At 51.8% G+C, this 57,671-nt stretch carries 50 protein-coding genes and 1 pseudogene (1 of these 51 running past the window's edge); 18 read left to right on the top strand and 33 right to left on the bottom strand.

All coding sequences use genetic code 11. From position 1 onward, the window contains the following. A pseudogene (locus tag QLH52_RS09010) lies at positions 1 to 104 on the top strand (IS5/IS1182 family transposase); the annotation flags it as partial. A 278-nt stretch (positions 105 to 382) separates the two neighbouring features. Here the strand turns inward: QLH52_RS09010 and cysK are convergent. The 5 genes from cysK to hrpA all read right to left on the bottom strand — a co-directional run bounded on the left by cysK (position 383) and on the right by hrpA (position 7,494). Next, complete coding sequence (gene cysK / locus QLH52_RS09015) at positions 383 to 1,360, bottom strand: cysteine synthase A (protein ID WP_319961300.1); 978 nt, start codon at positions 1,358 to 1,360, stop codon at positions 383 to 385. A 90-nt stretch (positions 1,361 to 1,450) separates the two neighbouring features. Then, positions 1,451 to 1,768 (bottom strand): hypothetical protein, encoded by a 318-nt coding sequence (locus tag QLH52_RS09020; RefSeq protein ID WP_319961301.1) that lies wholly within the window; start codon positions 1,766 to 1,768, stop codon positions 1,451 to 1,453. A gap of 603 nt (positions 1,769 to 2,371) precedes the next feature. Further along, a complete protein-coding gene (locus tag QLH52_RS09025) occupies positions 2,372 to 2,695 on the bottom strand; it encodes a hypothetical protein (protein ID WP_033158040.1) in 324 nt (107 codons plus the stop codon). A gap of 155 nt (positions 2,696 to 2,850) precedes the next feature. Beyond that, positions 2,851 to 3,558 (bottom strand): rhomboid family intramembrane serine protease, encoded by a 708-nt coding sequence (locus tag QLH52_RS09030; protein WP_033158041.1) that lies wholly within the window; start codon positions 3,556 to 3,558, stop codon positions 2,851 to 2,853. A gap of 42 nt (positions 3,559 to 3,600) precedes the next feature. Then, the gene (hrpA, locus tag QLH52_RS09035) at positions 3,601 to 7,494 is read right to left on the bottom strand and encodes an ATP-dependent RNA helicase HrpA (RefSeq protein WP_319961302.1); all 3,894 of its coding nucleotides are present in this window, start codon (positions 7,492 to 7,494) and stop codon (positions 3,601 to 3,603) included. Between the two features lie 215 nt (positions 7,495 to 7,709). Between hrpA and QLH52_RS09040 the strand changes: the two genes are divergently transcribed. Next, positions 7,710 to 10,703, top strand: coding sequence for an HD domain-containing protein (locus tag QLH52_RS09040; RefSeq protein ID WP_319961303.1), 2,994 nt, complete (start codon positions 7,710 to 7,712; stop codon positions 10,701 to 10,703). A gap of 268 nt (positions 10,704 to 10,971) precedes the next feature. Then, a complete protein-coding gene (locus QLH52_RS09045; RefSeq protein ID WP_319961304.1) occupies positions 10,972 to 11,448 on the top strand; it encodes a hypothetical protein in 477 nt (158 codons plus the stop codon). 454 nt (positions 11,449 to 11,902) lie between these two features. Here QLH52_RS09045 and QLH52_RS09050 read toward each other — a convergent pair whose 3' ends face one another. From QLH52_RS09050 to QLH52_RS09090, 9 genes are all read right to left on the bottom strand, one after another. Beyond that, complete coding sequence (locus QLH52_RS09050) at positions 11,903 to 14,410, bottom strand: PEP/pyruvate-binding domain-containing protein (protein ID WP_319961305.1); 2,508 nt, start codon at positions 14,408 to 14,410, stop codon at positions 11,903 to 11,905. After that, a complete protein-coding gene (locus QLH52_RS09055; RefSeq protein ID WP_319961307.1) occupies positions 14,394 to 15,263 on the bottom strand; it encodes a phosphatase PAP2 family protein in 870 nt (289 codons plus the stop codon). The genes QLH52_RS09050 and QLH52_RS09055 overlap by 17 nt, the downstream gene beginning before the upstream one ends. Next, the gene (locus QLH52_RS09060) at positions 15,256 to 16,452 is read right to left on the bottom strand and encodes a 1-acyl-sn-glycerol-3-phosphate acyltransferase (protein WP_319961308.1); all 1,197 of its coding nucleotides are present in this window, start codon (positions 16,450 to 16,452) and stop codon (positions 15,256 to 15,258) included. The genes QLH52_RS09055 and QLH52_RS09060 overlap by 8 nt, the downstream gene beginning before the upstream one ends. A gap of 125 nt (positions 16,453 to 16,577) precedes the next feature. Further along, on the bottom strand, positions 16,578 to 17,396 hold the full coding sequence (locus QLH52_RS09065; protein ID WP_319961309.1) for a formylglycine-generating enzyme family protein: 819 nt from the start codon (positions 17,394 to 17,396) through the stop codon (positions 16,578 to 16,580). Between the two features lie 98 nt (positions 17,397 to 17,494). Then, a complete protein-coding gene (locus tag QLH52_RS09070) occupies positions 17,495 to 20,422 on the bottom strand; it encodes a formylglycine-generating enzyme family protein (RefSeq protein WP_319961310.1) in 2,928 nt (975 codons plus the stop codon). After that, complete coding sequence (locus QLH52_RS09075) at positions 20,422 to 21,408, bottom strand: AAA family ATPase (protein ID WP_051670238.1); 987 nt, start codon at positions 21,406 to 21,408, stop codon at positions 20,422 to 20,424. The genes QLH52_RS09070 and QLH52_RS09075 overlap by 1 nt, the downstream gene beginning before the upstream one ends. Further along, positions 21,405 to 22,856 (bottom strand): trypsin-like serine peptidase, encoded by a 1,452-nt coding sequence (locus QLH52_RS09080; protein WP_319961311.1) that lies wholly within the window; start codon positions 22,854 to 22,856, stop codon positions 21,405 to 21,407. The genes QLH52_RS09075 and QLH52_RS09080 overlap by 4 nt, the downstream gene beginning before the upstream one ends. A gap of 25 nt (positions 22,857 to 22,881) precedes the next feature. Beyond that, positions 22,882 to 23,217 (bottom strand): trypco2 family protein, encoded by a 336-nt coding sequence (locus tag QLH52_RS09085; protein WP_033158047.1) that lies wholly within the window; start codon positions 23,215 to 23,217, stop codon positions 22,882 to 22,884. A gap of 183 nt (positions 23,218 to 23,400) precedes the next feature. Next, positions 23,401 to 24,159 (bottom strand): class I SAM-dependent methyltransferase, encoded by a 759-nt coding sequence (locus QLH52_RS09090; RefSeq protein ID WP_319961312.1) that lies wholly within the window; start codon positions 24,157 to 24,159, stop codon positions 23,401 to 23,403. Positions 24,160 to 24,756: 597 nt separating this feature from the next. Between QLH52_RS09090 and QLH52_RS09095 the strand changes: the two genes are divergently transcribed. From QLH52_RS09095 to leuB, 6 genes are all read left to right on the top strand, one after another. Then, positions 24,757 to 25,578: a hypothetical protein gene (locus QLH52_RS09095; RefSeq protein ID WP_319961313.1), complete on the top strand. Its 822-nt coding sequence runs from the start codon at positions 24,757 to 24,759 to the stop codon at positions 25,576 to 25,578. A gap of 325 nt (positions 25,579 to 25,903) precedes the next feature. After that, positions 25,904 to 26,425: a DUF1097 domain-containing protein gene (locus tag QLH52_RS09100; RefSeq protein ID WP_319961314.1), complete on the top strand. Its 522-nt coding sequence runs from the start codon at positions 25,904 to 25,906 to the stop codon at positions 26,423 to 26,425. A 432-nt stretch (positions 26,426 to 26,857) separates the two neighbouring features. After that, positions 26,858 to 28,405, top strand: coding sequence for an alpha-isopropylmalate synthase regulatory domain-containing protein (locus QLH52_RS09105; protein ID WP_319961315.1), 1,548 nt, complete (start codon positions 26,858 to 26,860; stop codon positions 28,403 to 28,405). Between the two features lie 124 nt (positions 28,406 to 28,529). Next, on the top strand, positions 28,530 to 29,783 hold the full coding sequence (locus QLH52_RS09110; RefSeq protein ID WP_319961316.1) for an AAA family ATPase: 1,254 nt from the start codon (positions 28,530 to 28,532) through the stop codon (positions 29,781 to 29,783). Then, positions 29,780 to 30,292, top strand: a complete 513-nt coding sequence (locus tag QLH52_RS09115; RefSeq protein ID WP_319961317.1) for a hypothetical protein — start codon at positions 29,780 to 29,782, stop codon at positions 30,290 to 30,292. Before QLH52_RS09110 ends, QLH52_RS09115 begins: the two co-directional genes overlap by 4 nt. A gap of 602 nt (positions 30,293 to 30,894) precedes the next feature. Next, the gene (gene leuB, locus QLH52_RS09120; protein WP_171694965.1) at positions 30,895 to 32,001 is read left to right on the top strand and encodes a 3-isopropylmalate dehydrogenase; all 1,107 of its coding nucleotides are present in this window, start codon (positions 30,895 to 30,897) and stop codon (positions 31,999 to 32,001) included. Between the two features lie 149 nt (positions 32,002 to 32,150). Here leuB and QLH52_RS09125 read toward each other — a convergent pair whose 3' ends face one another. Next, a complete protein-coding gene (locus tag QLH52_RS09125) occupies positions 32,151 to 34,226 on the bottom strand; it encodes a carbon starvation CstA family protein (RefSeq protein WP_319961318.1) in 2,076 nt (691 codons plus the stop codon). 241 nt (positions 34,227 to 34,467) lie between these two features. On the opposite strand from QLH52_RS09125, the gene QLH52_RS09130 reads away from it, so the two are divergent. Then, a complete protein-coding gene (locus QLH52_RS09130) occupies positions 34,468 to 34,959 on the top strand; it encodes a cytochrome P460 family protein (protein ID WP_319961319.1) in 492 nt (163 codons plus the stop codon). A 27-nt stretch (positions 34,960 to 34,986) separates the two neighbouring features. Here the strand turns inward: QLH52_RS09130 and QLH52_RS09135 are convergent, their stop codons facing one another. From QLH52_RS09135 to QLH52_RS09155, 5 genes are all read right to left on the bottom strand, one after another. Continuing rightward, complete coding sequence (locus QLH52_RS09135; protein WP_319961320.1) at positions 34,987 to 35,934, bottom strand: histone deacetylase family protein; 948 nt, start codon at positions 35,932 to 35,934, stop codon at positions 34,987 to 34,989. A gap of 275 nt (positions 35,935 to 36,209) precedes the next feature. Beyond that, entirely contained in the window at positions 36,210 to 37,784 is a 1,575-nt protein-coding gene (locus tag QLH52_RS09140) for a peptide chain release factor 3 (RefSeq protein ID WP_101055750.1), read from the bottom strand. A gap of 340 nt (positions 37,785 to 38,124) precedes the next feature. Beyond that, the gene (locus QLH52_RS09145; protein WP_319961321.1) at positions 38,125 to 38,934 is read right to left on the bottom strand and encodes an ABC transporter permease; all 810 of its coding nucleotides are present in this window, start codon (positions 38,932 to 38,934) and stop codon (positions 38,125 to 38,127) included. Next, positions 38,931 to 39,668 carry an ABC transporter ATP-binding protein gene (locus tag QLH52_RS09150; RefSeq protein WP_319961322.1) on the bottom strand — a complete coding sequence of 246 codons (738 nt, stop codon included), beginning with the start codon at positions 39,666 to 39,668 and terminating at the stop codon, positions 38,931 to 38,933. Before QLH52_RS09150 ends, QLH52_RS09145 begins: the two co-directional genes overlap by 4 nt. Continuing rightward, positions 39,665 to 40,627: a PQQ-dependent catabolism-associated beta-propeller protein gene (locus QLH52_RS09155; protein ID WP_319961323.1), complete on the bottom strand. Its 963-nt coding sequence runs from the start codon at positions 40,625 to 40,627 to the stop codon at positions 39,665 to 39,667. The genes QLH52_RS09150 and QLH52_RS09155 overlap by 4 nt, the downstream gene beginning before the upstream one ends. A gap of 305 nt (positions 40,628 to 40,932) precedes the next feature. Here QLH52_RS09155 and QLH52_RS09160 point away from each other — a divergent pair, with 305 nt between their 5' ends. Both QLH52_RS09160 and QLH52_RS09165 read left to right on the top strand, forming a co-directional pair. After that, the gene (locus QLH52_RS09160) at positions 40,933 to 41,109 is read left to right on the top strand and encodes a hypothetical protein (protein WP_319961324.1); all 177 of its coding nucleotides are present in this window, start codon (positions 40,933 to 40,935) and stop codon (positions 41,107 to 41,109) included. A 22-nt stretch (positions 41,110 to 41,131) separates the two neighbouring features. Then, entirely contained in the window at positions 41,132 to 41,260 is a 129-nt protein-coding gene (locus QLH52_RS09165; RefSeq protein ID WP_276308167.1) for a hypothetical protein, read from the top strand. 249 nt (positions 41,261 to 41,509) lie between these two features. Here the strand turns inward: QLH52_RS09165 and QLH52_RS09170 are convergent, their stop codons facing one another. Then, a complete protein-coding gene (locus tag QLH52_RS09170) occupies positions 41,510 to 43,171 on the bottom strand; it encodes an ATP-binding protein (RefSeq protein WP_319961325.1) in 1,662 nt (553 codons plus the stop codon). 263 nt (positions 43,172 to 43,434) lie between these two features. Here QLH52_RS09170 and ald point away from each other — a divergent pair, with 263 nt between their 5' ends. Continuing rightward, the gene (gene ald / locus QLH52_RS09175; RefSeq protein ID WP_319961326.1) at positions 43,435 to 44,550 is read left to right on the top strand and encodes an alanine dehydrogenase; all 1,116 of its coding nucleotides are present in this window, start codon (positions 43,435 to 43,437) and stop codon (positions 44,548 to 44,550) included. A 270-nt stretch (positions 44,551 to 44,820) separates the two neighbouring features. Here ald and QLH52_RS09180 read toward each other — a convergent pair whose 3' ends face one another. Further along, entirely contained in the window at positions 44,821 to 45,855 is a 1,035-nt protein-coding gene (locus QLH52_RS09180) for a restriction endonuclease (protein ID WP_319961327.1), read from the bottom strand. A 144-nt stretch (positions 45,856 to 45,999) separates the two neighbouring features. Then, a complete protein-coding gene (locus QLH52_RS09185; protein WP_319961328.1) occupies positions 46,000 to 46,194 on the bottom strand; it encodes a hypothetical protein in 195 nt (64 codons plus the stop codon). Between the two features lie 293 nt (positions 46,195 to 46,487). Between QLH52_RS09185 and QLH52_RS09190 the strand changes: the two genes are divergently transcribed. From QLH52_RS09190 to QLH52_RS09200, 3 genes are all read left to right on the top strand, one after another. Then, complete coding sequence (locus tag QLH52_RS09190) at positions 46,488 to 46,760, top strand: CopG family ribbon-helix-helix protein (RefSeq protein ID WP_319961329.1); 273 nt, start codon at positions 46,488 to 46,490, stop codon at positions 46,758 to 46,760. Continuing rightward, positions 46,748 to 47,041, top strand: coding sequence for a type II toxin-antitoxin system RelE/ParE family toxin (locus tag QLH52_RS09195; RefSeq protein WP_319961330.1), 294 nt, complete (start codon positions 46,748 to 46,750; stop codon positions 47,039 to 47,041). Before QLH52_RS09190 ends, QLH52_RS09195 begins: the two co-directional genes overlap by 13 nt. Before the next feature lie 685 nt (positions 47,042 to 47,726). Continuing rightward, positions 47,727 to 48,053: a hypothetical protein gene (locus tag QLH52_RS09200; protein WP_319961331.1), complete on the top strand. Its 327-nt coding sequence runs from the start codon at positions 47,727 to 47,729 to the stop codon at positions 48,051 to 48,053. Between the two features lie 264 nt (positions 48,054 to 48,317). Here QLH52_RS09200 and hemN read toward each other — a convergent pair whose 3' ends face one another. Genes hemN through ccmA form a run of 10 tightly spaced genes read right to left on the bottom strand, consistent with a single transcriptional unit; the run spans position 48,318 to position 56,480 of the window. Further along, entirely contained in the window at positions 48,318 to 49,697 is a 1,380-nt protein-coding gene (gene hemN, locus QLH52_RS09205) for an oxygen-independent coproporphyrinogen III oxidase (RefSeq protein ID WP_319961332.1), read from the bottom strand. After that, positions 49,697 to 50,905: a c-type cytochrome biogenesis protein CcmI gene (gene ccmI / locus QLH52_RS09210; RefSeq protein ID WP_319961334.1), complete on the bottom strand. Its 1,209-nt coding sequence runs from the start codon at positions 50,903 to 50,905 to the stop codon at positions 49,697 to 49,699. Before ccmI ends, hemN begins: the two co-directional genes overlap by 1 nt. Then, positions 50,902 to 51,360: a cytochrome c-type biogenesis protein gene (locus QLH52_RS09215; RefSeq protein WP_319961335.1), complete on the bottom strand. Its 459-nt coding sequence runs from the start codon at positions 51,358 to 51,360 to the stop codon at positions 50,902 to 50,904. The genes ccmI and QLH52_RS09215 overlap by 4 nt, the downstream gene beginning before the upstream one ends. Then, positions 51,357 to 51,887, bottom strand: coding sequence for a DsbE family thiol:disulfide interchange protein (locus QLH52_RS09220; RefSeq protein WP_319961336.1), 531 nt, complete (start codon positions 51,885 to 51,887; stop codon positions 51,357 to 51,359). The genes QLH52_RS09215 and QLH52_RS09220 overlap by 4 nt, the downstream gene beginning before the upstream one ends. Positions 51,888 to 51,892: 5 nt before the next feature. Then, positions 51,893 to 53,830, bottom strand: a complete 1,938-nt coding sequence (locus tag QLH52_RS09225; RefSeq protein WP_319961338.1) for a heme lyase CcmF/NrfE family subunit — start codon at positions 53,828 to 53,830, stop codon at positions 51,893 to 51,895. Beyond that, complete coding sequence (gene ccmE, locus QLH52_RS09230; protein WP_319961339.1) at positions 53,827 to 54,261, bottom strand: cytochrome c maturation protein CcmE; 435 nt, start codon at positions 54,259 to 54,261, stop codon at positions 53,827 to 53,829. The genes QLH52_RS09225 and ccmE overlap by 4 nt, the downstream gene beginning before the upstream one ends. Continuing rightward, positions 54,258 to 54,425, bottom strand: a complete 168-nt coding sequence (ccmD, locus tag QLH52_RS09235; RefSeq protein ID WP_033158069.1) for a heme exporter protein CcmD — start codon at positions 54,423 to 54,425, stop codon at positions 54,258 to 54,260. The genes ccmE and ccmD overlap by 4 nt, the downstream gene beginning before the upstream one ends. Further along, on the bottom strand, positions 54,422 to 55,183 hold the full coding sequence (locus QLH52_RS09240) for a heme ABC transporter permease (RefSeq protein WP_319961340.1): 762 nt from the start codon (positions 55,181 to 55,183) through the stop codon (positions 54,422 to 54,424). The genes ccmD and QLH52_RS09240 overlap by 4 nt, the downstream gene beginning before the upstream one ends. Beyond that, positions 55,183 to 55,857 (bottom strand): heme exporter protein CcmB, encoded by a 675-nt coding sequence (ccmB, locus tag QLH52_RS09245; protein ID WP_101055526.1) that lies wholly within the window; start codon positions 55,855 to 55,857, stop codon positions 55,183 to 55,185. The genes QLH52_RS09240 and ccmB overlap by 1 nt, the downstream gene beginning before the upstream one ends. Further along, on the bottom strand, positions 55,848 to 56,480 hold the full coding sequence (gene ccmA / locus QLH52_RS09250; protein ID WP_319961341.1) for a cytochrome c biogenesis heme-transporting ATPase CcmA: 633 nt from the start codon (positions 56,478 to 56,480) through the stop codon (positions 55,848 to 55,850). Before ccmA ends, ccmB begins: the two co-directional genes overlap by 10 nt. A gap of 146 nt (positions 56,481 to 56,626) precedes the next feature. Between ccmA and purE the strand changes: the two genes are divergently transcribed. After that, positions 56,627 to 57,124, top strand: a complete 498-nt coding sequence (gene purE / locus QLH52_RS09255) for a 5-(carboxyamino)imidazole ribonucleotide mutase (protein ID WP_033158073.1) — start codon at positions 56,627 to 56,629, stop codon at positions 57,122 to 57,124. Continuing rightward, positions 57,121 to 57,671, top strand: partial view of a 5-(carboxyamino)imidazole ribonucleotide synthase gene (locus QLH52_RS09260; RefSeq protein ID WP_319961342.1) — the 5' portion only. The gene runs 544 nt beyond the window's last position; 551 of the gene's 1,095 nt are visible here — the first part of the coding sequence; the start codon lies at positions 57,121 to 57,123; the stop codon falls past the right edge of the window. The genes purE and QLH52_RS09260 overlap by 4 nt, the downstream gene beginning before the upstream one ends.

Below are 57,671 nucleotides of genomic sequence, written 5' to 3' on the forward strand. Positions count from 1 at the left end.
GACTGAAACATTTTAGAGCTATTGCCACCCGATATGACAAACTAAAACGCAATTTTGAAGGTGCTATCGCCCTGGCTTGTGCATTTATATGGTTACCGATGTGAAACGGCAACAGCCCCTATTGAACTTGATATGTCTGAGCGTCTCCTTAGGGTCGATAGCGGTAAGTCAACAATCTCAATCCTCCCGCTTTGCCCTGAACACCAGACTTCCCTGTTGGTTATTCAGCCGCAACTTGCGCAAGACAGAAATATTTTCAGCTACCGGCCAAGATGATGTTTGGACCTGATAATGTATATAGCGGAAATACAAAGGGGACAGCAGCCAGTTTGCCAAGCTTTTACAAAAACCTTAGCCACTGCCCCTTAACTTCAGCGGCGACTCAAACCGCCACGCCCTGCGCATCGAACAAGCCTTCGAATAAAGCAGAGCTCAAATACCGCTCGCCGGAGTCCGGCAGTACCACCACAATGGTCTTGCCGACGTTTTCCGGCCGTTTTGCCACCCGCACTGCCGCCGCGACCGCCGCGCCGCAGGAAATTCCGGATAACAAGCCTTCTTCCCGCGCCAAACGCCGCGCGTATTCAATCGCTTCATCATTACTGACTTGTTCGATGGCATCGATCATGGATAAATCCAATACATCGGGCACAAATCCGGCCCCTATGCCCTGAATTTTATGCGGACCCGGTTGCAAATCTTGACCGCTACGGTGTTGACTCAATATCGGGCTAGCTTCCGGCTCCACGGCAATAGAAACGATGGGTTTGCTTTGCGTGAGTTTGATGTAGCGCGACACGCCGGTTATGGTGCCGCCGGTGCCGACTCCGGCAACCAAAATATCGACCGCGCCATCGCTGTCATGCCAAATTTCCGGTCCGGTGGTCTGCTCGTGGATTTGCGGGTTAGCGGGGTTTTTGAACTGCTGCAACAGTACATAGCGTTCCGGATCGGAAGCGACAATCTCTTCAGCCTTGGCAATGGCACCTTTCATGCCTTTGGCGCCCTCGGTCAGCACCAGTTTGGCGCCGTAGGCCACCAGCAATTTGCGGCGCTCGATACTCATGGTATCCGGCATCGTTAAAGTCAACGGAATGCCGCGGGCGGCGGCGACAAAGGCCAGTGCGATGCCGGTATTGCCGCTGGTTGGCTCGATTAACTCTTTGCCGGGTCCCAGCAGGCCGCGCTGTTGCGCATCGTTGATCATAGCCGCGCCGATGCGGCATTTCACCGAATATCCAGGGTTACGCCCCTCGACTTTAGCTAACAGGGTGACTTGAGCGCCGTCGGTAATGCGGTTAAGCCTGACCAGCGGTGTTTTGCCGATAGACTGTGAATTGTCGGGATACCAATATGCCATAACATTTTCCTTCAAAATGGATAGTCCAAAAAAAGCCAGTGCGCATTGACCTGCACTGGCTGTTTGTGGGGTTGAATTAAGCTCACACCGCTAAATCAGAAAAACGTGCTGCACACGCCCTGAATAGCCGTAGTACCACAGCTCCAAGATTGCGCCTGTTTGAAGATTTTTGCAACCTGCAGCCAGGCGCATCGTGCATCCCTGGGATAGCCGGCCATCAATCAAAGACAGTAAATTCAAACCGCAAGAGAGCACCGCCAGCCAAAGCCTAGCGTTACCGAAAAGTAATTGAAGGTTGGAAGAATGATCCTGAATGCGCACACCGGTGAAGGCATGCGCGGAATCGGCAGAATTTACTTTTTGGATGTTCTGATAATTGAAGTCAGATGACGACCGCATTGTGCGCAAACAAAGTTTCCGGTGGGTACGCCGGAGACATATTCTTTGGCTAAGGACGGGTGGTCGCAGTGCTCGTCATTTCTGCTTTTAGTGGATGTATCTAATTTCTTTGCGTCCATAATCTTCCCCTTGCTTTACGCATACTTACAGGATTATTTAACAAATTTTTTTACGTTAAAAGTTAAGCAAAAAACATACACAGAGAACACAAGCTTATGTACTTAAAAGACTTTTATTAGCCGCAGACCAAACCCAGCAAAAGTCGAACCGTCAGGTGTAAATTTTCTCGACTTAGCCATTGACGCTAACCATCCGCTTTACCGATACAACAGCCGCTTAATACGCCAATTTGCAGAATTTGAGCAGCTAATAGAGTGAAATCGAAAAAATCAACTGAACCAGTTTGTTTGCTTGCAAAAAAGCTGCTGTAAAAAATTCCGACAGCTGATAAACGCCGGGGATCTGGCCGGCTACCAGGGAATTTACCGGGCCAAATACCATTATTCAAGCCGCCGGACCGCGCAACCATTTCGGAAAATAATCAATGTGTGGCAAACCGACAGGCACAAAAAAGGGGCTCGTAAGCCCCTTTTTACGATTGCGTGGAGCAGTTTATTTAACCGCTTCAGCAATTTTGTTGAACGCTTCAACCCGTTGCTTGCCGGTATTGGCTAAATCGATGCCATTCTCGACGATCATTTGAATCAAGCCCGGTGTGCTGTAAACGATTTTGCCCATGTAAGCCACTACCGGCACGGCAACAATCGCACCGAACAAGGTACCGATACCTACCATATGTAGCATTTTGGTAATCAACACCACTATATCCAGCGGCAACAAAATCAAAGTACCGAAGTACAACAATACGATGAATGTGAACAGCGCGAACACCACAAACTGCAGCAGTCTTACCAATGCGACATTAAGGTTTTTCATGTTAATTTGTCTCGAATGAATGAAGAATCTTTTGCAAACACAGGCAACGAACTTGTTTTTCGTTGCCATTTCAGCCGGTTAGCCAACTGGCGGCATTATAAAATAAAAGCCCTACTGTTTCTTGCTTTTTTGCCGACTAACCGTGGCTTGGACGCCTATTCATCTGACTGGAATTGATATGCCGCGGGTTTCTTTTCGATAAAAAACGGATGCAGCAAAGCGCCGGCAACGAAACCACCCAGATGCGCCCACCAGGCCGAATCTACTGCGACATTATCTAAAACCGCTGCGGTGAATACATCGCCGATTTGGATAATCACCCAGAATCCAAGAAAGGCTATCGCCGGCACATGGAAAAACAGAGGATAAAACAGGATGGGAACCAGTATCACTACGGTAGCTTGCGGGAAGCGAAAAAAATACGCCCCCAACACGCCGGCGATGGCGCCGGATGCACCCACCACCGGCACCGCCATCTTGGGATAAAAATACCACTGCGCATAGGTTGCCAACAGTCCGCACAACACATAAAACGCCGCAAAGCGTTTATGTCCCATCAAGTCTTCGATGTTGTCGGCGAATATCCATAAAAACACCATGTTCATCAACAGGTGCAGGAAACCGCCGTGCAGGAACATATTGGTAAAAAACGACAGATAATGATCCGGCGGCAAACCAAAACTATAAGCCCAATCCGGATTGGAATAGCGAATCGGCACCATCCCGTACATGTAAACAAAGTGCTGCCCCATTTCGTCCGGCATAAACAGCATCGCTACGTACACTGCTATGCAAATAGCCATGATGCCCCAGGTCACATAAGGCTTGATGTTACAAGGTATCGAATCTCGAATGGGTATCATCTTGGGCTTCCTTCTGTAGTGGGCACAAAAATCAGAGGCTGATTAAAACTTTTCGTTCCAAGTCTTTTCCAGACGCTGCACCGAAACCGGATAAGCCGTTTTCAGTTGCTGCGCAAACAAGGACACACGCAATTCCTCCAAACTCCAGCGGAAGGCTTCGCGTTCCGGCATCGGCACCAAAGTCTTCATTTGCTTTTCGACATGCTGCCAAAAGCGTTGCGATAGCCTGTGCAGACCTTGGATGTCCGCCGAATCGGGCTTTTGCTTATCCAGACGACACTCAATGGCTTTTAAATAACGCGGCATCGCTTGTATCTGCGCCAACGGCGTATATCGTAAGAAACCACTAAACAGCAGCAAACTCAGTTGTTTTTCCAAGTCTTCCCGCAAATTTGGGCTGACGCCAGGCTGCTTCAATCGCTGTCTTACCGTTTGATAGTTTGCCATGATTTCCGTGACATGCTTGCCCACCTGATTCCCAACCGTGACCAGCGTAGCCTTTTTGGCCGCCAGCGCTGCTTCGAACTGCTGCTGGCTCCGAATCGCACTATCAGCAACAAACACACTGTTAAAGATCAAGAATAGTAGATCCTCCTTAAAATCGCCGCCCGGCCGTTCTGTCAACAACGGATGCTTGGGCAGTTGGTTATAGGCCAATTGCAAGGTGGCCTGGACCCCACTGTTTTTTAACAAATACTGGGCGTCCTTGCGGCACTGCAACTGAAACAACTTGGTTAAGCCGTCGAAATGCGCCAACTCGGCCTTATATTGCGTGTCGAGTATCTTCACCCCCACCGTGTTGCCTTCATCGACAATGGCCGGAAAGCCGATGAAGGTCTGGCCTTTTTGCATGAACTGCCAAGTCTCGGGCAAGTCGTCGAATGCCCAGGCAATGCAGCCGGTATGATTCATCTCCTCTTGCGCCAACTTGTCGAAACTGTCGCCAGCCTTGGTGGCATGATCAGCTTGCAACTTGGCCAGATTGCGACCATAGCCCAAGGCCCGGCCATGATCGTCAACGATGCGGAAATTCATCTTCAAATGATCCGGCAAGACATCCGGCTGCCATTCATTCAAGGGTATCGACTCGCCGGTCAACTTGCGCAAGCGCCCGCTCAACCACTCGAACAACGAGCCTTTAAAATCCGGCTCGATCTCCAGGCAAGCCTTGGCGGTATTCGGTACAGGTACGAAATGTTTACGCAGATGCTTAGGTAGCGATTTGATCAACGCGGTAACTTTTTCTTCCAGCATGCCCGGCACCAGCCAGTCAAAAGGCGCTTGACGGATTTGATTGAGTTGATGCACCGGTACGATGGCCGTCACCCCATCTTCGTCGTGACCCGGCTCGAAGCGGTAATGTAATTCGATGGTTAAATCGCCAATTTTTTTGCTATCCGGAAAATCCCAATCGTTGATACGGTTGTCGTCGCTGCGGGTCAGATCTTCCTTGGTCAGAAACAAAATCTTCGGATTATCGCGCTCGACTTTCTTCCGCCATTGATCGAGGGTAATGCCGCTGACCACCTCAGCTGGCAGCTTTTTATCGTAAAACTGATACAGCCACTCCTCGTCTTCCACCAAATCGACGCGGCGACCCTTATGCTGGATATAGCCCACCTCTTCCAGCAAGGCTTCGTTGGCCTTAAAAAACTGCGCGTTGCTGTTATAATCGTGATTCACCAGCGCATGGCGGATAAACATCTCCCGTGCGGCTTTAGGATCGACATTTTCGTAGGGCACTTTGCGCTTGGCCTGCAAGGTCAAACCGTACAACAGGGTGCGCTCGTAAACCCCGCTACGACCGGCGTTTTTCTCCCAATGCGGGTCGTAGTAATTTCGTTTAACTAAGTGCTGTGCGGCAGCTTCTATCCATTCCGGCTCGATTCTAGCCACGGTGCGCGCGTAAACCTTGCTGGTTTCGACTTGTTCGGCGGCCATGATCCATTTCGGCCGCAGCTTATGCTGACCGGAGCCGGGGAAGATGAAGAATTTCAAACCGCGCGCGCCCAGATATTCGTATTGCTCGTGTCTGAAACCGATATTCGATAACAAACCCGGCAGCAGCGCCATGTGGACTTGCTCGTAATTAGCCGGATTGCCGCTAGTTTTCAAACCCAAATCGCCGCGGGCCACCTGCATAATTTGAGTATGAATATCGTGCCATTCGCGCATACGAATGTAGGACAAAAAATTGTCCTGGCAGTATTTGCGGAGCTTGCTGTTGGTCAAATGCTTTTTCTGTTCTTCAAAGGCATTCCACAGATTCAGCAAACTCAAAAAGTCCGAATCTTCGGCCTTGAACTGGGCATGTTTGGCTTCTGCCTGCGGTAGCTTATCGGCCGGCTTGTCGCGTGGGTCTTGAATGCTCAAAGCCGATACGATGATCGCGACCTCGTGCAGCGAACCCAATTGCGCGGCCGCCAGCAGCATGCGCGCCAGTTTGGGGTCGGTCGGAATCTTCGCCAACTGCCGGCCAGTTTCAGTGAGATTGCCCTGCTTATCCAACGCATCGACTTCGAACAGCGAAGTCTTGCCGTCGCGGACCATTTTTTCGTCGGGCGGTTCGACGAACGGGAATTCCTCAATGTCGCCCAATTTCAAGGCAGCCATCTGCAAGATCACCGACGACAGATTGGTTCGCAAGATTTCTGGTTCGGTAAATTCCGGGCGGGCCAGATAATCCTCTTTCGAATACAACCTGATGCAAATACCCTCAGCCACCCGGCCGCAGCGCCCTGCCCTTTGGTTGGCGCTGGCTTGGGAAATGCGCTCGATAGGCAGTCGCTGGATTTTACTTTTGTGGCTGTAACGACTGATGCGGGCATGACCGGAATCGATCACGCAACGGATACCCGGCACGGTCAAGGACGTTTCCGCCACGTTGGTAGCCAGCACGATGCGCGGCTTGTTGCCGCTGGGTTTGAACACCCGCTCCTGCTCCGCCACGCTGAGTTTGGAATACAGTGGCAACACCTCGTAGCGGGCGTTATTGTGCGACTTGCGCAAGGACTCGGTGGTCTCGCGAATCTCGTGCTCGCCGCTCAAAAAAATCAGGATGTCGCCACGCATATCCCGATACAACTCGTCCACCGCATCCAGAATGGCTTGCTGCAAATCAGCGGAAGTTTCGTCGTCTTCCTCGATTAACTCGATGGGCCGGTAACGCACATCCACCGGATAGGTACGACCGGAAACGTTGACGATGGGCGCGTCGTTAAAATGCTTGGCAAAGCGCTCCGGGTCGATGGTCGCGGAGGTAATCACCACTTTTAAATCGGGCCGCTTCGGCAATAGCCAGCGCAGATACCCCATCAAAAAATCGATATTCAGGCTGCGCTCGTGCGCCTCGTCGATGATGATGGTGTCGTATTGATTCAGATAGGGATCGTTCTGCGACTCGGCCAGCAGGATGCCGTCGGTCATCAGCTTCACCAGCGAATTGGGATGGGTCTGATCGTGAAAGCGCACCTTGTAACCCACCGCCTGGCCGATGGGTTGGCCCAATTCCTCGGCGATCCGGTCGGCGACGGTGCGGGCGGCGATCCGTCGCGGTTGGGTGTGACCGATCAAACCGGTCACACCTCGGCCGATTTCCAAACAAATCTTCGGCAACTGCGTAGTTTTACCGGAGCCGGTCTCCCCGCAGACGATAGTGACTTGATGGTTTTTGATCAGCTCGGCAATCTCGTCCTTCTTGCCGCTAACCGGCAAATCCGGGTAGTTAATCACCGGCACCGACGCTCGGCGCTGATGGCAACGCCCCACCGAACGCTCGATCTTATCCGCGACTTGCTGCAAAGCCCCCGCCACATCCTTGCCCTTACTCGCCTCGCTGCGTAAGCGGTCCAGTTGCCGCTTCAGGCCGTGGCGGTCGGTGCCCATGCAGTTTTGGAGATTTTTGGCGAGTTGTTTCAGGGTGTCTTGGACGGACATGGCGCGGAGAATCTGGTAAAAGCCCGGCATTATAAGGGGTGGAGGGGCAATTTTACATTGATGTATGAAGGCGGTATAAACTGCGGCAGTTTGCTCTAATTAGCATAATCAAGATATGACAATTCAATCGTCATCCTTGCATTCGTAGGATTCGCTATGATAATCGTCCTAAGAGCTTTTCATTTGAATTAACCTCTAACAATAAGGAAGTGGCAATGGCTGATTTTCTGATTCAGCACCTAAAAAATAAAGCACATGAGCATTCAGCTCTTGAAATGTTGGTGAATCAATGGGGATTCGATGAAAAATTAATACCCAAAGCATTACAAACGATTGGCAACCTTTTTCCGCATTACAGCCGACATGATGTATCTCATAGCAAGCAAATTTTAATCAATATCGAGCGCCTGTTAGGACCAGTAAATATTGGCAAATTAACCGCTACTGACACTTGGCTACTCTTAGAAGCTGCTTATTGGCACGATATAGGAATGGTCGTACCGCAACAAGATATTGAGGATGCATTAGGAAATACCTCTTTTCGGCAATATATCGAGCAGATTCGTAACAACCCAAATCATGAATTGAATCGTTTTTCTCAGAGTTTTGATTCAAAAGACATTTCCCAATGTTTTGGTGGCGCGGACAACCCAATGGACGCAGTCGATAAATTTCGTCAATTGATGGCCGAATGGTTTAGGCAACAACACGCTGATCGAGCCAACAAAATCGTCCAAGCACCGTGGGAGAGCGTAGGCATCAGCTCACCTCGCACCGAATTGATACCGGCCAGACTATTCAAACTACTAGGTCGCATTTGCCATATGCATGGCCTACCATTCAAGCAATTGCTTTCATCAACTGGTTTACCTTTTCGAGAGGCTGGACTGGCACAAGAAGATTGCCATCCTCGCTTTATTGCATGTTTGTTGCGTATGGGTGATTTACTCGATCTCGATGACAATCGATTTTGTCCCGTAATGCAACACATTGCTGGGGAGAATCGTCCGAGCATCAGTAAAGCGCATGAAGATAAACATGCCGGCCTCCGCCATCTTCGTGTAGATCAAGAGAGAATCGAAATTACCGCAGAATGCGAAACCATAGACGGCTATTTAGAAACATTTAAGTGGTTCGATTGGCTCAAACAAGAAATACAAGATCAAATGGCCCATTGGCAAGACATAGTACCCCGTCGCGAATTTGGCTTGTTGCCCACATTGGGAGAAATAGCCGTCCGTTTAAGCGGGAATGAACAAATATTAAACGAAGGCCAACGCCCTCAGTTCGGCATTGATGCCAAGCAAGCCATTAAACTATTGCAAGGCAATAATCTATATAGCACTAAATTTGCGTGTATTCGCGAATTATTACAAAACGCGGTTGACGCCACTCTCTTGCGATTGTGGCTTACTCATCAGGAAGAGAGAAATTCCGACATATGGAAAAACCCAATTTCCGAAGATGTCAAAAAAATACTCAAAACAGGCAAAGTCGAAGTTAAATTCGAAGAATTAACATCTGATGCAAACACACCGGACGACAAATCATGCTGGAAATTAGAAATTAAAGACAATGGCACAGGAATCAGTCGAGACGATTTGGGTTACATGCTAAAAATAGGCGGATCACAAAGTAATACCACCCGCCAATTAAAAATTAATAGCATGCCTGAATGGATGAAACCATCAGGGGCTTTTGGTATCGGTTTTCAAAGCGTATTTCTAATTACCGACGTAATTAAATTAACAACAAAAAGCATTTTTACCAATGAAATACTCGAAGTAACGATGCACAGTCCAACCAAGGACAAGGAAGGATTGGTTGTTTTAAAATTATTGGAAAATAATATATCCAGACCTTATGGCACATCTATCGAAATTTTCCTACTATTCAATAAATTTGCTAATAGCTATAGTATGCCGTTTGGAGAATCACTCGTACGCAATTTTATCGATCTATATGATCCAATATTAGACAAGGCTCTGCCTTTGAATGCAGCCGAGTTGGCCGATAAAATCAATACATTTTCAGAGAATTCTTTATTACCTATTACCGGAAAACTAAAGCCCATTGATAAGCCAGAATTTGCGATAGGGTCAGAAAATTTCCCTACCGAAGAATTGATAGATAATTGGCGATTTATAGATGTGAATGAACATCAAGTTTCTCTAAAATATCAACCAAACCTAGGATTCCGTCAAAATGAGGCTTTCTATAGAGGACAACCTTTTAAGCAAAACTCGCTTTATCTCCCTAATGTCGCAGTTGCAATAAATTTAATGTCAGGCAAGGCGGGTGAGTGGTTAATGGCCAACCGTGACCAACTCATGAAAGAGGCTGAGCAAGATTTTTCGCAATTAGCTTTGCTGGCACTCGAAAAGCTTGTGCAGGATGATTTGGAGACTCCAACCTTATTTCCAGATTCCAACGCTCAACATAAAAAAGCCGTATTTTCATTATTCCTTGAATCCATGTCCTATGTTTATGGCGGCAACTGGACTAACCTTGCAAAAAAAGTTGATGGCGCATGGCTAGAGTTAAACACTAACAACATAACATTCCAAGAATTATTCGAGCGAGAATCGTGGATATTAGGGATTAAAGGGCATGATGATCGGTTTCCTATTACCGGCTGCGATCTAGTTATAAATAATGACGCATCCGGCTCTTACATAAAGGGAATAATAATTAAAGAATGGTATAAAACCACAGGAAAAACCGTACAAGTTATTGAGAACGAAAGCAATCAAAAAGATGACTTTAACTTAAGATACCAATTCGCTAAAAAACCGCAACCCTTATACAGTAACAAAGCCCTGGCAATACAATTGGCTCACCGAATGCACTTATCGGATTCTAATCGCCGCTTTATTCTGGGCTTCCAAGATAAATTCGAAAAATTATATTTAAGCGAAAGCACCAAGCTGAGAGCCGGATATCTATTTGAAATTTATCAACCAACTGCAAGATTTGTTTTGTTGCCATTTTTGTTTTCTGGTACAAGTCGTCGCAGACCATCACCCAAAGTCTCTGCCACACCATCAGAACTAGACGCCTTATGCAAATGGTTGCAACCAAATCTAGAAAAACTGGCCTCAATTGAAGAAATTCGTAAAGAGTATGAGAACTTAATTGCTTATATTGATGACGAAATTATGACTCCATCGCTTTATTGGGAAGACTGGAAAATCGCACGAGGAATTTAACGCCCGATTACCCCGGTTTCCACGCGCCGCGTGGAAACCCAGACCTTACGCGCTGCGGTGAGTTTATGCCGTAGCGCGATCAACCCCGACATTCCCACACAGCGCGTAAGAACGAGATAACGCCATGGCAGGCGATGTCTATCCGATTTAAGCGCGGCAGCAAGTAGCTTCGATGGAATCGAGGATTCAAAGGCCAACACCCTTACAATTTTCTCTGCGGACCACACCCCGCCATCCGCACTATCAGCCACGCTAAAAGGAGATAAACATGAGTCAACATCTGATTTCTTTAACCCTTTCCGATAATGATCTTGCCGACATAGACGCCGCGCTGAAGACATTGGAAGACCGCTTCGCCGGCTTCCTGGTCTTAACCCCGGAAGAGCGCCGCACCATCCTGAAGATGGGCGATAAAACCGAAGCGTTCTGCCGCCAGACGCTGACGGTGGCCACCCAAAACACTCAAGCCATTCCGCCCGGTCTCGATGTCGTCGAAGCGCAAGCCGATCTGGCAACTCTCGATAAACTCCGCCCTCGCCTGCATCGCCTGCGCGATTTAATGAGCAGAGGCGAAGATACCGATATGGCGCTGGGCAGCGATATTTATAGTTTTAGCCTGGATGCTTACGCCTCCTTGAAAATCGCCGGCAAGGGTGCGGGCTTGGAAACCCTGCGGCAGGCGATGTCTGTTCGGTTTAATCGCGGCGCCAAGGCCAAAACCCAGGCCACCCAACCTACCGACTAAGCAAGATAAGCATAATGACTGCCCGGCAAGGCTTTCCGGCTTCCGGAATAAGCTGCATTCCTTAGCGGAATAGATAAAAGCATAGCGCGCAAGCCTTTCCGCTAAAGCCGCAAGCTTATTAGAGCCACTCGCGACTTTCAAAACCTTGCCCGCAAGGTAAATTGCTGCGCGAGCAAGGCAATTTGCCAAAAGCGCAAGCCAAAATGACTTAAGCGCAAGGCCTTGAGGCCAAACCGCCACCTTATTTGGTTCGTGGGCTAGCTTCAATGGTTCGCGCGCAAGGAAAAAAGCCTTGCCCGCCAGGCAAATAAGCGTGCGCGAATCCGGAAAAGCCTAGCGCACAACTCTAATTGGCTTGCGCGCAAAGCTCTGAATCTTGCGGGTATTGCAAAATACCCGGGGTGTCCCAACTTTTTGCCAAGAGGACCAACCGACCTGCTTACGAAGACTTGCTTCAATCCAGTCTTACCCGGCCCGCAGTACCATCGACTGTCACTTTGTCGCCGTTCGTCAACGCATCCAGCACACCTCGGACACTCATTACCGCAGGTAACCCCACTTCCCGTGCTGTCACTGCACCATGCGACAAGGGTCCGCCGCTTTCGGTGATCACAGCCGCCGCCTTATAAAATAAAGGCGTCCAGGCGGGATTGGTGGTACGAGCAACCAGTACCGCGTTGGCGGGAAAATCGGCGAAATCGTCCTGCGACAACACCTTAAAAACCACGCCGCTGGCAACGCCGGGGCTACCGGGCAAACCAACAAAATCCCCGTCTTTAGCGGAACAGGCTTGTGACTTACCCAATTCCCATTCCGGTGAATGCCGCCTATGGTTTTGATAAGCCTGTTTTTCCCGGACTATGCTATCCGCCAAACAACGCCACGACGCGGCGTCGTTGAGGCGGATTGTTTCCGAGAGCTGTTCGGCTCGGGCAAAGAACACATCCATCGCTTCCGTAATGATGCCCCTCGCCTGCAAGGCGACACCCAAGGCTCGTAAACCCTTGCGGAACGGCAATGTCAATCGTGTCGTCTGATAATGTTCTATGTCGTCCAATGCGGTATAAACCCGCGCCAAGCGCAATAGCTCCTGAACAGGAAACCGCAAATCCTCCGGCAACCCGCCGATCAATTGCCGCTCGGTTTCCAACATCCGGATTTTCAGAATACGTTCTTTTTCGGCAGGATCTTCCAGGGTCGAGTCCAACATCATTTTCAGATTTTCAATCACCAGCCATGGCGCTTCCAACCAGGTCGGATGATAGGGATCGAACTCCACTTCCCGATGCCCATGATCCTGTAAAAAACGCTGGAAAGCGGCTGCAATATCTGCTTCCTGTATGAATCCACCGGAAGCCAGAAATTGCTGGCCCGTTTGGGTGCGCAACGCCTGAACAAGTTTGGGGCATTCGGCTATCCGCCGTGCCAGCCGGTAAAGTTCCTTATTGACGAAACCTGTTTTGGTTTCGCAGTACGCCAGCAAGCTATCAAAGGTCGCCGGCGCATCCGCTTCGCCAACCGCCGCCCCAACGATGCTGTACACCAGTTTGTAAAGGGTGCGCTGAGTAATGGAAATGGCAATATTAGGCAGGAAATATTCCGCACCTAGCTGTTTCACCCGCAGTACAAAATCCCACAACTCGGGAATCGAGCGTCCTGTCAGCGGCTCGGCCATTAATTCGCCAAGTCCCAGTAAATAGCGATCCAAATCGCGCGACCACGCCATCGGTAATTCCTGCACCCAGGCATAGCGTTTGCGCAGTGTCGGTAAAGCAGACAGCAGTTCGGCAACTGAACGCACGTTTAAGGAATTTGCAGTGCCTTCGGCATAAACTTCGACGGCATTCTGATTGCCGTATACATAATTATCGAACAAGGCGAACCACTTGCCGTGAAACGGCGGCAAGCCCATCAATTCGAAAGAATGCGACAGCGATTGGTGAAAACCCTCCTCCACCAAGTCCCAAGCCAGCGGCGTAATCACCGAGGGAAATCGCTCGGCGGATTCGTCACGGGTCCAGCGCGGCGGGATACGGGTAATCGGCCGTGCTTGCAACAGCCATAATTGTTCACCTTCAAAACCCCACTCTATGTCCTGCGGATAACCGTAAAACTTTTCGACGCGCCGTATCAAATCGGATAGCTCAGCCAACTCCGGTTCGCTGAGACAAGGTAAATTAGCTTGATCATCTGACAAGTTCTCGCTGCGCGTACCGGTGCGGTCGGCGACGATGCATGAGGATTTATGCGCCAACACCGCCTCCAACACTCGCCCGGACGACTTCTCCAGCAACCAATGATCAACCTGATGCTCACCACCCACCACCGATTCACCCAAGCCATAATTGGCATCGACCGACTGTTGTGCTGGATCGCCGGTAACCGGATTGATGCAAAACCCCACGCCGGCGACCCGATTGAAGGCCATTTTTTGCACCACCACCGCCATCGCAGTGTTCGATAAGCCGATACCGGCCTGCAAGCGGTAAGCAATGGCGCGGGCACTCCACAGCGACACCCAGCAATCCCGGATGCGCGAAACAATGTCGTCGATGCCGATGCAATTCAGATACGTTTCGTGCTGCCCGGCGAATGCTGCGCCGCCCAAGTCCTCGGCAGTGGCGGAGCTACGCACGGAGAATGCCGTGTCGCCCGGAAACTCAGCCAACATCGCCGCAATTGCCTGCTTCAGGCTTTCTGGCACCGGTAGCTGGGTCAACTGCTCGCATATACTTGTGCACGCCTGTTCCAAGGCCAGGGGTTCGTCTATAGGCAAATCCCGAAGCAAATCCGGCAATGCATCGTATTGCTCAATGAACGAGTAGTAACTCTCCGGCGGCAACACAAAGCCTGGTGGTACCGCAAACCCAGCCTGCGTCAAGCGGGCAAGGTTGGCGCCCTTACCGCCGGATATGGCGGAATCCAGAGCAGACGGATGATGAAAATCAAACAGCGTTGGCATAGGTATCCTTCTTGCTGGGGTTAATGGCAGGGTGATCGGCATGACGGCGAGCTTCGTACAAACCAAAGCCGGCCAACGCCAAGCCGCTGAGGACATCGACAAAATAGTGATAACGCAAATAAAGAGTAGCGATCCATAAACCCAATATCGGCAATAACAACACCCAAAACTCAAGGCGATGATGCCGTCCGGCAAATCCCAGTATATAAAGCGTCACAGCCACATGTAGACTCGGCCAGACATCGACTTTATTACTGCCTTGCTCAACCATCGCTTGATTAAATGCCGTGACCGCGCCGCCGCTCAATTTGACGTTGAACAACTCCGGATAAGCCAGCCAAGGCCCGGCAGCCGGCACCAGCAGATAACCGAGAAAACCCAAGCCGTATACCGCGAATAGGCCGGTGTAAAATTCGCCGAGCAACTCCCGGCGCCGGAAAAAATAACGCAGTAGGCTGACCAGCAATAATGGCATCAATAACAAGTAGCAAGCGCTCATTAGTTCGGTGAGCGGTGGGCTAATCCATCGTTCCAACCATACCGACGGCGTTTCGCCTATCAATAACCTATCCAATGCCATTAACTGGGCATCGAAGCGTACGCTCCGGACAGCGGGGACCGCTCCGGCCATGGCTTGATATGACACATTCATACCCACGGCCAGACTGACACAAATGGCAGCCAATAGTCCCCAACTGTGTTGTCTGGAATATCTGCGCGCCAACCCCGCCATGCCGGCCAACATCGGACAAAACAATAGACTCCAAACCGTCAGGTGCGCGATTTCCATGGCTGAAACAGCGCCCAGATAGATACTGAAATAGCGTAAGGGGGGGTCGAGAAGTTTATTCATGCGCTTTACGCTCCGCCAAATTCCGATAGGCTGTTACCAATACCGCCCTCATCTCAGGATGAAAAACCGCGTTACCGAGTGCTACCGTCAATTTACGGAATCGGTACCAAGCCAATAGGCCAACGGTACTGATCGCGCCGTAAAGAACAAACCAACTTGGTCCGGCACATACAAACAAACCCACGCAAACGGTCACGACCCAAAATAATCCTACCGGCAATCCGATTACCATGCGCCAAAAGGCAATGACATTCGGCTCGTCCGGCAAAAGCTGACTAGCGATATGCCCGGCAGCCAGTACCGGGAAATTCAATATGCTGAAACAAACGATGACAGGCGCCAGCAGTAACCAATTCACTAAATCCCGCTGCCACAAGCGGAGCGGCATTAAAGGTAGGCCTTGATGAAGAAAAAGACCTTTATCCTTGGCCACTGCCTCCAACGCCCGTAGCGACTCGGATAAACCAGGCGCAATCTGGCCCTCGAGTTTTTTTAAGTGTTCAGCGTAAGAAAGATCGGTACTTAAAATGCTGGCATAAGCCAATTTTTCTGCCATTTGCTGAGCTTCGCTATTAACAAAATTAGCCCCAACGGCCTCCAGGCCATCAGTAATCGACTGGTGTATCGCTATCTCGTCGGCGTTTTGCGGCATTATGTGTGCGCCTATTAACACCTCAACACGGCTTTGCCAGTGAGTAGGGTCTTCGTAGTGAACAGCCAAGGGCTGGATAATGGGCCTGATGCCAGCAGCCATGGCTTGGGCTACGATACGCGCGGCACCACGATTGAACGGTAAATGTCGGCAACCGAGCGAACTGGTGCCTTCCGGCATGATGAACAGTTGTCCACCCACTTTCAGTAAGTCTATGCATTCTGCCAGGGCCTTGCCGTTATTGGCCTTAATGCCGCGTGCCTTATCCTTGGCACGGGCTACCGCAATACCACGAAACAAAAATCTGCCCAGCGGTAAACGCTGCAGCTGCGCCGATACCATCGGCATCGCCAAAGGAACGGCAAGCGAATAGGGTGCGGCATCGAGTGCGCCATTGCGGTGAGTGGCTACAAACACGACAGGGCCGACTAACGTTAGCCGCTCTTTGCCGACGACTCTTATTCGACTGAATGCCAGATAGCCAATACAGCGCCATACGCCGTGGTGAAGCAAACCCGCAATATTTAGACTCGTCATACTAACGCCCTTCCTTGTCAGGCAATATTCGTAGCACGAAATATAGCTGGAGAATCCGGTTAAGGTATGTCGCTTAGCGGACGCATTGCGGTAAGTCGTATTTGTCAGAACTTTTAAAATTGAAGCTAGCCATCAACCAGCAAACGAAATCCAAAGAACTCGCTGCGTTGGGATTTATCGAAGTGGTATCGGTAGGCGGAACGGGCGAAGGTCGCATCGGCATCCCAGGGGCCGCCGCGAGCAATTCGTTCTGTTGCGGATTCCCAAGACAACGGCGTACTAACTGAGCTTCCGACACTGAAATTCTCTCGCCAAGCATCCTGGCACCACTCCCAAACATTGCCGTGCATCTCGTAAAGCCCCCAGGCATTAGCGGGCAAACTCTTTACCGGCACGGGTTTACCGCGAAATTCGCACTTCGGCGCGTTTGCATAGGGGTAGTCGCCGTTAAAATTCGCTTGCTGCGAATCAATCGTTTCACCAAAATTGAACGGCGTATCGCTACCGCTACGACAGGCGTATTCCCATTCCGCTTCGCTAGGTAGCCGGCCTTGAAAACCAGGGATAGCCTCGTTTAACTGCGCAATAAACGCTTGGGCATTGTCCCAACTCACCCGATGCACGGGAAAGTCGCGATGTTCCTGATGGCGGCTGGGATTATCACCCGGATGAACTTGCAACCAAAGCGCTTGAGTCACAGCGGTGTCGGCCAGCCAAAAACCTGATTCGAAGTCCACCCGCTGCCGGTATTCGTAGTTGTAGCGTCCTGTTTCAGTCTCCGGGGAACCCATCAAAAATGTCCCCGGCTCAATCCAGCGAAACACTTGCCTGACATTGTTGAATATTAAAGTCTGCCATAAGCCATAACCATCCTCGCCCCATTCGCTGGCCCAAGCCAGGGGGAACATCGGAGGCGACAAGTGATTGCGGTAGGGTGAGCTCATAATTTACAGGCAGATAAACATCAGCGGCAAAATTCGCGTTTAGTCTTTGGCAAAAGATACTTCATCATTTTTGACATTCGGCCAGCTTACGCCAATATTTAGGCATCTTCGCCGTCAACCAGGCCGGCGGCGGCTCCGCGACGCCCGCTGTCTGGCCAGGGCGTGTCCCTGGCCGTCACCGGCTCTACGGCTCCGCCTGCCGTTGCTGGCCTGAGCTCAGATTGACCTAGGGCAAGCCGAAAACCGATGCTGAGGTAGCGGTAGTCCTGCGCGTGGCGGTTACGGATGGCTGAGCGCACGTCCCTACCGTAGCTGAGCCAAGAGCCGCCGCGCAACACGCGGTCGCCGCTTGCGTCGGTATCCGCAGGCGTTAACGGATCGACCACGGCCGCAGTGCCCAGATCAGCATGCCACGCATCCCGACACCATTCCCAGACGTTGCCGTGCATTTCGTATAGCCCCCACGGGTTGACCGGCAGCGACTTCACCGCAACGGTCTTTTCACGGTCCCAACTCCAGCCTCGTTCACCGCCAGCATAGGGACGGTCTCCTTCATAGTTGACCTGTTGCGGCGTGATCTTGGCGCCGAATGCAAACGGCGTGGCCGTGCCGGCTCGACAGGCGTATTCCCATTGCGCCTCGGTCGGCAATTGGGCTCGCAAGCCGGGCACCAGAGTATTCAGACGTTCGATAAACCGCTGGACATCGTCCCAACTGATCTGATCTACCGGGTTTTGCGGATCCTTTTTGAAATAACTAGGATTGTCGCCGCCGAGCACCGCCAGCCAGAAAGCCTGGGTGACGACGGTGTCGGCCAGCCAGAAGCCTTGAGTTAAGGTGACCGCATGCAGGGTTTCGTCGTCGTAGCGTCCCGGTTCGTCTTCCGGCGAACCCATCATAAAAGTGCCCGGCTCGATCCAGCGGAAACGCTGGGTGACCCGGTTGACGGTGAGGTCGGCGTAAAGACCGTATTCATCAAAACCAAGCGACTGGCCGTCATCATTTTTAATCAACCAGCCAAAACTTTGCTGCGTATGAAAGGTATGTACATCAGCCCTAACCCGAAGGCCACCTTCTACCAACGATCTCAACTCGTAACGCTTACCGGCAAAAAACAGGCTGACAATCAACCCTTCATCAGAACAAAAAATGCTATCCGCCCAATTCGGTTTTCGGAAAGGCATCAGCGTCAATCGGTTCATTCCAGTATCAATCGTCAGGATTTGACCTTGCAAACGAGGGATAATTTGTAGCGGCTCATTTTCGAGTGGCAATTTAACGAACGATTCCGCAATATTCCAGTGATCATTATCAAGTTCTCTAGTTATCAATCTAATGCTGTCGTGCACTGCAATAAATTGACTGAATTGCACGCCACCAAACTCGGCCGGACGTTGGTCAACACCCGTTAACCATATACTTTCGCCATATTGCCAGACCGCATATCGAGCAAGCTGTATGGGCTCTCGAATGATAGTCTGAACGACTTCTGCATCATATTCCGCAGGCAAAGGAGCACCAGCCCGCAGTTGCTCGCGATACGCTAAACCGTAAAGCGCACTGGTATAGCGGTGATTATTCAAACGAATCGCCTCACCGCTTAACCGGTTTAAATGCCGCCGGGCAAATTGCGTCATGCCGCTGTCGGACTGGGCACTCTGCAGGGTTTTGGCAAAGCGTTGCATAAAAGCCTCCGCCTGCTGGACATCGGCCAATTGTTCGAGCGGGAAAGCCACCAAGGGCAAGGCGTTGATGACTTCCTCCGCCCAAATCGCTGGAAACTGGCCGATATGCTGGCGTTTGAGCAAACTCAAGACTTGATATTGCAAGCCAGCGTCCAGCTGTTTAAATTCGGCTTGATACTCGGCCCGTTTTTCCGGGCGCATGCTGATGGCGGTATAACCCCATTGCATATCGGCATGCTGATACACCGCCGCTTCGATGCCGCTATCGGCTTGTTCAGCGGGTAAACAGCGCAGCAAGGCGCGCAGCAACTCAGGTTCGACGTGTACGGCAATGGATAACAATGCCAAGACCTTGCGGACATGTTCAGCGTGGGCCTTGATATCCGGATCGATCTTTTCCGGTTTGAGCTTGCCGTGTTTGTGCCACAACACTTGGCGGATGGTTTTTAGGCGCTCGGGCTGTTGCTGGGCCGCCGATACGGGCGCCAGCACGACCGGCGTGGTGTTTTTACGGCTTAGTTGCCGGAAAAAACTGTCCCACCGCGTGCGTATCGGGCTGTGTTGTTCAGCCAATTGCCCCAGGTCGCTGACGATGAACACCACACTTTGCGCGGTGAGCGCTTGCCACTGCTTAAGCTGTTGCTGTTGCTGTTGATCAAACCAATCCCAATATTCGCCTTGCGGGTCATCGTCAATCACGCGAATTTCCAGGCCGTTCAAGCCGTACTGACGGACGATACTTTCACACAAACGATGGGCGTCCAACCAGAACGGCAGCAAGCGTTTGTTCAGATCGAGGACGACATAAACCCGCCCGGCCGGCAGCACTCGTGGCTTGCGCGGTAGATGATACAAGGTTTGCAGGCGGGCGATACGTTTGACCAACTGCGGTATATCCAGTCGCTGCCCCGAGCTATTGCTTATGGATTGCCGCAAAAAATCGCGCATACGGGCTTCGGGTACGATGGCTTGATGCGGCAGCGGTTCTCCGCTGGCAAAGGGTTGCAAATCGGCGTCGGAAAGCGGCTCAACGCCTTGAAGCGCGGGCGGCAAGTTGTCGCCAAGCTGTTGCGGATCGGCATAATGCTCATAATGAGCAAGGGCGTAGAACAATGCTTGCGGGCGTTTCTGAGCGAATTTAGCCGGCGTAGGAACAGGGGCTGGGTCTATTTCGGGTGGCTCCCGAGGGGAAACTTTAAAATCAATTTCATGGCTTATCGTGACTGGCGCAGACCATTCGTAACCCAATATCGTCGCGCCCAGGCATTTTTCGTCCTGAGTTTGACAGCGCTGCAGCCAGCGCAGTAAGTCGCCGCGGCTGGTCTGAGTATGAATCGGCATTACAACGCTTTGCGCAACACAAAGTGCTGGATCTCAGCCAGCAAGCATTGCTGATAAGTATCCCGCTCTTGGCCTTGCACTGAGGAATCAGTCATTTCATCCAGCGCTGCCAATAAATCCAGGTATTCCGCCAAGCCGGCCTTGATGGTGCCGTGGCGCTCAGCCTCCTGCCGGTCGGCGATTAGTTGTTGTAGCGCCAGGCGTTTGATAGCGTGACTGCACTGGCTATCATTGAAATGCACCTTGGCGCGCTCCAAAAACCAGGTTTCAAGGTTTTTATCATCCACCGCCAAATGCAGCACCAGACAGCGCCGAATAAACGCCGCCGGCAATTCACGCTCGTCGTTGCTGGTGATGATCACTAGCGGCGGCGCAGCTTGTTTGTCTGCCGTCTGCAGTGTCTTACCGATGGTTTCTCCCAACAGCGGTACGTCAAAGCCGCCGTTACCCAGCACTTCTAATAGTGCGTTCGGCAACGAAGGTTCGGCTTTGTCGATTTCGTCGATGAGCAAAACAATGCCGTTGTCCAGTTCCCCGTCGTCGGAAATCTGCGGACGGTAGACTTTATGACGGCAGACATCGTTATATTGCTTGGCCGCACTATCCCAGCCAAAGGTCCACCACAGCACACCGGGATTGAGATAATGCTTGGGGTTGAGTTTGTCATCATCTTTGATACCGGCGTGAGCGTCGTTGAGGCGTGCGACCGGATCGTAACGCCAGAGCAAATCCTGACCTTCGGTGTTGATGTTGACGACTTCGGCGATGAATTTGCGCTTGAGTTTGGCCGCAGCCGCGCGCGCCAAGTAGCTCTTGCCGAGCCCCGGTTCACCTTTAACCAACAAAGGCCGGCGGGTCGCCAAGGCCATTTCCAGGGCATAAGCGCTGGCTTTATCCAGAAAATAACGGCCTTGCCGCCAGGAACCACAGTCCGCGTAATCGATAACGCTATCGGCTTGAAAATGTTTGAGGGTGGTTGCTGTCATGTGCTTGGTTGGCTGGTTTCGAGTATGTTGAAGAGCTCTGTGATTTTGGCACTCAACTTGGCTTCTTTTTCCGCTACGGCTTCGCCATAGTGAACAATAGGTAAATCCGGGAGGCAGTCTGCGGCAATTAAAGCCTGGCAATTGGCGGCATCAAGCAAAGGGTTGTTAGTCAAATTAGTATCCCGCCGATTTAATTCCAGGCGATGCAGTTGGTTTAAGGAGCGATTTTGCCGCTGTTTTATCGTGGAATTCAAAGCCTCAAGCTCAAAGGCGTCAATCGGCTCGGGCGGCGGCGCTTTGTGAATTGCCTTGTAAATGGTTTCGGTGGCGTCTTTTATAAACTCTGTCTGGCTCCAACCGGTTTCACGGGTAAACACGGCAGCATTGATCGTATGCCTGCCATGCACTTTACCGTCATTTCTCACGAACTCGGGATTGGTATCGTAAAGCGCCGCCAGCGACAATTCAGCCGCCATCGCGGTGCGCACCGGCAAGTTAATCAAAGCCTGCTTGATTGCTTGGCATTCCGGGGCCATCAGGCCAGCAAACAAACAGAATAGTTGCCTGAGATTCTGGCGTAGTAACTCGCCGGAATCTTGTTTGAACGCATCGGCACCGGCGCGGAGCAACACATCTAAAACCGCTAAATCATCCTCCTTAAAGGCTTCCAGCAATTTGTCTGTTAATTTTTGATTGGTAGTATTCGCCACATTCAAATTTAATTGACCGGCAATTTGCTTGAACAGAGCGTCCTGCGTGGTCATTTTTGACAAGACATCGCTAATTTGTCGTTTCTGCTCGGCAACGAATTTTTGATGTTTTTGAATCTGGCCTTGTATACCCGTTATTTCTTGGAATTCTTGGTCATTTCGAATTAACCAGGGTATGGAAATAGCAGTGAAACATTCATCACGCTTTTGGGGCGTCGCGGTGATAATCGCAAATAGTTGCGGCCCGTGAAATACCGGCGCCCCCGATAATCCGCACCAACCGGCTTTCTCCAAAGCATCACTTTTGCAGGAAATGGTGAGTTTAGGCGTGGCGACATTCGGTGGAAAGAACTCCCCCATCACCGGTATTTTTTCGCGCAATCCCGATCCAGCTTCCTTACCGATAGCCGGATAGCCATAACCGCTCCACTGTTCATGGCTTTTTGGATCGCGTGACGCCAATAGGTCTGAGGAAAGCGACATGTTTGGTGGGGTTTGGCACCTGAGAATGGCCATGTCGTGTTCATCGCTGCCCCAAACAATTTCGGTGACATTCGTATCGACATGCTTTGAATCCGGCCATTCAATCGCAATAGGCACCGCCTTATCACGCTCATCAAAAACAACGACGTGGCGTGCTGTCAATACCAACCCCTCAGCGATGGGATAACCAGTGCCAATAGCGCGCTTGCCATCCTTTTTCGTCGGCAGAATCTTTGCAATCAGCTTGGTATCCATAATTAATCCCCGCTAAATGCCTCGGTTATTCATCACCTGACAACAATAGTTTACTGGGCTCACCCGTCTGCGGGTCCGGATTCTTCACATCCACCGGTTGTAAACTTAATTTGATCTTATGCGTAGCTGCACTTTTATAAGCGGCTGACGCTTCAGCATCGATGCCGCCCAACACCCAGAAATTAAATTTACCGCCAGCTTTTCCACCGACTGATTTTTCGACCACCATTTGCAATTCCACTTCTACGCTATTGACGTTAAAGCGGATGGTTTCAGCCTCCCCATGCATCGAAGCCGTCACCAAACTTTGTCTCAGCTCTTGAATCACTTCCGCCAAATTCAGCTTGTCATTCTCGTTCATAGCCGCTCCCTTCGTCATTTATTTAAAGTGTTGGGCGTAACCGACTGTGTTTTACCAATTCGTTATCGGGCGCCTTTCTGAGCGCTCTGAATTGTCTTTGAACTCAATCTCCCCAACAGTTATCTTTCCCGTGCTCCAGCGATACGCAGCGCCGGAGCACGGAAACAATGACCGATAAAAAAACTAAGCCAATTTCGGCTTTATCGCGGTCATCAACATGTCCACGCCTTCACGATAAGGCGAATGCACATCGCTGAATCCGAGAGATTGCAGGGTGGATATGACGGCTGGCACATGCATGATGTGGTCCGGTGATTCGTCGCTCAGCAAATGTACCACCCAGTCTTCCAAAAGATCGTAACGCTGCAGTTCCCCAAAGGTCTTGAACCAATGGCGAATGTCGGCTTGCGTGGAAGCCAAATGCCGCGCGGGATCATCGATAGCGAAGCGGTCGCCGTTTGCGAACAATCCACCCGGTTTAAGCACGCGCCAGATTTCGGCAAAGACTTGATCCCGATAGTCATTCAGAAAATTATGAATAGCATAATTCGAGGCCACAACCTCAACGCTGGCGTCCGGTTGCTGCTGTAAAAAGGCTAGCGCATCGCTCTCGATGAATTCGACACGACCGTTGTCGACATACTCCGCCAAATTCGCGCGCGCCTGCGTAAGCATTGCCGCTGAGGCATCGAAAGCGCGCAGATGCAGGTCCTCGCGCTGAGTAAGCAAGGACCGCGTGCTCAGTCCTGTGCCGCAGCCGATCTCAAGCCCCTGTATGCTATTGCCGGGATGCCATGCGGCGACTGTCTCGCCGAGCTTTTGCGTCAGCACCACGACATTGGGACACATCATACCGAGAAAATCGTACTCTTCACCGATGCGGCCGGTAAACGGATTCTGTGCGGTTAAAGAAGGCATCACGGCATTTTCATTCAAATTCATAAATAGCGTCCCGGTTTGTTTAATAAATACGCGCTGGTGCTTGATTGCAGCGGGCAGGAAGGAGTGTGTGGATTTCGTATTTTTGCTCTGAAATTATAATCAGATAAACGCGCTACGGATACCGAGCCACCCACTTCCCCACACGCTGGCATCCTTCGCGTTATCTTCTAGCCGCTAACCTCGATAAATCGCAGTCAACACGCCAAGTTTTAGGATACACGCCTTGTTTCGCATAACGATGAAAACGCGAATGGGGCCAATCTTTAAGCGTTCTAATCCAGCCATGCGTGACCGGATTTCGATGAATGTGGCGGACATGCTGCCGCTAATTCGATACAGCGTTATTGTCATATAAACCCGGCAATATTTTGTTATGATCTGACCCATGTAGTCTGCTCTCTGCCTAGAATACTGGCTTGGCCCTTAAATTCCCGGCATTCTTCGTTGCCGCCTGCCGCGGCGCTAATCTACTTGAACCGCTGGACTGCCTGCTGCATGAGAGCGACGATATTGACGGGTTGAATTGGTCATCAAACTAAAGGTTTAGACCTCTTGGGAAAATGATTTTCAAGCGCTTTTAAATTGGAGAAATACGTTATGTCTAAATTACGATTTGTTGTTTCCACGTTGGCATTGGCTTGGCTACCCAATGCTCAGGCGGCCTACAGCGGTAGTCTGTCGTTTGTTCAACCTACGGGCACTGTCGTTGCAACCGATAACATTCCGATTTGGTTGAAACTAAGTTTGGACGCCACATCGGATCCCTTGGTTTTTTCCAGCACAGGTGGCGGTAACCCGCCGTTTGGCATCAATCCGGCCAACTACCCAAGCAGCTTTACTTACTATGATTCAAACACTAGCCAAAGCAGATACATAGACAATGGCGTACTTATCACCGTGGATAGTATTTCTTTGAGTACTTCTATAGGTTGTGCCGGTACATTTCTGGCCGATAGCTGCTCTTCCGGACCTTACGAATTCAATTTCGACTCCAGCCCGAACAGTATCCTAAGTAAGCAAAATATCGCCTTAAACCCTGGCGATAGCGTTGAGTATTTGCTTGGCGAATTTACCCCGAAAAATGGCGCAGCCGCAGCCGGCGAATACGAGTTTTATGCGTCGGGATTGAGTCTATATTTTTACGGTACGGTTAGGGCTCCGAAATTAGATGAAAACGGTGCACCGGTTCTGGATGGGAACGGAGATCCGATTTTGGAGGATTTTGTTAACGCCGACGGTAGCCTGGAAATCGCCAGCACCGCATGTGCAGCGCAACCCGATCCAACTTGCTCAGAGAAATTTGCGCGGACAGTCGTCGCAGCTCCCGTGCCTGTGCCCGCCGCGTTTTGGTTATTTGGTTCAACCCTGCTCGGTTTTGTCGGCTACCGCCGGCGCAATATCTTTACGCGGTCTGTCTGAGTCTTAGTTAAAGCACGTCTGTCTTCGTAAATACTCCAAGCCGCCAGCCCTTATATATGCTGGCGGTGTGGGGGTTTGCAGCCAAATAGTTCAGGTTGCGCGCCGGCGTTACCTGACACTTCCGCCTGTCGAAATGATCAAGCCCCATAACAGTGCATGCGTTTAAACCAGCCGAGGATTGGTATCTGGAGGCTATTCTCTGCTACCATTCAAATCGGTCGAGGCGGGATTGCTTGGCCGTAAATGGATTTCGGTTTTGCAGGGCAGCCTCTATGCATTATCGAGCAAACCACTATCGATGAGGCGCAATATCAGAGGGACAATAATGGACAAACTTACAGCACTTTCTTTAAGCATCGGCGTATTGGCAGGCGTAGCCACATTTTTGGCGGTGGGACCGGCCAGCGGCGTGTTCTTTATCTGGGCCGCCACCATTGCCTGGGCAGCGTATTTTTTCTTGGGTGCGACCAAAGAAGCCTTTAAAAATACTATCGTCTGCGGCATTTTCGGCGTATTCATGGCCTGGGTAACGGCGATTATCTTGACCGGGATTTCGCCGGACACTGCCTTAGGTTTTCCAACAATGGCCGCCATTACGGTGACTTTTGCGGTCGTGGTGATGTGCCTGGCCGCCAATTTTCCGCAATTGGCAACCATTCCTGCCAGCGTCTTAGGCTATTCATCCACGTTTGCCTACTTATTGCAAACCCCGGACAAGTTGACGCAAGAAGTCTTGTTCGGCGCATCGCTGAGCAATCCTTTGCTGGTGATTTCAATCTCAATTGTAGTGGGTACTTATTTTGGTCAGCTTTCCGCGCAATTAGCGGCTAAGTGGACTAAAGAGTAACCACATTTTTAGGCTGAACCGTCGGGCTTACCGGCAAACACCCACTCCGATTGTTCGGCAAAAATAGGCGGAATGTAAAAACTCCGCCTAACTATCAAAAAGATTTCGGTCGTTTAATCATCGTTCCGTTCAGAAATCTCCGGCTCCCAGCGAGGAACGCGAGTGCCGATTTCCCTCCCCTGAGTTTCGCTGCTCGCAGCCCCGGGATTAGCCGCAAATTGCCAATTCATTCTGTTTTAGGCGAAAATGGCACGTTACGCATAGCTCAGTCTCTTTCGGAATAAGCAATCAGATTGCTCATAAGCCGCGCGACCAGCTTATGCACAAAGGCCATTTTTTAAAGACGCACGGGGTGTCGCTATCGCTCTACCCTGTCTACGAAGTTAGCTTGGTCAGATACAGCTACAGGACGCATCGAGAACAACAAAAATCATGTCTACCCATTCAAGACACATCCAATTAATGGATACCACGCTGCGCGACGGCGAACAAACCCAGGGCGTGGCGTTTACGCCGATGGAAAAAGTCAGCATCGCCAAAGCTTTGTTGCAGTTTTTGCGCGTTGACCGCATAGAAGTCGCTTCGGCGCGGGTTTCGGAAGGCGAGAAGGAAGCAGTCAGCCTGATCAACCAATGGGCGCAACAAGAAGGTTTTGCCGAGCGTGTGGAAGTGCTGGGCTTTGTCGATCATACCCGCAGCGTGGACTGGATCAAGTCGACCGGCGGCAAGGTGATTAACCTGCTGGCCAAGGGCAGCGAGAAACATTGCCGCGAGCAACTCGGCAAAACCCTGGACCAGCATAGTGCCGATGTGCTGCAAACCATTACCTATGCCCACCAGCAAGGCCTGAAGATCAATGTTTATCTGGAAGATTGGTCCAACGGTTACAAAGACAGCCGGGATTATGTTTACGGCTTGATGGAACGCTTGCAACAAGCCCCGATCAGCCATTTCATGCTACCCGATACCTTGGGCGTGATGGCGCCTGACGAAGTTTTCGCCAGCTTCAGCGATATGTGCCAGCGCTACCCAGCCCTGCAATTTGATTTCCATCCGCACAACGATTACGGCTTGGCGACCGCCAACGTGATGGCAGCGGTGCGGGCCGGCGTCAGCGCGGTACATTGCACGGTCAACTGCTTGGGCGAACGGGCCGGCAACGCTTCCATCGCCGAAGTGGCGGTGGTACTGCGCGATAAAATGGCGATGGAATTGTCCGTGGACGAGAGCCATTTGGTGCGCATCAGCGAGATGGTGGAAAACTTCTCCGGCAAGCGCGTCGCCGCCAATGCGCCCATCGTCGGTGCCGACGTGTTCACCCAAACTGCCGGCATCCATGCCGATGGCGACCAGAAAGGCGGTTTGTATAAAACCAAGCTCGGCCCTGAACGCTTTTCCCGTATCCGCAGTTATGCATTGGGCAAAATGAGCGGCAAAGCCTCCTTGAAAAAAAATCTGGAGCAGTTGGAGCTGGATCTGTCGGAAGAAGACCAGAAGAAGGTGCTGGCGCGCATCGTCAGTATCGGCGATTCCAAACAAACCATTACCACCGACGACCTGCCGTTCATCATCGCCGACGTGCTGGAAAGCAAGAGCTATCAGCACATCAAATTACTGGCTTGCTCGATCAACAGTGGCCTGGATTTGCCGTCTACAGTCAGCATCCGCGTAGATGTCAAAGGCGAGAAACACCAGACCACCGGGGCCGGCAGCGGCGGTTTCGACGCCTTTATCGACGCCATCGGCAAGGTATTGCAACATTACGAATACACCTTGCCGACGCTGGCCGATTTCGAAATCCGCATCCCCAAAGGCGGCCACACCAGCGCTTTGACCGAATGCGTGATTACCTGGGATTGCGGCACCGAACTGCGCAAAACCCGCGGCGTACACGTCAACCAGGTGTTTGCCGGGATTTTAGCGACCATCAAGTTGATCAACATCCAGTTGCATGAAAAGGCCAATAGCCCGCAAGCATAGATGATCCAGCCGAAAATGGTCAGCAAACAGCAAGGCAATCCCCAATCCATGCAGCCCGTCACTACCGTTATACTGCTCGCCAACTAATCAGCTAAATGTTCGCAACAAATACTGGGAGACTGAGTTGCTTAAAGAAATCAAATTAGTCGGCTGGAAAAGCTTTTCCGACAGTACGCTGTATATCGATCCACTCACGATCATCATCGGCGCCAATGCCAGTGGCAAATCCAACACCTTAGATGCCCTGTTATTTTTGCAGCGAATCGCTTCAGGCGTTGGTATTTTTCAAGCTATCAATGGTGATGTGAATTTACCTCCAATTCGCGGTGGCATCGAGTGGATTTGTAATAAGCCGGCAAAAAATTTTTTACTGATCGTCACTGTGGAAGGCGATAGTGAAAACCAAGATTTTCGATATCAACTCGAAGTGCAAGTCAATGGCATCAAGGCTGAAGTCGTTCACGAAGAATTAGTGTCGTTGAAATATGGTGCGCGAAGTACCGCGCCGAAAGAGACCAGACTTTTTTATACCCAACCTCCCGAGCCTCATGCTCCAGGCATCCCTGCGTACTTTTCCAAAGGCAGCCAGGGGAGAGGTAAGCGTATAGATGTCAACCGTTCCCACGCTGTGCTACTACAAGCCGATGTCTTTTCTCTTCGCAAGGAAGTCCAGGAAGGTATTAAACAGGTACTCACACAATTGCAGCAAATATTTGTGTTCGATCCCGTCCCCAGTCATATGCGTGATTACACTCCGTTCTCCGAGAAGCTAAAAGCGGATGGCTGCAACATCGCCGGAGTATTGGCTGCGCTCGACACGCCCCGCAAGGAGGAAGTCGAAAAGACATTAACAGCCTATCTTCGGGAGTTACCAGAACGGGACATTCAGCGGGTTTGGACCGAGCCGGTTGGAAAATTCCAGACCGACGCCATGCTTTACTGTGAGGAAGGTTGGTCAGGTAATGTTTCCCATACCGTCGATGCTCGCGGTATGTCAGACGGTACCTTACGCTATTTGGCCATTGTGACGGCCATGCTAACCAGAACGCCTGGAAGTTTATTGGTGGTTGAAGAGGTGGATAATGGTTTGCACCCTTCACGCGCGCATGTGTTGATCGAGATGCTGCGCACCCTGGGCAAATCGCGCGGAATTGACGTTATCGTCACCACCCACAATCCCGCTTTGTTAGATGCTGCGGGGGCCCGTATGGTCCCTTTTATTACGGTGGCGCACCGAGATACGCAAACCGGTTCCAGCCTTTTAAGTCAACTTGAGGATATTCAACAATTACCGAAGTTGATGGCCAGCGGATCGTTGGGTCAACTTTCGACCGACGGACGAATCGAAGCGGCGCTCAAACAAGAGGCATTTTCATGAGGAAGGTATTGATTTTAGATACCAGCATTCTCTGTGTTTGGCTGAATGTTCCTGGAAAGACCGATTGCGGGCCGGACCAGGATAAATGGGATAGTCATCGCGTCGCTGAAAAAATACAAGCCGAAGAGGAGGATAAGACAATTTTCGTTCTGCCATTAGCAACGATCATCGAAACTGGAAATCACATTGCTCAAGCCCAACATAGTCGGCGGGATCGCGGGTTAGCTTTGGCGGATTTGATGATCAAAAGCGCTAATGAAGAAACACCCTGGGCGGCGTTTTCACAGCAATCTGAATTGTGGTCCCCTAAAAAATTGATTGGTTTAGCGCAAAACTGGCCCGATTTGGCCAATCAAAAGTTGTCATTGGGCGACGCCACTATAAAGGACGTCGCCGAATTTTATGCGAACATGGGCTATCGTGTGGAAATATTGACCGGCGATGCGGGCTTGAAAGCCTATCAACCCATAGAACCTATGGAACGTCCCCGGCGTGAGCGGCATAAGTAATAATTACAACTGATCAAATGCGTTAACTACGGCAAATAAGCCGGCTGCCGATCAGTTTTTGCCACCGCTTTGCTTTTTTACTATCGCCTTTGAGAAATTTTTCTACAACGTCCACGCTTTTTTCTCGGTCATTGGACAAAATAACGCCAAAGTTTTCACTCGGCGCTAAAACAATGCAGCTCCGCGAGAGAATGAACGAGAATAATGCTCGGATGTTTAGGTTTGGAGCCGCAGGGTTTTATAAAATTTCTTTATCAATTCAGCTCGGTCGTCGAGCAATGACGAAATTTTCTTGATCGTTCTCGTTCGGAGCTCGGCAGTTTCGGAAAATTTCTAACCAGTGCTGCTCTTAACACGAGCGTCGGAGAAAATTACTCGGTTTTCCGGCATCGATGGGTTATTCAAGTCCTATGAGACGTGTTTTCTTCCCTGTGAATTAACAAAAAACGACTACAAATTCCGTCCCAATCAAGCTTTTCCTGCGTTTGTCAGCAAAGCCGTTTTTCAGGAGAAGCGTGGCGGCCAATCTGCTAAAATTCGCTGTTTATTTTTCGATAGAAATTCCTGATTTAACGCTTTAATCACTCAGCACCCACCATCTCATGAAAAACTACAAAATCGCAGTTCTGGCCGGCGACGGCATCGGCCCTGAAATCACCGCGGAAGCCATCAAGGTTTTGAAAGTCATCGAAGAACGTAACGACGTTAGCTTCGAGCTGATGCCGGCTTTGTTCGGCGCCTGCGCTTACTTCGCAACCGGCGATGCTTTCCCGCAAGCCACCATCGACATTTGTGATCAAGCCGACGCTATCCTGAAAGGCACGATAGGCTTGAATCACGAAGAATCGAAGAAAATTCCGGTCGACAAACAACCCGAGCGTGGTGCTCTGTTGCCGCTACGCCGCCGCTATAACACCTACGCCAACTTTCGCCCGGTTTTCCTGCCGAGGTCGTTGGCGCATTTCTCGCCGCTGAAGCCGGAAGTGATCGGCGATGGCATCGATTTGATTATGGTGCGCGAGCTGGTCGGCGGCCTGTATTTCGGCCAAAAAGAAGCGGGAGTCAACGAGCAAGGCCTGCGTTACGTGCGCGAAACCCTGGAATACGACGAGGAACAAATTCGTCGCATCATGCACCAGGCCTTCAAACTGGCGCAAAAACGCCGCAAATTGCTGCACAACATCCATAAAAGCAACGTGCTGAAATCCAGCGTATTGTGGAACGAGGTGATGGAAGAAGTCGCCAAAGAATACCCGGACGTTCAAGTCGTCAATTATCTGGTCGATTCGGCCGCCACTGCACTGTGTCTGAAACCGACCCAATTTGACGTGATGGTGATGGAAAACATGTTCGGCGACATTCTCAGCGACCAGGGCGGCGGCATTTTGGGCTCGCTGGGCCTGATGCCGTCAGCGTGTATCGGTCCGGACAAAGCTTACTACGAACCTTCGCACGGTTCGGCGCCGGACATCGCCGGCAAAAACATCGCTAATCCATACTCGATGATCGGTTCGGTGGCGATGATGCTGGAAAACAGTTTTGGCATGGAAGCGGAAGCGAAAAACGTCTGGGCGGCCATGCAGGGCGTATTTGCCGACGGCTACTCTACCGCCGACTTATCCAAACCCGGTAGCGGCGTGACGATGATCAGCACCGTTGAATTTGGCGACAAAGTGGTGGCAAAGCTACGGGAAATGCCTAAAGTCTAATAAGGGCTTGCCATACGATAACGCGGCGTAGGCTGCGTTATCTTTGCTTCTACAAGCCTCGTATCCCAGTCGCTGATGTTTGCGGAAAAGCACTAAGCGCGTGTGATTAAAACAGCATCCGCCACGATCCCTACTTTTTCGCAAATGCTTTAGTCCCTTACCCACTCTTCAACCAAACGGCTGGGTATATGCGGAGATTCGCTGGATTGCGGGTGGTTTTTGCCGGCGATGACACAATAGATCACGCGCAGGGTGTCTGCCAGTAATAGCCAGGTGATCAGCATGAATAAGCTGGTTAAGCCGGCATTCAAATAGTCATTGAAGATCAAATGGGGCGCGTTTTTCACTTGCTCGGCGGGGAGAGCGCCGTTGGCGAGTCGGGCGGATAAATCCGCGGCATGCGATAAAAATCCCACCCGCAAATCGGCGGCAAACAATTTTTCCCAAGCGGCGGTGCTGGTGACGATAATCAACCAGGCCAAGGGGGTTGCCGTTACCCAAACGTATTTCAGTTTGTCCGACTTCACCAAGATTGTGGTGGCCACGCATAAGGCAATTGCCGCCAGCATTTGGTTGGCAATACCGAATAAAGGCCACAGGCTGTTGATACCGCCCAAGGGGTCGATGGTGCCCATGTACAGAAAATAGCCCCAAGCGCCCACTACCAATCCACTGGTCAACAAGATGCTAGGGTAGCTGTTGGTTTTCGCCAGACCCACATTACCCAGAATGTCTTGCAGCATGAAGCGGGCGACGCGAGTGCCTGCGTCCAGAGTGGTCAAAATGAATAAGGCCTCGAACATGATCGCAAAGTGGTACCAGGCCGCGAGCAGGTGCTCGCCGAACACCTGCGCGAACAAACTTGCCATACCTACCGCCAGCGACGGCGCGCCGCCGGTACGGGCGAACAGCGTGGATTCGCCCATGGTTTTGGCCAGGGTCTGCATCTGCTCGACGCTCACCGGAAAGCCCCAGCTGCTGATCTTGGCGACGGCATCCGCCGCTTCTTTACCGACAATGCCAGCCGGGCTGTTGATGGCAAAATACACGCCAGGCTCCAACACCGATGCGGCAATCATGGCCATGATGGCGACGAAGGATTCCATCATCATCGCCCCGTAGCCAATGAAGCGGGCGTCTTGCTCGTTAGCCAGCAATTTGGGCGTAGTCCCGGAGGAAATCAGCGCATGAAAGCCGGAAATGGCTCCGCAGGCGATGGTGATAAACACAAACGGAAACAGTTTGCCGCCGAAAATCGGCCCCGTGCCGTCGATGAATTGGGTGAGCGCCGGCATTTTCAATTCCGGGCGTAACACGACGATAGCAACTGCCAACGCGGCGATGGTACCCAGTTTCATAAAGGTGGACAAATAGTCGCGCGGCGCAAGTAAAAGCCAGACCGGCAATACCGCCGCCGCGAAGCCGTACAAAATGACCATAACCGCCAATTGCGGGGCGTCGTAATCAAACCAGCTGCGTATTGTCGGACTATCATCGATCCAGCCGCCGCCGAGGACCGCAAATATCAACAACGAGACCCCGATTAAAGTGGCCTCCAACACCCGGCCCGGTCTTAAATGGTGTAAGTAACAGCCCATCAGTACGGCTATCGGAATAGTAGCCGCTACTGTGGAAGTGGCCCAAGGGCTGTGTTTCATGGCATTCACGACCACCAACCCCAGTACCGCGATCAGGATCACCATAATCATCATCACGCCTATCATGGCTGCGGTGCCGCCAATAGCGCCCAACTCGTCTTTCGCCATTTGCCCTAGTGAACGGCCATCCCGGCGGATCGAGAAAAATAGCGTTACAAAATCCTGTACACAGCCGCCAAGCACTGCTCCCACCAGTATCCAAAGGGTGCCTGGCAGATAGCCGAATTGGGCGGCCAAGGTCGGCCCGATTAAGGGGCCGGGACCCGCGATTGCTGCAAAATGGTGCCCGAACACCACCCATTTATGGGTAGGCATAAAGTCGCGGCCGTCGTCGAAACGCTCTGCGGGGGTGGCGCGGCTTGGGTCCAACACCAAAACTTTGGTCGCGACAAATGCGCTATAGAAACGATAACCCAGCGCGTAAATACAAATCGCCGCGACGATCAGCCACATGCTATTAATGGATTCGCCGCGTTGCAAAGCAATGCCGCCGACGGCGAAGGCGCCGGTCAGGGCGACGCAAGCCCAGAAAAAAATGGACGGTACTTGTTTGTTGGGGCCAGACATGGCGAGTTCCTTTGGATTGTAATCGGTGTACTGCGTGATAGAGTTCGCAAAATGGTAGCATGTCAGCGTCAATTGCTGTTGGCGGATTAGCTCGGAAACCTACTGTTTTGAACAGTTTTACCGTCAATTCGCCACCGCCATTGGCTGGTTTTGTTCAATTGGATTGAATAGGCCTTAGCCGCTGACTTGCCGGCGTATAATTAAGACTTGCTATCCATTACAGATAAAGGAGGACGAGAAGATGAACAGAACGATTTTCAGCGGTTTATGTTTGGCTGTTTTGACTTTAATGCCGTTTGGCTGGGCTTTCGCGGAAGCCCAACCGACTGCTAAACCCGAACATGGCGAATACCGCGACTGGCGTTTGTTGGGTGTATCTTTGCGCCACGACAAAAACAGCATGCGCGCCATTGTCGGTAACCATGTGGCTATCGCCGCCGCACGTGCAGGTAAAGTCAAACCATGGCCGGACGGCAGCATCATCGCCAAAATTAAGTGGGGCGAAAGAAAGCATCCGAATTGGGAACAAGCGACTGTGCCAGGCGAATTCACCGCTGCGGAAGCGATGGTGAAAGACAGCAAGAAATACGCTGATACCGGCGGTTGGGGTTTCGGCATTTGGGAAGGGAAAACCTTAAAAATGCTGGATCAAGAAAAATCCGCGCCGTGTTTCGCTTGCCATTTGCCCATGAAAGACAGCGACTACGTTTATACCCTGCCTAATCTCCAATAAACGCGGTTTTTTGAGACAAGAGGCGGTTCATTCGCCTCTAGTTGGGCTACCCATCAAACTGCCGACATGGGCGGCAACACTGTTAGCCAACGCGCTTAAATTGTATCCGCCTTCCAATGCTGAAATGATTCGCCCCTGGCAGCAGGCATCGGCGATGCAAAGCAATTCATCGGTAATCCAGCGATAGTCGTCTTCCACTAGGCCAAGTGATGCTAAAGGGTCGTCTCTGTGGGCGTCGAAACCGGCGGAAACCAAAATCAGTTCGGGGTTGAATGTTTTCAGTGCCGGCAAAATGGACTGGCGGTATTTATCCCGAAAAACCTCGCCGCCGCTGCCGGTGGGTAGGGGAACATTGATAATGTTCCCGACACCGCATTCCGAGGGATGGCCGGTGCCGGGGTAATGCGGCCATTGATGGCTGGACGCATACAGCACTTGCGGCTGTTCGCAAAAAGCCGCTTGGGTGCCGTTGCCATGGTGCACGTCAAAATCCACGATGGCTATCCTGGTCAGGCCGTAGCGGCTGCGGGCATATTCGGCGGCGATGGCGATATTGTTGAACAGGCAAAACCCCATCGCATAATCCGGCATGGCATGGTGGCCGGGAGGGCGGGTAGCGCAAAAGGCCCTGGCGTTTTGGCCGGTGCAAATTCTATCGACGGCATCGCACACTGCGGCCACCGCGCGCAGAGCCGCTGGTTTGGAGCCGGGCGATACCACGGTATCCGCGTCAAAATTGGCGTAGCCTTGTTCAGGGATGGTTGATAGCACTTTCGCTATCATGGCTTTGCTGTGTATCAAGCCAATCTTATCTTGGATATCGGTGGGAATATCGGGTGCGATTCTTTGCAATTGTGCAAATTGGGGTGCCGACAACGCTTGTTCGATCACATGGAGCCGGTCGATGCTCTCTGGATGGGCTACGCCGGTGTCGTGGCCCAAAAAATCCGGGTGACTATAGTAAAGTGTGCGCATAAGCTTACTCCTGCGGATGTTGCTTAAAGTCGTATCTTTATCGGATTGGCTTCGGCAGTGTATATCCCTTGCGCAAATATATCTATAAATATTAATTGGTTAGCAAATTTTTATTGCGCTGAGTTTTTGTGCTGGAGTATAGCGGCACGGGGTCTTTCGTGGACAATCAACCGCTGCGGGTGATGGTGTCGGCCGTGGAAGAGCTTTGCAGGAATCGCTTGGCCTCAAGCGATTCCGCATGATTTCGACTTAAAAGATTGGCTATGAATGAGCTTTCAAAGTTCTCTAGTCTGACTAAAATGAATGTCGGGCCAACGCTCTTCGGTCAATTGCAAATTCACCCGACTGCTGGCCAGATAAACCAAATAGCCGCCGCCATCTTCGGCAAGATTTTCAAAGGCCTTGTTCTTAAACTCTTCCAGTTTGGCCGGATTTTTCGCGCTGACCCAACGCACCGTATTGATAGGCGAAACGTCGTAAGCACATTCCACGTTGTATTCGTTTTTTAGACGATGGGCGGTGACATCAAACTGCAAAATACCCACCGCACCAAGGATTAAATCGTTGTTTTTCAGTGGGCGGAACAGCTGGGTAGCGCCTTCTTCGGTCAATTGAATCAAACCTTTTTGCAGCGCTTTGGCACGGAGCGGATCTTTTAACACCACGCGGCGAAACAATTCCGGCGCGAAGTAAGGGATACCGCCGAATTTCAAGACTTCGCCTTGGGTAAAGGTGTCGCCGACTTGAATAGTGCCGTGGTTATGCAAGCCTATGATGTCGCCGGCATATGCTTCCTCGACGTTTTTACGGCTGTCCGCCTGAAAGGTAATGGCGTTGGCGACCTGGATGTTTTTGCCAATCCGCACATGATTGACCTTCATACCTTTATCGAATTTGCCGGAACAGATTCTTAAAAAAGCCACGCGGTCGCGGTGCGCCGGATCCATATTGGCTTGGATTTTAAACACAAAGCCGGTGAATTTTTCTTCATCGGGCATCACTTCGCGTTGCTCGGCTTGGCGTGATCTAGGACCGGGCGCGTATTCCGCAAAGGCGTCCAGCAATTCGATGATGCCGAAGTTATTGATCGCCGAACCGAAAAACACCGGCGTTTGTTGACCCGCCAAATATTTAGCATGATCGAATTCGTGGCTGGCGCCTTTGACCAGTTCGATCTCGTCGCGCAATTCTTCCGCCTGGTAACCCAGCAATTCGTCGAGCTTGGGATTGTTCAAGCCTTTGATGACTTCGGCCTTGGCGATACGACCGCCGTGGTGCGGACTGAACAGCAATATCTCATCTTTATACAGCTGATAAACCCCTTTAAAGCGTTTGCCCATACCGATTGGCCAGGTCATGGGCGTGCATTGAATTTTTAGCACGCTTTCAACTTCGTCAAGCAGTTCGATCGGCTCACGGCCTTCGCGGTCCAACTTGTTGATGAAGGTCAGGATCGGTGTATCCCGTAGCCGGCAGACTTCCATCAATTTGATGGTCCTATCCTCTACGCCTTTCGCCACGTCGATCACCATCAACGCCGAGTCTACGGCTGTTAATGTCCGGTAAGTATCTTCGGAAAAGTCCTCATGGCCCGGTGTATCGAGCAAATTGATGATGCAATCGTTGTGCTCAAACTGCATCACCGAGGTGGTTACGGAAATGCCCCGCTCCTTTTCCATTTCCATCCAGTCGGAAGTGGCATGGCGCGCGGCTTTGCGACCTTTGACCGAACCGGCTAACTGAATCGCACCGCCGAACAGCAGCAATTTTTCAGTGATGGTGGTTTTACCGGCGTCGGGGTGGGAGATAATGGCAAAAGTGCGGCGTCGCTTGTATTCAGGGAATTCCATTGATTGCTTTATTTAAATTTGCATAGTTGTGTACGCAGTGACGTACAGAAAATTAAAAGTACACTTCCGGCAATGCAATAGGTGTTGCCGAAAAATCTTGGAATTATATCGTAGATTCTTCCCAGGCGATGACGTCGTCCGAATCCCCGAATTGCCGCAAATTAAAATTAACCCAAGGGGTCATTAAAAACGGGTCATTGCCTTAGATTATCGGTTGATTTTTGCCATGCGCGGATTGGTTTATCGCAGGATTAATGGTTAAACAGCCGATGGCTAGCGATGCTCTGCGCGCAAGCCTTAACTTTAGGAAATTGACGGGGCACATTCGGCCAATTCGCTATTAATCGCCACCACCGCCTTTTTTAACCATCATGCCCTTACTCGGGTTATAGCCCATGATCGCCGCGCCCATAAACAGCAAAAACGCCGCGCCGGTAAAGAGTAAGGCCTGTTGATTAAACTGCTCGTACAAAGCAAAACGAATCAACTCCACCGCTTGCGAGAACGGGTTGTATTGCGCCAGGGTTGACAACAATTCGCTGGACTCCTTGATCTTCCACAACGGATACAAAGCGGTGGACATGAAGAAAAGCGGGAAAATTACAAAATTCATCACCCCGGCAAAGTTCTCCAATTGTTTGATGAACGAAGACAGCAGCAAGCCCAATGCGCCCAACATCATACCGGCCAGCACCAGGGCCGGCAAAATCCAGACATAGCCCATCAGCGGCGCTTGAATGTCGTACAACCAGGCGATGCCCAGGAAGGCATAGGATTGCAGCACACCCACCGCAGTCCCGGCTATCAGTTTGCTGCACAATAAAAACCAGCGCGGCAGCGGGCAGACCATCAACATGCGCATACTGCCCATCTCCCGGTCATAGACCATCGACAACGAGCTTTGCATACCGTTAAACAGCAGAATCATGCCCAATAAGCCGGGGGTGATGTAAACCTCGTAGAGGATATAAGTTTCATAGGGCGGCGCAATGGCGATACCCAACGCGGCGCGGAAGCCGGCGGCGAAGACGAACAGCCACACCAGCGGCCGCACCAAAGCGGAAACGAAGCGTTCGCGCTGATGTAAAAAACGCAGCAATTCGCGGCCAACGATGCCGACCGTCGCCCGCCAGTAATGTAACAGCCTCATGCTTGCGATCCTTGAGTCAGTTTTTGGAATACCTGGCCGGGATCGGCCCAACCGGTGCTCTGCAATATCTCCGAGAGTTTGCCGCTGGCTTTGACCTGGCCCTTGTGTAAAACAATCAAGCTATCGTCGGCGGCAATCTCGTCAATCAAATGCGTGGCCCACAGCACGGCTAGATTTTGCTGTTTCACCAAGTCATGTACATGACTAACAATAGCCTGCCGGCTGGGCATATCCAGTCCAACCGTCGGCTCGTCTAGCAGCAGCAAACTGGGTTTGTGCAGCAAGGCGCGGGCGATTTCCACTCGGCGCTTGTGGCCGCCATTCAATTGCCTGACCTTTTCGCCGCGGCGTTCGAACATAGCCAGACGCTCCAGCTCTTCTTGGATACGCTTATCGGCGGCTTTGCGGCCGATGCCGTGTAAAGCCGCGTGATAGCGCAGATTTTGTGTGACCGATAAATCAGGGTCCAAAGTAGTCTGCTGAAACACCACACCCAAGCGCGCCAAAGCTTGCAAACTTTGCTTTTTTAGATCAAAACCGCACAGCTCAATGCGCCCTTCCCTGGCATCGTAAAGCCGAGTGATCAAGGAAAACAGCGTGCTTTTGCCTGCACCGTTAGGGCCGAGCAAGATGGTGCATTCGCCTGACTGCACGTTAAAACTCACGGCATCCAGCGCTTTTTTCGCGCCGTAAGCAAAACTCAGGTTTTCGACGGCCAACGCATTCCCGGTCATGGTTTAACCGCCACGCCCCAAGGGTAACGACCCACCGCTACCGATTTGGTCACTTTATGGTTTTCCAGATCGATGATCGACACGTCATTACTAACGCCATTGGTGGTGTATAGACGTTTTTGATCCGGCGAAAACGCTAGATTCCAAACCCGTTGCCCCACCAGCAAAAACTTCTCCACTTTATAGGTTTGGGCGTTGATCACCGCGACGCGATTGGCTGGCCCCATCGCCACGTAACCGTAGCGGCGCTCCTTATCGACCGCGATGCCCACCGGCTGAATCTGATCGCTACTGACACCTTGTACGTCCAGTTTGATGTTCTGCACGATCTGTTTGGATGCCGCATCGATAATCGTCAGCGTGCCGGCCATTTCCGAAGTAGCCCACAATTGCTGGCTATCGTCGGTAAACGTCACCGCGCGTGGCCGCGGATCGACCAGCGTGTTATCCGCAATTTGCCGGCTATTGGTATCGATCCAGTGCAGCATATTGGTGGTTTCCGAAGCACTGATGGTCCATTTGTTGTCCGGGCTGACGGTAATGCCTTCCGGCTCCACGCCTACCTTGATTTTACCAACGGCTTTTTTTGCGGCGATGTCGATGACTGTTACTTCCGCGTCATCTTCGTTGGATACGTACATAAATTTGCCGTCCGGGCTTAACGCGAAAGTTTCCGGATCTTCGCCGGACGGTAGTTTGCCAATTTCCTTGAGCGTTTCCGAATCGATCATGCGGATGGTGTTATCGTCGCTGGTAGCAACGAACAGCGTCTTGCCATCCTTGCTAATCGCGATCCCGCGTGGCCGCTGACCGACAGGTACGGTTTTGACTAGTTTGCCTTCGACGGGATCGAGTACCGCAATAGCGTTATCTTTTTCCAGCGTGACGAATACGGTTTCGGCTTGCGCGACCGTCGTAAATAAGATGGCGGCCATTCCGGCCATTTTTATCGGGTGCATAAACTTTTCCTTGGTATGCCTGATGTCATTTTACTGTTCTATTTAGTGTAACGAGAGATAACGCTTCACCAACAAATAGATGTAGTCAGCGGAGATAGATATAAAACCGATAACACGGCCTATCACAAGCAATGCCCTCCCCTGCAGCTGGGAAGTTTAACCCGAAGCTTGACGGGATTACATCCTTTAGCGCGTAGGGAAATTATCCTAATTTATCCAATCCTTAAATATCGCCACCGCGGGTAAAAAACGCTGCACCCTGTACCCTAGAACAATACCGGATCAGCTACTGTCAAGGCGAAGATATGCACAACACTCGCCATTTGTTATTTGCATCGCAAAAACCGGCAGAGGAAGTTGCCAAAAAACTTAATTTGGAAACACAAGATCAATTGCTGTTAAATTCAGGCTGCCAAGGACATAGAAATGAAAATTTACCTAATAACGGAAGACCAACTGGAAAACATTGGAAAAAAGCATGATTCTCTGCTTAAAACCGGAAGCATGTGCGATCTGATGCTGGACATCGCGGCGCAAGCCGATGATGTTCAAACCTTCGATGCCGCATTGGAGTTAGCCAACTGTGAGCTGGATAGATTGGAACTGTTTTTCGATACCTGTGACTTGGTTTGAGTTGATTACTGTCGGTTTCCCGACCAATCACTGTTGCGCAGAGATGATCTTATCTGCAAAAGCAACGCCGGCCCGCTACAACACCCAAACTAAGCTCGCAGCATTCACACTTGCTGTGGCCCGATCCCAAAAACGAACAGCATAGACATGACTGACTTACCCGCGGCGAGCTTGGCGATCAATTGTTAACGATCATCTCATAGGGCCTCTTCTTCCTGGCTGGAATAGAAACCACGAGATACCCCCTTTTTAATGCCGATTCTGCGTCCGCCAGTTCGCGACGATACCTTCCACATCCAGGTCATCCGGGCCTTCGCGCCAGCTGGTGTAGTAATCGACATCGTTACTTTTCGGTTCTGGATTGGGCCGGTAGATTTGCACCCGGGTCGGCAGCGGCGCCGCCTCACCAAGCACTAACGCTTCCCCCCGACCGAGCGAGCTGAGAATATCCGCCAAATCGCCCTCGGCCTCCGGCACGAGGCCGCGAATGTACTGCTGGTCATCCGGATTGGTGGTACGCAGACAAATAAACGAGCTGCATTGCGCCAGCATGGTTTCCGACAGTTCGGTGGGCCGTTGGCTAACCACGCCGATAGAGACCCCGTATTTCCGGCCTTCCTTGGCGATCCGCTCCATCATCCGCTTGGTGCCGTCGAATTGGCCGCCTTTTTCGCGCGGGATATAGGCATGCGCTTCTTCGCAGATTAGCGTGATCGGAAATTCGCGGCGGCGCGGGTTCCAGTAGTTGAATTCATACGCCAACCGCCCGACTTGCGCGGACACCGCCGGCCGCACGTCGGTCGGTACGGAACTGAGATCGACCACCGTGATGTTGGCCTTTTTTTGCCCCAGACCCACGAATTGCCTGAGCAAATCCGCCATGCTGGCCGAGTTGTTGCGTTTTTTGGGTTTTAACAAAAAGTCGTAACGCACGTCGTTGAAACGGCTCTGCATCGTCACCAAAAACTCATCGAACTGGCCGAATAAGGCGCCCTTGGTTTTGCCAAAGTCTTTACGCTCCTCGTTGGCGGCTTTGAATTGCATATACATTTCCGCCAGCGAAAAATAAATCGGCGTGTCTATCGATACCACGCCCAGACCAATGGCTTTGGCTTCCTTACGCTTCAATTGTTGCAGCACTTCGCGCATGAAAGACATCTGCATCGAGGCACCTCGGTCGTCTCTGTCGATAAACAAGTCCACCAGTTCGGCGTAAGACATCATCCAGTACGGCATCTCCAAATCCATCGCATCCACATAATTGACCTGCTCTGCGGGAAACGCCGATTCGATACTGCCATCAGGCCGTTTCCAGCAATATTCGCCGTGCAGATCGAGCATGATCATGTGGGTTTTCGGCATCGCCCGCATGGTGTGCTGGATCAAGCTGGTCACCGTCCAGGATTTACCGGAACCGGACTGGCCGATAATCGCAAAATGCCGGCCAAACAGCGCGCGCGGGTCCAGGCTCAAGTGATAATCCTTGTGACTGGCTAACTGGCCAATGAAGAATTCGTAATCGCGAAATTTGGAAAAAATTGCGTTGATCTCGCTGAGCCCAACCGCATAAACCGCCGCGCCCGGCGTCGGATAATGCCGCACGCCGCGAATGAAGACATTGCTTTCGTTCAACTCGCCGACCGGGATTAAGGCAATAAAACGGTCGGTAGCGCGATTGCCGGCAGCGTCAAAGCGGTCGCGTTCCCACATTTTGAACACCAACGCGAGTACGCCGATATGCGACTGGCGAATAACTACATAAGAACCGATATGGCCGGCCAGGATTTCCTCATCCCCGAGTTTGATGATAGGCGCCGCTGTCGAATGTTCTTCGGTGATACGGGCGTCCATACCGTCGCCTCTGACTTCGGTTAAATGGCCGATCAGGATGTTTTGGGTTTGTTGGGTCATGATGTTCTCTCTGGTAAAGCCGCTGGGCTAAGCTTAGACGATTTTTACGGCCCGTCCCGTCCAGAGCAGTCTAGGCAACCGCCTGGGACAGCACAGCGCTTTTGCGCCAAAATGGCGAACAAATCGCTACAAACGCGACAACATGGCGCTAGGCTCGTAAGAGTAAGTCGTTGAACATTTGACACTTTTGACTGACAAAGCCATACGGTCTGATTATTGCTGTCATCAAACCGGCATCATTTAATATTGCACAAGAGGTGAATATGAAAATCGGCATACCCAAGGAAATCAAACCTAACGAAAATCGGGTATCGGTGGTACCGTCCGGCGTTGCCGCGCTTGTGAGCGCCGGCCATAGCGTCACGATGGAGAGCGGCGCCGGCGTTGGCGCCGGCTTTGAAGACGCGCTATATCAAGCCGCCGGCGCACAGTTGGTGGACGGTCCGGAACCTGTATGGGACTCCGCTGAGATGATTATCAAGGTCAAGGAACCGATAGAACCCGAATGGTCGCGGATTCGTCCCGGACAAACCCTGTTCACCTATTTTCATTTTGCCGCCAATCGCCCGCTAACTGAAGCACATTTGGCATCCGGCGCTACCTGTATCGCCTACGAGACCGTGCAGTTGCCGACCGGCGAGTTACCCTTGCTGACGCCGATGTCCGAAGTAGCCGGCCGGCTGGCGGTGCAAGAAGGCGCGCATTATCTGGAAAAACTGTACGGCGGCCGCGGCATGTTGCTCGGCGGCGTACCGGGGGTATTACCGGCCAAAGTGTTGATTTTGGGCGGCGGGGTAGTCGGCACGCAGGCGGCAAAAATGGCGGCAGGTTTAGGCGCGCAAGTCACGGTAATGGATTTGTCGCTGGAGCGTCTGCGCCAACTTAGCGACATTTTGCCGGCCAACGTGCAGCTGTTGTTTTCCAGCCGTCATGCCATCCTGGAACAAATTCGCACGGCGGACCTGGTCATCGGCGGCGTATTGGTCACCGGGGCCGCAGCACCCAAGCTGATCCGGGCCGACGATTTAAAATCGATGCAACCGGGGGCGGTCATCGTCGATGTCGCGGTGGACCAAGGCGGCTGCGTGGAAACCACCCACCCCACTACCCACGCCGATCCGATTTATGTCATCGACAATGTCGTGCATTATGCCGTTGCCAACATGCCCGGCGCTGTACCGCGCACTTCGACCCTGGCGTTAACCAACGCCACCCTGCCCTATGCTCTACAACTCGCCAATAAAGGCTGGCAACAAGCATTGCGGGACAATTCGGCGTTACTGAAAGGCTTGAATATCGTGGGCGGTAACGTTACTTGCCAAGGGATTGCCGATGCGTTTGGTTTTAATTATTTGCCGCCGGAGCAGTTTCTGAGCTGAACCCATCGCCCAGACCGAACTGTGGTAGGGGTGCGAAGGACACCCGGGATTATGTGGTTTGTAACCAACTTTGGCACCTTACCCAATCTGCGGCTCAACCATTCATCTCGACAAGGGTGAACCGGATTATCCCCGCCGACTTGGTCGAATGTAATGACAGCCGCATCGCGCACGTGTCTAGTTTTAACCGGGTGACCCAGCGCGGAGTAACGTTGCGCGGTGTGGATTTAAAACAGTCATTTCGATTACCATCGAAGTGAGCGGAAAACCTTATTCCTCATCCTGCAACGCCACTGTCCAAATCCGCTTCAATGGCAGCTCGGCTTTCAGGTCGTCGTCGAGGCGGTCGTAATAGGCGAAAAGTTGTTCCAAAAATTCCTTTTGGGTCCATAGCCGCACCCGGAAAAAACTGGCGGCTAATTCCTTCTGAACGTTGTTTTTAAAACCGCTCCAGGACACGAATAAACCTTCGTCGGCACCGAATTTAGCGACCGCACCCAGCAGTTTATCCACAGTCGGGCGGTCGATGGGGTTGCTTTCGGATTTGACTTCCACGCACAAGCGCGGCGAACCGAAACCCAAGGGCCCGGCACCGGCCAGAATATCCGCGCCACCGTCCGCGCCTTCCGGGCTGCGGTAGGTGGTGTAGCCTTGGGCTTTGAGGATGGCGTCCACCAATCGAGTCAAGTCGTGCCCCTTGAAACGGGCGTCGATCAGGCGAGCGATTTGGTCTTGCGCCAGCTCAGCCAAGTTGGCGCTGCCAACGGCATCGTCGGCGATAGGCGTACCGGGCTGAATGGTGGACAACAGGCTTTCCGCCTTCCAACCGTTGGCTTGCATCGCCGCCAAACGTGGCTCTGCGTTGTTGCGTTGAATACGGCAGATGGTCAGGAACGCGCCGAAGGAATACAGTAAATCCTGGCCAAAATGGGCGCGCGGAATTGCCTCGCCTATCCATTTGACCGACCGCCAGTGATAAAACGGATTGGCCGCCTTGGCATCGAATTGGTAATCGCCGGTGACTTCGCCGATATAAATCGCCGGCTGGCTTTTCAGCGGCAGCACCACCCAATCGCCCGGCCTGATGTCGTGGGCGAAAGGCCAGACTTGGCTGACCCAATTGGCAATCGCCTTGGGTTTGCAATCGGCGTACCGGTTGTTCATCGCCGCCGTTAAGCCGCTACGTTGCGCCAGCTTGGCGAGATTCACATCCAGCTTATCCCAAGTCAAGTAAACCCGGTTTTCTTGAATGAATTTTTGTTCGTATTCGCCGTGCGAACCAGCGCGGATTAGCCAAATTGCCATAATTAGCGTCCTTGGATGGTAAATTGATTTTTCAAATAGGCCAAAGCCACAATCGGCGCCCTACCCCTTGTTTTGCTGCCAAATCCTGTTTACCCGTTCGTCATCGCGGATGCGTTCCAGGATTTGGTAGATTCGGCCGCAATCTCAGGTTTGCATGGCGATACCGTAGCGTTGGTTGATAGCATCGACCAGGGTTTGATAGCCCTCTTCGGTGATGTCCGGCAGAAAGTCGCTTAAGTCGGAGCGATTGGTAAAAAACGCCGCGGTATCAGGGCCGAAATTCAGAAACGGCCAGAGTATGTGTTGCAAAAAAATCTTCCAACAATTCAGGGTCGTCATACACCCGGTTTTCTCCTGTCGGGTTGCTGCGCCCTAGGGGTCAAGTCTTGCAATCATGCATATATGCATAATTTAGAACACAGCTGCACATTCGGTTGCTCCGGACTAAAATCAAAGAAAACAGTCCGGTATTTAGCCGAAACGATTGAGCCTGTCCCTTATCAAAAGCCCCCTGCGCAGAATAGATTGGGGCCAATAAAATGGTGTGGCTGTCTCCTGACATTGACACTTTCCGGAAGCCCAAGTCTGCTATAGTAGTTATAAGTACTACCTTTTACTATGAGGGCTCTGCTATGGCAACTTCAATCAAGCTTGATGATGGCTTAAAAACTCGAATTCAAAATCTTGCCAATCTGAGAAGTCGTTCGCCGCATTGGATCATGCGAGAAGCCATCACCGATTATGTCAATCGCGAAGAAGCCAAAGAAAACTTCAAACAAGAAGCGCTGAATTCATGGAAAGCTTATCAGGAAACAGGGCAACACCTTACCGGCCAAGAAGTGGGTGATTGGTTGTCGAAATGGGGTACTGATCAAGAGGCGGAAATTCCTAAGTGCCACGATTAATCATTACGGCCAACGCCGCTGCAGGATTAGAGCGTTGCCGTCAATTTTTGGCTGAAAAAAATCCACGAGCCGCGAACCGTGCCGGTCAAACCATAGCACGTACATTTAAATTTCTGGAATCCGACCCCGAGCTTGGTCGACCATTCGACGATGCGCCTGAGTTGCGTGAGCTGCTTATAGAATTTGGCGATGCAGGCTATGTAGCCTTGTATCGCTATAACTCAGAATCCAATACGGTTTACGTCCTGGCATTTCGACACCAAAAAGAAGCCGGCTATTAAGTAAACAAAACACGATCAGGTGCGCCAAAAGGGTGCTGCCGTTTTGGCGTTTGGTTCATCGGAAATCTCTAAAAGGGTATGCGACTCATACCCTACGCAACTATCGAATCGATTTTTCTTAAGTCTGTTTGGCTAGCGGTAAAGAAAACAATAGGGAAATGCCATAACACAAAAAAGCGGTATCAATTTCTTTTCCCACCAGTAATTGAACAACTGTCAGCAGTAACATTACTGCGCCGAGGTGCCAATTCGAGGTGAAATAAATAACAGCGATCACGAGGACAGCGCCTAGAATATTGGCCATCAACCTGATCGAATCGCCAAAAACCAATGGTGTCATACAATATGGGCATGACAGGACGCTCTCACCGACGATGCGTTTACTGTCTTCCCTGGGAATGGGTTTTTGGCATGATCCACATCGACATTCAAACATATTCATCGTCCTCTTCGTCGTAAAAACAGTTGAAAATAATAGTGCCGAAACGGATGACATGACAACTCAATCATATGCCCTCAATCGGCTTGGGCTTATCGATTTTAAGAGCAAGTAGCCTGGATGAAGCGCAGCGGAATCCGGATAATCGAAGCCATCAAAACCTCGATTTCGTTTCGCTCCATCGAGGCTACATTATTTGCTTATCAACCGACTCTTAATACCAGATCATAGAATGTGCTGAACAGCTTGAAGCGCATCGTTCGCGACCGTATTGAGTGGAAGAATCGATTCACTGGAAGAGGCCGCTTTAAGCATTCCCCTCTAAATCCTCTGCCGCCTGCGGGGACGGCTGGCCTCGATACCTGGCGCTTCAAGCGAAAAGCTATCACCGATAAGCTATTTGCCCCTCCCGAACCCCTTTTATCTTTAACCGACAAGCTTTTCGGCTTGCCCGCGCCGCAAAAAGCCATTCACGCAAGGCAAATTGCTGTTATCGCCAACCGCCATAACTCAACCCGCAAGCAAAATTGCTTCTCGCGAATGGCAAATTGCTTTAATCGCCAGCCTGAATAGACTTGCGTGCAAGCTAAAAAGCTATTCGAGAAAACCAAAACGGTGCGGGCCCAAACCGGCATAAGCTTGCGCGCCACCCGAAATGCTCTGCAAAACAGGTAATTTGCTTTAATGGCCGACCTCGCCGGCTTGCCCACAAGCAAAAATGCTTGACGAACAAAGCGATTTGCTTTTTGTGCAAATCTGGATAGCCTTATCCGACAGGGAGCCGGCGGTTCAGCCTTAACGCGATGCTCAAGCAGTGAACTACTCTTGCGCTCAGGCTCAGATCACTTTAGAAAATTGCTGCTGTTTCTGCGCCAGGTATTTGTCAAACACCATGCAGATATTGCGGATCAACAGGCGGCCGGCGGTTGAGACTTGAATACCGTCGGCGTCTAAATCCAATAAACCGTCGGCTTTCATCAGACTCAGGTTTTCCAGCTCGGACGCAAAATACTCGGCAAAATTAATAGCAAACTCGGTCTCGATTTTGCTGAAAGTCAGTTCGAAATGGCAAATCAGTTGGGTAATGACCGCCCGGCGCAATTTGTCGTCTTCATCCAGATCCACGCCGCGAAATACCGGCAATTTGCCTTGGGAAATGGCGGCGTCGTATTCGTCAAGTTCCTTGTAATTTTGCATGTAGGCATCGCCGACCCGGCCGATAGAGGTCACGCCCAAACCGACCAAGTCGCAGTCGGAATGGGTGGAATAGCCCTGGAAGTTGCGGTAAAGCTTGCCTTCGCGTTGCGCCACCGCCAGTTCGTCGTCCGGTTTGGCGAAGTGGTCCATACCAATGTAAACATAGCCGGCATCGGTGAGTTTTTGCCCGACCATTTGCAGGATTTCCAGCTTCACCGCCGGCGTCGGTAAATCGGCATCGTTGATTTGCCGCTGGGTTTTGAAGCGGCTGGGCATGTGGGCGTAGTTGAAGATCGAAAATCGATCCGGCGCGTAGGCCAGCACTTGCTCCAGTGTGCGGGCAAAAGTCTGCTCGGTTTGCAACGGCAGACCGTAGATCAAATCGATGTTAGTCGAACGAAAGCCTTCCTTGCGAGCGGCTTCCAGTACAGCAAAGGTTTGTTCCTTGCTTTGCAGGCGGTTGACGGCTTTTTGCACGTCCGGATCGAAATCCTGCAAACCTAAACTGATGCGGTTAAAACCCAGTTCGCGCAGTTGGGCGATGGTCAGGTCGTTGGTTTCGCGCGGGTCGACTTCGATGGAATATTCGCCGCTGTCGTCGTCATGCAAATTGAAATGCTCGCGGGTGGTATCCATCAAGCGTTTCATTTGCTGGTAATTCAAAAACGTCGGTGTACCGCCGCCCCAATGCAGCTGATTGACCGGCCGGCTGTTGTCGAACAACGCACCTTGCATCGCCACTTCCCTGCACAAGTTATCCAGGTAGGGCACGGCATGGGAGCGATTTTTGGTGACGATCTTGTTACAGGCGCAATAAAAACACACCGTGTCGCAGAACGGGATATGAAAGTACAGCGACAGCGGCCCGCCGGCGGCGTTGGATTTTTGAATATGCTGCAGATACTCAGCTTCGCCGAAGCCTTCGTGCAATTCCAGCGCGGTGGGGTACGAGGTGTAACGCGGCCCGGACTTGTCGTAGCGTTTGATCAAGTCCAGGTCGAATTGAATTGATTGGTCCATTACTGTACTTCTTGATTGATGGTGATGCCGACGCTGGGATTACCCGATACCGAATCCAGCAGCGCCGTGCCGATCAAATCGCCGGCTTGCGGCATGGCATTACCGGTTTTGGAGATTCGGGCAACGATGCGCAACTGCTTGAAATCGGCCAGATGGGTTTGCGGTTGCATCGCCATGCTGTCGTTCAGCACCACATTGGCCGGCAGATCAGAGACCAGTTTACGGACGATGGCCAGCGGCATTTTTGGACCGTTGACGGCCTGAGCATAGATAAACACGGTGTATTGCGGTTCAGCTTTGGCTTTGACTGCCTCATCCAATTCGACTTTCACAGTAATATCGATAGCCGCCGCCGATGATGCCGGGGCTTGCGGTTTTTGCTGCTCCACTTCGGCCATCTGTATCATTTTTTGCAATTGCGCCTGGGATTCATCGTCAGTAGGCAGCAGAGCGGATAATTTCTTCCAATGCGTGATTGCCTGGGCAAAATCCCCGGCTTCAGCTTTGGCCATGCCCGCCAACCATAAGGCAGTGTGGTCTTCCGGTACCAGCTTTAAAGCTTGTTCGACTAGTTCGCTTGGTTCGCCGTCCATTTGGCCGTTACGCGCCATCGACAAGGCATCGGCGTAATGCAGCATGACGGCCGGATCGTTGGGTTTACGGCGATTCAGTTCGGCAAATACGTTGGCGGCATCCTGATATTGCTGCGCGTAAACATAAGCACGGCCCAACATCATCCAGCCTTCCAAATCTTCCGGATGCTGTTTTAGACGCTCTATCAGTTTGTTGACCATGCTTTTGACATTGTCGGCCACTTTTTGATTGTTAGCCGCCAATTCGGCTTTGACCAAGGCTTGCGGTTCGCCGAGCACGCCATATAAAAACAGGCTTAGCAGCGGTACCGTAATCGCCACGACCGGCACTATCCAACGGCCGGTTTTAGCATTGGGCACGGCGGGCACATCATCTTCCAGATCGTCCAGCAGCGTCAGTTGCAATTCGCGATACTGGGCATCGTACTGCTCCTGCGACAACACGCCGTTTTGCAATTGCAGTTTAAGTTCGGCCAGTTGTTGACGAGCGATTGCGGTATTGCGTTGTTCGCCATCGGCGTAACGTAGCGGCGTTTTTTTAAATAATGGCGGCAGCAACACCAACAACGCCAGCACGATTAAACCGGCTATCACTAGCCAAAACTCAAGATTCACGAGTCGTCACCTTTTTCCAAAATGCTGTTTAGCTTGGCTTGTTGCTCTTTCGTTAGCGATTGGTCCTCGCTGGTACTGGTTTTGCCGCGCAACACCCAGACCGTGGCCAAGCCGATGACCAGAAACAAAACCGGCCCCAACCAGAGCAGCATGGTTTTCAGTTTCAAGGCTGGTTTGTACATCACAAAATCGCCGTAACGGTCGGTCATAAAATCGACTATGTCTTGCCGGGATTTACCTTGTTGCAGCATTTCATAGACTTGCCGGCGCAAGTCCTTGGCCAGATCGGCGTTGGAATCGGCGATGGTTTGATTCTGGCAAACCAGGCAACGCAGTTCAGAAATCAGGGTTTGATAAGCCTGTTCCTGCTCGGGTTGTTTGAAGTCGCGGTATTCGATCTCGGCTTGGGCATGAAACACAAACAGCGACAAGATCAAGGCATGGAGCGTTTTCATGCGCTTTCGGCCTCCAGTTTTTCAATCAACGGCAGGAAAATGCTTTCCAGTTCGCCGGGCTGGACCGGACCGGTATGTTTGTAGCGCACCACGCCGCGCTTATCGATCACAAAGGTTTCGGGTACGCCGTAGACGCCATAATCGATACCCACGCGGCCATCGGTGTCCATCACGCTGACGTTATAAGGGTTACCGTGTTTGCTCAGCCAGGTGTTGGCAGCCTGCGCTTCGTCCTTGTAATTCAAACCTACCAGCAGCACTTTGTTTTGCTTGGCCAGCTCGATCAATAAGGGATGTTCTTCGCGGCAGGATACGCACCAGGATGCCCAGACATTCAGTAACCAGACTTTGCCTTTAAAATCGGCTTGGCTCAGGCGTTGCCCAGGTGTCGCCAAAATCGGCAAATTAAAGGCCGGCGCCGGTTTGTCTATCAGTGGCGAGGGGATTTCGCGGGGATTGAGTTTTAATCCAATCGCCAAAAAAACCGACAGGGCGATAAACAACAGCAGCGGTAACAGATATTTCATTAATTTTACGCGAGAGGCTTGTTAAGCAAACGATAGCGGCGGTCGCTGGCGGCAATCAGGCCACCCAGGGCCATGAACACCCCGCCCATCCAGATCCAACGAATGAAGGCTTTGTAGTAAACCCGCAAGCTCCAGGCGCCTTGTTTATCCAAAGGCTCACCCAAGGCCACGAATAGATCGCGGAACACACCGGCGTCGATAGCGGCTTCGGTCATCGGCATGGTTTGCACCCGGTACACCCGCTTTTGCGGCGATAACTCAGCAACAGTGGCACCGTTATGACTGACAGTCAGATAGCCTTGCTCGGCGCGGTAATTCGGCCCTTCGGTGCTTTTCACGCCATGGAATTGGAATACGTATCCAAATAAATCCAGGGTTTCTTCCGGTGCCAAACGCACGTCGCGTTCGATGCTGTATACAGAGGTAAAGGTAATACCGATCACGAACACCGCGATGCCAAGATGCGCCAAGGTCATGCCGTAAAAACCGGCTGGAATTTGTTTCAGGCGCTCGATTGACCAGCTTTGCAGGCGTTGTTTGAACGCCAAAGCAGTGATGGCCAAAGTCCATAAAGCCAGGCCGGTACCCAAAGCCGCGCCCCAGGAATAAAACGGCATCAGCAGTGGTGTCAATAACGCTAAACCTACGCTACCGCCGATCAGCCAACGTACCCGCAAGCCCAAAGCTTTCAGGTCGTCGCTTTTCCAGCGCATCAACACACCCAGGCCAACCACCAAAGCCAACGGCGCCATCAGCGGAATGAATACGGCGTTGAAATACGGAGGGCCGACCGACAATTTCCCCAGCCCCAAGGCATCGACTACCAAGGGATACAAAGTACCCAGCAAGATGCTGGCGGCGGTGACCACCAGCAACACGTTGTTAACCAGTAATACCGATTCCCTGGACACCAATTCGAAACGGGCATGACTTTTAACTTGCGGCGCACGAATCGCATACAACAGCAACGAACCACCGACCACCACGGCCAAAAAGATCAGGATGAACAAGCCACGGGCCGGATCGCTGGCGAAGGCATGTACCGAGGTCAACACCCCGGAACGGACCAGAAAGGTGCCGAGCAAACTCAAGGAAAACGCAAAAATCGCCAGCAACACTGTCCAAGTCTTGAACACGCCCCGTTTTTCGGTGGCGGCTAGAGAGTGAATCAAGGCGGTGCCGACCAACCAAGGCATGAACGAGGCGTTTTCGACCGGATCCCAAAACCACCAGCCACCCCAGCCCAATTCGTAGTAGGCCCACCAACTGCCCAGCGTGATACCCAGCGTCAAAAACATCCAGGCGATATTGGTCCAGGGCCGCGACCAGCGCGCCCAAGCCGCATCCAAGCGGCCTTCCAGCAAGGCGGCTATCGAAAACGCGAAGGCTACCGAGAAGCCGACATAGCCCATGTATAGCATCGGCGGATGGATCGCCAAACCGGGATCTTGCAGCAAGGGATTTAAATCGCGGCCTTCGGCCGGAAACGGAAACAAGCGCGCGAAAGGGTTGGAAGTCAGCAACAAAAACAGGATAAAGCCGATGCTGACCAAGCCCATTACACCCAAAACTCTAGCGCGGGTGGCATCGGGGATATGCGCGCTAAATGCCGCGACCAGCGCGGTCCAGATCGACAAGGTCAGTGCCCACAGCAACAAGGAACCTTCGTGCGCGCCCCACACCCCGGAGATCAAGTAGATCAGCGGCAAGGCGGTATTGGAGTTTTGTGCGACGTAAGCCACCGAGAAATCGTGGCTGATGAAGCTGGCGGTCAAACAACCGTATGCAAGGCCCATGAACAGCAATTGCCCGAACGCGGCGGGCTTGGCGACATGCACCCAGCCGGTAATAGACTTTCCGGCGCCGAAAATAGGCAAAATGCCTTGTACAATTGCCATGCACAAGGCCAAAATCAAGGCGAAATGGCCGATTTCAGGAATCATGGTTGCGCCGCCGGTTTTTTCAAGCTGCCGGCCACTTCGGGCGGCATGTAGTTTTCATCGTGTTTAGCCAGCACTTCTTCCGCCACGAACACGCCGCGGCCATCCAGCGCCCCCTTGGCGACGATGCCCTGCCCTTCCCTGAACAAATCCGGCAAGATGCCCGAATATTCCACCGTCACTTCCTTTTCGAAATCGCTGAGTTTAAAGCGCACCAACAAATCGGCGTTGGGCCGCTCCACGCTGCCTTTCACCACCATCCCGCCCAAGCGAAACTGCGAACTAGCTGGCGCCTTACCAGCCGCCACATCGCTAGTGGAGAAAAAATACATCAGATTTTCGTTAAAGGCTTTTAGCGCAAAAGTTGCGGCCAATCCCAGCACCGCCAACATTAAAACGATCAATATCAAACGCTGTTTTCGTATCGGTTTCATCGTGCTTGCGTGCGTTTTTGTTTAATGGTGAGTTGCCGCAGTAACTGCTTACGTTGCAGCACCGGCCAAACGATGTTGACGATCAATACCAGCGCGGTCACGCCATAAGCCGGCCAGACGTAGACGGCGTAACCGCCCATGTATAAAAAGCTTTCCCAGCTCATGCTTGTTTCTCCAGCAGCGCTTTCACCCATTGCGAGCTGGTTTCGCGCTTTAATAATTCCAGTTTTGCGGCCTGCAATACCGCGACCAAATAATAAAATTTGAAGGCCACTGCCATCAGCAACAGCGGCACCAGCATGCTGAGGTGAATGGAGGGCTTATCCATCTTGCTGACGGTCGGGCCTTGATGCAGTGTGTTCCACCATTCCACCGAATAATGAATGATGGGTACGTTGACGACACCCACCAGCGCCAATATTGACACCGCCCGCGCCGCCGAGCGTTTATCCTCGATGGCGCCGTACAAACTGATCACCCCCAGATACTGAAACAACAGGATCAACTCAAAGGTCAAGCGCGCATCCCAAACCCACCAGGTACCCCACATCGGTTTGCCCCACAAAGAGCCGGTCACCAAGGCCACGAAGGTAAAACCGGCACCGATCGGCGCGCTGGCGATCAACATCACTTCGGCCAGTTTCATGCGCCAGACCAGCGCAATCCCGCCCATCACCGCCATCAGCACGTAAATGAACAAGGACATCCAGGCCGCCGGCACATGGATATAAATGATCCGGTAACTGTCGCCCTGCTGATAATCGGTCGGAGCCCGATACAAGCCCAGATAAAGGCCCGAAACCAACAAAATCAAAAAGATAATCGTCAACCAGGGAATGAACCGATCCGCCAATGCATAAAAATGCGGCGGCGACGAGGTGCGGTGAAAAAACCGGCTAACCGGCGCAGGTATCCAAGACATCAATTAACACTCATTTTTAACGCGGCCGCTGTCGGCAGCGGCACCAATACCAGTGCCGACAACAACATGGCCAATAAGATATATAGTTGGGCGCCCACCGGCAAGCCGCTGGCGGCCCTATCGACAGCGCCACTAGCAAAGATCAACACCGGTACATACAAAGGCAATACCAATAAGGACAACAACATGCCGCCCCGGCGCAAACCGACCGTCAACGCCATGCCGATAGCGCCGATCAGGCTCAGCAGCGGAGTAGCTAAGATCAATGTCAGCCATAAAGTTCCCATCGCTTGCTGCGGTAATCCCAAAAACACCGCCAGCAGAGGCGCCACCAATAACAAAGGCAAACCGGTCACCAGCCAGTGGGCGATGATCTTACCGAGCACCAATACCGATAAGGCATGCGGACTGAGCAGCATTTGCTCCAGCGAACCGTCCTCGAAATCGCTACGAAACAAACCATCCAGCGACAACAAGGCCGCCAACAAAGCGGACACCCAAATCACGCCCGGCGCCATCGCCCGCAGCAGATTGGGTTGCGCGCCAACCGCCAGCGGGAACAAGGTTACTACCAGCACGAAAAAAAACAGCGGATTGGCCATTTCGGCACGGCGCCGAAACGCCAGCAACAAATCGCGGCGAATGATCGCCCAAAAAGCCTGGATTATTGGCATGCTTGCAGATGGATGCGTTGCAGATTGAGATCGGCCATGCTCAGGTCGTGATGGGAGGTCAAAACCGCCATGCCACCGTGCTCGATGTGCTCGGCCATCAGCGATTCTATCAATTTGATGCCTTGCCTATCCAGCGAGGTAAAAGGTTCGTCGAGTATCCACAGCAAGTTATGCGTGATCAATAACCGAGCCAGCGATAGCCGGCGCTTTTGGCCGGCCGACAAGGTATGTACCGGATTATCGTCAAAACCGGCCAGTTGCACCTTGTCCAAAGCTTGCTCGATGTCATATTTGCCTGCACTACCTAGTGCCAGCGCAAACTTCAAATTTTCCAGCACCGTCAATTCCTTTTTTGTACCATCGGCATGACCCACATAAGCCATGTCTTCGTAATAGCTGCTGTCGGCAATTTTACTGCCGCACCAATAAATCTCGCCGGCATCGGCTTCCCTAAATCCACACAGAATGCGCAACAACGAAGTCTTGCCGCTGCCGTTGGCGCCTTCCAGCAGCAAGGTCTCGCCGGCGTGCAACGTGAAATTCAAATCGGAAAACAACAAGCGCTCATCGCGGAAACACGATAATTCACTGGCTTGCAGCGAAGCGTGTTGCGAGCTTTCCATTCATCCGTCCTGGGGTTGATCTGTTATGAGGGGCGCTATCTTATCATCAAGGCAGCCGGAGTTAGTAATTTGCCGACAGAGAAAATCTCCCCATTTATGCGATAATCGGGCTTGTTTCGACTGATCGCAAATACCGGAGATTTTGCATGACCGCATTGATAGGCATCATCATGGGTTCCACGTCCGATTGGGAAACCATGCAACATGCAGCGCAAACCTTAGAGCATCTTGATATTCCGCATGAAGTGGAAGTGGTTTCGGCCCATCGCACCCCCGACAAGTTGTTTCAGTATGCGGAAACCGCGGAAGGCAAAGGCTTGGAAGTCATCATCGCCGGCGCCGGCGGTGCCGCGCATTTGCCGGGCATGACAGCCGCCAAAACCGCATTGCCGGTGCTGGGCGTGCCTGTGCAATCCAAAGCCTTGAACGGCATGGATTCTCTATTATCAATAGTGCAAATGCCGGCCGGCATTCCGGTGGGCACCTTGGCCATCGGCAAGGCTGGCGCTATCAATGCCGCTTTGCTGGCCGCCGCGATTATCAGCAACAAACATCCGCAATACCGCCCCGCCCTGGATGCTTATCGGCAACAACAAACCGACAGCGTGATCGCCACCCCCGACCCAAGACAGGTGGCGGGATGAAGATAGGCATTTTAGGTGGCGGCCAGCTCGCCAGAATGATTGCCTTGGCCGGTTATCCGCTGGGATTGAAATTTATCGTCCTAGATCCCGATCCCAATGCCGGTGCTGCCGGTTTAAGCGAGCATCTGTTAGGCGCTTACGACGATCCGGATTTGTTGGCTCAACTAGCCGAAAAAGCCGACATCGTCACTTACGAATTCGAAAACGTGCCGGCGCATGTCGCCGAATTCCTGTCCAGTCACACCACAGTCTACCCGCCCGCCGGTGCATTGGCTGTCGCTCAGGACCGTCTGCTGGAAAAGAATTTCTTCAAGGATTTAGGCATCCGCACCGCACCGTTCGCGGCCATCAATAGCTTGGCAGACTTGCAACAAGCCATGCCTGAAATCGGCTACCCGGCTATTCTGAAAAGCCGGCGCATGGGCTATGACGGCAAGGGCCAAGTGGTTATAAAATCGGCCGACGAACTAGAATCCGCCTGGCAAAGCATGCAAGGCGCCGCCTCCATCGTCGAAGGTTTCGTGCCGTTTCAACGCGAAGTATCTAT

This window comes from Methylomonas defluvii, from assembly GCF_033949435.1.
GTDB lineage: Bacteria > Pseudomonadota > Gammaproteobacteria > Methylococcales > Methylomonadaceae > Methylomonas > Methylomonas defluvii.

Coding starts and splice junctions, on each gene's coding strand:
- QLH52_RS09135 (WP_319961320.1), bottom strand. CDS start 35,934: ATGCGCACACTTTACTATAGTCACCCGGATTTTTTGGGCCACGACACC.
- QLH52_RS09025 (WP_033158040.1), bottom strand. CDS start 2,695: ATGAAAAACCTTAATGTCGCATTGGTAAGACTGCTGCAGTTTGTGGTG.
- QLH52_RS09095 (WP_319961313.1), top strand. CDS start 24,757: ATGTCTAAATTACGATTTGTTGTTTCCACGTTGGCATTGGCTTGGCTA.
- QLH52_RS09065 (WP_319961309.1), bottom strand. CDS start 17,396: ATGAGCTCACCCTACCGCAATCACTTGTCGCCTCCGATGTTCCCCCTG.
- hemN (WP_319961332.1), bottom strand. CDS start 49,697: ATGGACCAATCAATTCAATTCGACCTGGACTTGATCAAACGCTACGAC.
- ccmB (WP_101055526.1), bottom strand. CDS start 55,857: ATGCCAATAATCCAGGCTTTTTGGGCGATCATTCGCCGCGATTTGTTG.
- QLH52_RS09185 (WP_319961328.1), bottom strand. CDS start 46,194: ATGACGACCCTGAATTGTTGGAAGATTTTTTTGCAACACATACTCTGG.
- QLH52_RS09105 (WP_319961315.1), top strand. CDS start 26,858: ATGTCTACCCATTCAAGACACATCCAATTAATGGATACCACGCTGCGC.
- QLH52_RS09140 (WP_101055750.1), bottom strand. CDS start 37,784: ATGGAATTCCCTGAATACAAGCGACGCCGCACTTTTGCCATTATCTCC.
- QLH52_RS09170 (WP_319961325.1), bottom strand. CDS start 43,171: ATGACCCAACAAACCCAAAACATCCTGATCGGCCATTTAACCGAAGTC.
- ccmD (WP_033158069.1), bottom strand. CDS start 54,425: ATGAGCTGGGAAAGCTTTTTATACATGGGCGGTTACGCCGTCTACGTC.
- leuB (WP_171694965.1), top strand. CDS start 30,895: ATGAAAAACTACAAAATCGCAGTTCTGGCCGGCGACGGCATCGGCCCT.
- QLH52_RS09080 (WP_319961311.1), bottom strand. CDS start 22,856: ATGGATACCAAGCTGATTGCAAAGATTCTGCCGACGAAAAAGGATGGC.
- QLH52_RS09165 (WP_276308167.1), top strand. CDS start 41,132: ATGTGCGATCTGATGCTGGACATCGCGGCGCAAGCCGATGATGTTCAA.
- QLH52_RS09040 (WP_319961303.1), top strand. CDS start 7,710: ATGGCTGATTTTCTGATTCAGCACCTAAAAAATAAAGCACATGAGCAT.
- QLH52_RS09190 (WP_319961329.1), top strand. CDS start 46,488: ATGGCAACTTCAATCAAGCTTGATGATGGCTTAAAAACTCGAATTCAA.
- QLH52_RS09030 (WP_033158041.1), bottom strand. CDS start 3,558: ATGATACCCATTCGAGATTCGATACCTTGTAACATCAAGCCTTATGTG.
- QLH52_RS09225 (WP_319961338.1), bottom strand. CDS start 53,830: ATGATTCCTGAAATCGGCCATTTCGCCTTGATTTTGGCCTTGTGCATG.
- hrpA (WP_319961302.1), bottom strand. CDS start 7,494: ATGTCCGTCCAAGACACCCTGAAACAACTCGCCAAAAATCTCCAAAAC.
- purE (WP_033158073.1), top strand. CDS start 56,627: ATGACCGCATTGATAGGCATCATCATGGGTTCCACGTCCGATTGGGAA.
- QLH52_RS09215 (WP_319961335.1), bottom strand. CDS start 51,360: ATGAAAACGCTCCATGCCTTGATCTTGTCGCTGTTTGTGTTTCATGCC.
- ald (WP_319961326.1), top strand. CDS start 43,435: ATGAAAATCGGCATACCCAAGGAAATCAAACCTAACGAAAATCGGGTA.
- QLH52_RS09130 (WP_319961319.1), top strand. CDS start 34,468: ATGAACAGAACGATTTTCAGCGGTTTATGTTTGGCTGTTTTGACTTTA.
- QLH52_RS09050 (WP_319961305.1), bottom strand. CDS start 14,410: ATGCCAACGCTGTTTGATTTTCATCATCCGTCTGCTCTGGATTCCGCC.
- QLH52_RS09060 (WP_319961308.1), bottom strand. CDS start 16,452: ATGACGAGTCTAAATATTGCGGGTTTGCTTCACCACGGCGTATGGCGC.
- QLH52_RS09055 (WP_319961307.1), bottom strand. CDS start 15,263: ATGAATAAACTTCTCGACCCCCCCTTACGCTATTTCAGTATCTATCTG.
- QLH52_RS09145 (WP_319961321.1), bottom strand. CDS start 38,934: ATGAGGCTGTTACATTACTGGCGGGCGACGGTCGGCATCGTTGGCCGC.
- QLH52_RS09100 (WP_319961314.1), top strand. CDS start 25,904: ATGGACAAACTTACAGCACTTTCTTTAAGCATCGGCGTATTGGCAGGC.
- QLH52_RS09155 (WP_319961323.1), bottom strand. CDS start 40,627: ATGCACCCGATAAAAATGGCCGGAATGGCCGCCATCTTATTTACGACG.
- QLH52_RS09150 (WP_319961322.1), bottom strand. CDS start 39,668: ATGACCGGGAATGCGTTGGCCGTCGAAAACCTGAGTTTTGCTTACGGC.
- QLH52_RS09180 (WP_319961327.1), bottom strand. CDS start 45,855: ATGGCAATTTGGCTAATCCGCGCTGGTTCGCACGGCGAATACGAACAA.
- QLH52_RS09090 (WP_319961312.1), bottom strand. CDS start 24,159: ATGAATTTGAATGAAAATGCCGTGATGCCTTCTTTAACCGCACAGAAT.
- QLH52_RS09220 (WP_319961336.1), bottom strand. CDS start 51,887: ATGAAATATCTGTTACCGCTGCTGTTGTTTATCGCCCTGTCGGTTTTT.
- QLH52_RS09070 (WP_319961310.1), bottom strand. CDS start 20,422: ATGCCGATTCATACTCAGACCAGCCGCGGCGACTTACTGCGCTGGCTG.
- ccmA (WP_319961341.1), bottom strand. CDS start 56,480: ATGGAAAGCTCGCAACACGCTTCGCTGCAAGCCAGTGAATTATCGTGT.
- QLH52_RS09125 (WP_319961318.1), bottom strand. CDS start 34,226: ATGTCTGGCCCCAACAAACAAGTACCGTCCATTTTTTTCTGGGCTTGC.
- QLH52_RS09240 (WP_319961340.1), bottom strand. CDS start 55,183: ATGTCTTGGATACCTGCGCCGGTTAGCCGGTTTTTTCACCGCACCTCG.
- QLH52_RS09160 (WP_319961324.1), top strand. CDS start 40,933: ATGCACAACACTCGCCATTTGTTATTTGCATCGCAAAAACCGGCAGAG.
- ccmE (WP_319961339.1), bottom strand. CDS start 54,261: ATGAAACCGATACGAAAACAGCGTTTGATATTGATCGTTTTAATGTTG.
- QLH52_RS09115 (WP_319961317.1), top strand. CDS start 29,780: ATGAGGAAGGTATTGATTTTAGATACCAGCATTCTCTGTGTTTGGCTG.
- QLH52_RS09045 (WP_319961304.1), top strand. CDS start 10,972: ATGAGTCAACATCTGATTTCTTTAACCCTTTCCGATAATGATCTTGCC.
- QLH52_RS09075 (WP_051670238.1), bottom strand. CDS start 21,408: ATGACAGCAACCACCCTCAAACATTTTCAAGCCGATAGCGTTATCGAT.
- QLH52_RS09085 (WP_033158047.1), bottom strand. CDS start 23,217: ATGAACGAGAATGACAAGCTGAATTTGGCGGAAGTGATTCAAGAGCTG.
- cysK (WP_319961300.1), bottom strand. CDS start 1,360: ATGGCATATTGGTATCCCGACAATTCACAGTCTATCGGCAAAACACCG.